Here is a 57,671-nt window from a genome sequence, read left to right as displayed (position 1 = left end):
CGCTATTTACAGTCGTGTGACATTCCGTTGACCGATTCGACTTGTTACGCAATATCCAACACAATATACGAAACAACAACGTCCAAAGATGAAAACCGGGAGAGTGTGATGCGTATTTTACTTGCCGAAGATGACAGCGTGCTCGCTGACGGATTGACGCGCTCGTTGCGCCAGTCCGGCTACGCGATCGACTGCGTGAAGAACGGCCAGGACGCCGACACGGCACTGTCCACCCAGGAATTCGACCTCCTGATCCTCGATCTCGGCCTGCCCCGCCTCTCCGGCCTGGACGTGCTGCGCCGCCTGCGCGCGCGCGGCTCGCTGCTGCCCGTGCTGATCCTCACCGCGGCCGACTCCATCGAGCAGCGCGTGGGCGGCCTCGACGCCGGCGCCGACGACTACATGCCCAAGCCGTTCGCCCTGTCCGAGCTGGAAGCGCGCGTGCGCGCCCTCACCCGCCGCGGCCAGGGCGGCGGCTCCACCGTGATCCGCCACGGCCCGCTCGTGTACGACCAGGTCGGCCGCAGCGCCTACATCAACGACCAGATGCTCGACCTGTCCGCGCGCGAGCTGGGCCTGCTGGAGATCCTGCTCGCGCGCACCGGGCGCCTCGTCTCCAAGGAGCAGCTGGTCGACCACCTGTGCGAATGGGGCGAGGAAGTGTCGAACAACGCCATCGAAGTCTACGTGCACCGCCTGCGCAAGAAGATCGAGACGGGCGGCATCCGCATCGCCACCGTGCGCGGCCTCGGTTACTGCCTCGAACGCTATTCGGACAGTCCGCGTGACAATGTCCGCGACGGCGCCCGCAAGAGCGCGGATTCGGCCAGCAGCCACAAGTGAAACGATTCAGGCAGCGCGCCGCCGGGCCGGATCCGTCGTCCGATCCGCTGCCGGTCCCGGAGCCGCTCGAACCGCTGTACGTCCCGGCGCAACCCGAGCCGGAAGAAAGCATCCAGCACTCGCTGTTCGGCGAGATCCTCGACTGGATGCTGGCGCCGCTGCTGCTGCTGTGGCCGATGAGCATCGCGATCACCTACCTCGTCGCGAAGTCGATCGCGAACCAGCCGTTCGACCACGCGCTGGAGGACAGCGTCACCGTGCTCGCGCAGCAGGTGAAGGAAGTGGACGGTAAAGTGGTCGCGCGCCTGCCCGGCACCGCGCGCGACATCCTGCGCGCCGACGACGTCGACAGCGTGTATTTCCAGATCAGCGGCCCGCGCGGCGAGATCGTCGACGGCGACCGCGACCTGCCGCTGCCGAACGCCGACGACGCCGAACGCAGCGGCCGCGTGCATTTCCGCACCGAGAGCCTGCACGGCACGCCGGTGCGCGTCGCCTATGCCTGGGTCAACCTGCAGCCGCTGCTGGACGCCAGCGAGGATCCGCGCCTCGCCCTCGTGCAGGTGGCGGAGACGCTGGAAAAACGGGCGCAGCTGGCCAACGAGATCATCAAGGGCGTGATCCTGCCGCAGTTCATCATCCTGCCCGTGATCCTGGCCCTCGTCTGGTTCGCCCTGTCGCGCGGGCTGTCGCCGCTGGCACAGCTGCAGGAACGCATCCGGGCGCGCCCGCCGGACGATCTGTCGCCGATCGATTCGCGCCAGGTGCCGGAAGAGATCTCGCCGCTGGTCGGCTCGTTGAACGACATGCTGGCGCGCCTGGCACACACGATCGCCGCGCAGAAGCGCTTCATCGCCGACGCCGCGCACCAGATGAAGACGCCGCTGGCGGGCATGCGCATGCAGTCGGAACTCGCGCTGCGCCAGGTCGATCCGAACGAGATCCACCGCTCGCTGGAACAGCTGGCCAAGAGTTCGGAATCGGCCACGCGCCTCGTGAACCAGCTGCTGGCGCTGGCCCGTGCCGAGAACCAGCCGCACGCCGGCCTGGCGCTGGCACCGCTCGACCTCGCGGCTCTGGCACGCGACGTCGTGCAGGACTGGGTGCAGGCCTCGTTCGCGCACGAGATCGACCTCGGCTACGAAGTCATCGGCCACCCGCCGGAAATCGCCGGCAATGCGATGATGCTGCGCGAGCTGTTGTCGAACCTGATCGACAACGCGCTGCGCTACACGCCGCCCCAGGGCAGCGTCACCGTGCGCGTGCGCGGAACGAATATCGGCCACGGCGACCAGGCCCTGCTGGAAGTCGAGGACACCGGCCCCGGCATCGCGCCATCCGAGCGCCACCGCGTGTTCGAGCGCTTCTACCGCATCCTCGGTTCGAGCGCGTCCGGTTCCGGCCTGGGCCTCGCCATCGTGCGCGAGATCGCGCAGCAGCACGGCGCCGGGATCGAGATCTTCAACAACCCGCGCAGCACGCACAAAAAATTCCCGGGCAGCCTGTTCCGGCTGACCTTCCCGCCATCCGCCACGCTCGTACCCGATGCCGACCGCGACCGCCTCTTCCTCTGATCCCCAACCCGACCGCCTGCAGCGGGTCTATGCCGCACGCGCCGCGCACTGGGCGCGCGCGCGCCGCCTGGTCGCGCTGCTGCTCGCACTATGGCTGGCCACGACCTTCTGCACCGTGTTCTTCGCGCGCGACCTCGCGCACCTGTCCGTGTTCGGCTGGCAGCTGTCGTTCTACCTCGCGGCCCAGGGTGCGTCGCTGACCTATCTGTGCATCATCGGCGCGTACGCCTGGCGCATGCGCATCCTCGACCGCGATTTCATACGCATGCTGGAGGAACGGCCATGACGGGCGCCGCTCCACCCACTGCAACCTCCACGAAGGCGAAGACGCGCAGCTATTTCCACCGCCTGGCGCGCTACTACCTGTGGTTCACGCTGTGCTTCGGCCTGTTCCTCGGCGCGCTCGCGATCCTGGAAAACGAAGGGATGCCGCGCCAGTGGATCGGGCACCTGTACATGTTTGCGACGATCGTCCTGTACGCGATCATCGGCGTCGTCAGCCGCACGTCGAACGTGTCCGAGTACTACGTGGCGGGACGCAGGGTGCCGGCGCTGTTCAACGGCATGGCGACGGCGGCCGACTGGATCTCGGCGGCCAGCTTCATCAGCCTCGCCGGCACCTTGTACCTGCACGGCTTCGACGCCCTCGCCTACGTGATGGGCTGGACGGGCGGCTACTGCCTCGTCGCGCTGCTGATCGCGCCCTATCTGCGCCGCTTCGCCCAGTACACGATCCCCGACTTCCTCGCGGCGCGCTACGGCGGCGACGGTGAAGGCGACGATGCGCGGCGCGGCAACCTCGTGCGCGCACTGGCCGTGGGCGCCACCATCATCGTCTCGTTCACGTACGTCGTCGCGCAGATCTACGCCGTGGGCCTGATCGCGTCGCGCTTCACGGGCGTCGATTTCTCGGTCGGCATCTTCCTCGGCCTGGCCAGTATCCTCGTGTGCTCGTTCCTCGGCGGAATGCGCGCCATCACGTGGACGCAGGTGGCGCAATACATCATCATCCTCGTCGCCTTCCTGATCCCGACGATCTGGCTGTCCGCAAAATTCGCCGGCAATCCGGTGCCGCAGGTCGCGTACGGCTCCGTGCTGCCCAAGCTGGCCAAGCGCGAGGCCCAGCTGGCGGCGGACCCGCGCGAAGCCCAGGTGCGCGCCGTTTTTCGCGCCCGCGCCGACGAATACGGCGCGCGCGTGGCCGACCTGCCCCATTCCTGGGAAGCGGGCAAGATCGCGGCGCAGCGCCGCCTGGACGCGGCGCGCGGCCGCAACGCGCCGCTGGGCGAGGTCAGAAGCGCCGAGCGCGCGCTGCTGGACTATCCGCGCACGGCGGAAGAAGCCGCGCACGTGTGGGGCGACCTGCGCGCCGCCAACCTGGCGCGCGCCCAGCCGCCCGAGCCGCACGCGGAACCGTTCCCCGGCAAGACCCGGCAGCAATCCGACATCCGCCGCAACAACTTCCTCGCCCTCGTGTTCTGCCTGATGTTCGGCACGGCCGCCCTGCCGCACATCCTGATGCGCGCCTACACGACGCCGTCGGTGCACGAGACGCGCGTATCGGTGTTCTGGACGCTGTTCTTCATCCTGCTGATCTACCTGACGATGCCGGCGCTGGCCGTGCTCGCCAAGTACGACATCTATACGGCCGTCGTCGGCACCAGCTACGATACGCTGCCGACCTGGGTCTCGTACTGGGCCAACGTCGACAAGTCGAACCCGTTGATCAGCATCGTCGACGTCAACGGCGACGGCATCGTGCAGCTGGCCGAGGTCGCGATCGACGGCGACGTGCTCACCCTGGCCACGCCCGAGATCGGCGGGCTGCCGTACGTGATCTCGGGCCTCGTCGCGGCCGGCGGCCTGGCGGCGGCGCTGTCCACGGCGGACGGCCTGCTGCTGGCGATCTCGAACGCGCTGTCGCACGACATCTATTTCAAGATCGTCGACCCGGGCGCCTCGACGCAGAAGCGCGTGACGATCTCGAAGCTGCTGCTGCTGGCGGTCGCCTTCATCGCCGCCTATGTGGCGTCGCAGAAGCCGGCCGACATCCTGTCGCTCGTCGGCGCCGCGTTCTCGCTCGCGGGATCGACGATGTTCCCGGCGCTGGTCGCGGGCGTGTTCTGGAAGCGCGCCAATTTCGCGGGCGCGATCGCGGGCATGGCGACCGGATTCCTCGTGTGCACGTACTACATGCTGCACACGAATCCGATGCTGGGCGGCAGCCTGGAGGGCGTCTGGTTCCACATCGCGCCCATCTCGGCCGGCGTGTTCGGCGTACCTGCCGGTGCGGTGGGACTCGTGCTGGTGAGCCTCGTGACGGCGCCGCCGCCGCGCGCGAGCCGGGGGCTGGTGGAGCATATCCGGGCGCCGGAATGATAACGGGGCGCCGCGGCGCCCCGTTATCCATGTAGGGTGGGCGGCCTCCGCCCACGCGGACGTTTGCAATCCGCATACATCCGCGTGGGCACGGGGTGCCCACCCTACTGCTCAGCAAGCGGTAGGCTTATTCGACAATCGTCTGCGCCTGGCCTTCGCCGCGCGCGCGGATCTCGCCGATGCGGTAGACGGTCTCGCCAGCTGCCTTCAGCTGGGCTTCGGCCGCGTCCGCGTTTTCCTTCGAGACGATCACGGTCATGCCGATGCCGCAGTTGAACACGCGGTGCATCTCGGCGTCGGCCACGCCGCCGTGCTGCTGCAGCCACTGGAACAGCGGCGGCAGGGTCCACGACTTGCTGTCGAGCACGGCCGTCAGGTTGTCGGCCAGCACGCGCGGGATGTTCTCGACGAGGCCGCCGCCCGTGATGTGCACGAGGCCCTTCACTTCCATCGACTGCATCAGCGCCAGCAGCGGCTTGACGTAGATGCGGGTCGGCTGCATCAGCGCGTCGGACAGCTTGCGGCCGTGGAAGTCGGCTTCCAGGTCCGGCTTCGACACTTCGATGATCTTGCGCACCAGCGAGTAGCCGTTCGAATGGATGCCCGACGAGGCCAGGCCCAGCACGACGTCGCCCGGGGCGATCTTGCTGCCGTCGATGATCTGCGATTTTTCCACGGCGCCGACGGCGAAGCCGGCCAGGTCGTATTCGCCGTCCGGGTACATGCTCGGCATTTCGGCCGTTTCACCGCCGATCAGGGCGCAGCCGGCCTGTTCGCAGCCGGCGGCGATGCCTTTCACGACGGCGGTGGCGGTCGGCACGTCCAGCTTGCCGCAGGCAAAGTAATCCAGGAAGAACAGCGGCTCGGCGCCCTGCACGAGGATGTCGTTGACGCTCATGGCGACGAGGTCGATGCCGACCGTGTCGTGGCGGTTCAGCTCGAACGCCAGCTTCAGCTTGGTGCCGACGCCGTCGGTGCCGGACACGAGGACCGGTTCCTTGTACTTCTTGCTGATTTCGAACAGCGCGCCGAATCCGCCAATACCGCCGAGCACGCCTTCGCGCATGGTGCGCTTGGCAAAAGGTTTGATCGCTTCGACCAGGGCGTCACCGGCATCGATATCGACACCGGCGTCGCGGTAGGAGAGAGAAACATTAGATGGTTGGCTCATGGTATTTGGCAGCGGAGGCGGTAAAATAGTAGACGGTTGACAACTGGGCATCGTGCGGCACGCACAGGCCGTGGCCAGTCGGTCAATCCACTATTTTATCAAAACGGCCTGCCTTGGCACCGTTTTAACGCTCAGAACAACACCACAATGCCATTTTCCCTCAGTCCGGAGCAGAAACAATCGACGTTTTGGTTGGCACTCTGGCTGGCTTGCGCTCTATTGTTGTACATCCTCGGCCCCATTCTCACCCCCTTCATCGCCGCCGGCATCCTGGCCTATGCGCTGAACGGCGCCGTCGACTACCTGGAGCGCGCGCGCCTGGGCAAGTTCCACCTGCCCCGCTCGCTCGCGGTCGTGGTCGTGATGCTACTGTTCCTGGGGGCCGTCGGGGCGCTCGTGCTGATCGTCGTGCCCGTGCTGCGTACGGAACTGCCGCTGCTGCAGGCCCAGATCCCGGACGCGCTGGCCCGCATCGACGCCACCCTGTCGCCGCGCCTGGCGCAGATGGGCATCCACGTGAAACTCGACGGCGGCGGCCTGCGCCGCATCCTCACGCAGCAGATCACGACGTCGGGCGACGAGATCTGGGCGACGGTGCTCGCCTCGGCCCGCGTGGGCGGCAGCGCCCTGCTCGGCTGGCTGGCGACCGCGATCCTGATTCCCGTCGTGCTGTTTTACCTGTTGCTGGACTGGCATCGCCTGCTGCTGCAGCTGGAAAACGCCGTGCCGCGCCGCTGGGTGCGCCAGACGGTGGACATGGCCCGTGAAGTCAACGCGCTGCTGGCCCAGTACCTGCGCGGCCAGTTGCTCGTGATGCTCGTGCTGGCGCTGTACTACTCGGCGGCACTGGCGCTGGCCGGTTTCGAGGTGGCGCTGCCGGTCGGGATCCTGACGGGGCTGCTCGTCTTCATCCCCTACCTGGGCTATGGCCTGGGCCTGGCACTGGCGCTGACGGCCGCCGTCCTGCAATTCCCCGACTGGAGCGGCGTGATCGCCGTGGCCGTGATCTATGGCGCCGGCCAGGTCATCGAGGGCTTTTTCCTCACGCCGCGCCTCGTGGGCGAGCGCATCGGGCTGAATCCGCTGGCGGTGATCTTCGCCCTGCTCGCCTTCGGCCAGTTGTTCGGTTTCGTCGGTGTGCTGCTGGCGCTGCCCGCGTCGGCGGTGCTGATGGTGGCGTTTCGTCACCTGAAACGCCACTATCTGCGCAGCAGCTTTTATAATGCCTGATTCAACCGCACACGACATGATGAGAACCGAGCCATGAAACAGCTGGTGCTCGATTTGGGCGCCGAGCCGGCGCAAAGCCTCGACACCTTCCAGATAGGGGAAAATGCCGAAATGGCGCATTTGATGCACCAGTTCGCCCAGCGCGCGTCGCGCGAGCATTTCTGCTACCTGTGGGGAGAAACGGGCGCCGGCAAGACGCACCTGCTGCACGGCCTCGCCGCCACCGACGGCGCGCGCTATATTGCAGCCGATGCCGGCGCGGACGCCTTCGTATTTCTGCCTGCCGTCAGCCTGTACCTCGTCGACGACGTCGACCAGCTCTCGCCCGAGCGCCAGATCGACGCCTTCGCCCTGTTCAATCAGGTGCGCGAGCACGGCGCCTACATGGTATGCACGGGCCCGGTGCCGCCGGCCGTGCTGCCCGTGCGCGAAGACCTGCGTACCCGCATGGGCTGGGGTCTCGTGTACCAGATCCACGGCCTGTCCGACGACCAGAAGATCGCCGCCCTGACGCAAGCCGCCGAGGCACGCGGTTTGACGCTGTCGGCCAGCGTGTTACCCTATCTGCTGGCCCATTTCAAGCGCGACATGCGCTCCCTGTCGACCATGCTGGATGCGCTCGACCAATATTCGCTCGAGACCCAGCGTCCGGTCACGCTGCCGCTGCTGCGCGATCTATTGCTACAGGGAAACCCCGGCAGCCCACACTCCGAACCGAAAGAATGAACGACCTCGCGCTGTTTGACCTCGACCACACCCTCCTGCCTATCGATTCCGACTACGAATGGGGCCAGTTCCTCGTCCGTGAGAAAGTCGTCGACGCAGCCGAACACCAGCGCCGCAACGACGCCTTCTTCGCGCAGTACAACGCCGGCACGCTCGACCCGGTCGAGTACCTCGAATTCGCGCTCGGCACGCTGGCCGCGTTCGATCCGGCCCACCTGAAGGACCTGCAGGCGCAATACATGCGCGACGTGATCCGCCCGAACATCCGTCCGAAGGCCGTCGACCTGCTGCGCCGCCACCTGGACGCCGGCGACCTCGTCGCGATCATCACGGCCACCAATGCCTTCATCACGGCGCCGATCGCGCGCGAACTGGGCGTGGAGCACCTGATCGCCGCGCGCCCCGAACTGGACGAGCATGGCCACCCGACCGGCAAGCTGGCCGGCACGCCCACGCAGGGCCACGGCAAGGTCACGCACATGCACGCCTGGCTGGACGGTCTGGGCCGCCCGTTCGACAGTTTCACCCGCAGCTGGTTCTACAGCGATTCGCACAATGACATCCCGCTGCTGTCGGTCGTCTCGCACCCGGTGGCGACCAATCCGAGCGAGAAACTGAGCCAACACGCCACCGCCCTCGGCTGGACTACACTGCACCTGTTCAATGATTAAAAAATTCATTCGCAAAATCCTGGGCGTGAAAGACGAGCGCGACCCGACCGAACCCGTCATCCTCGGGCAGGACCAGCATGGCATCGACCCGAAGCTCGTGTCGAACAACGCGGTGCGCGTCACGCAGACCTTGCAGGAAGCCGGCTTCAAGGCCTTCGTCGTCGGCGGCGCCGTGCGCGACCTGCTGCTGGGCGTGAAGCCGAAGGACTTCGACATCGCCACGGACGCTACGCCGGAGGAAGTGAAAAAGCTGTTCCGCCGCGCCTTCATCATCGGCCGCCGCTTCCAGATCGTGCACGTGATGTTCGGCCAGGATCTGCTCGAGGTGACCACCTTCCGCGGCAAGGGCAGCGACAACGCGCCCAAGGACGAGCATGGCCGCGTCCTGCGCGACAATGACTTCGGTCCGCAGCACGAAGACGCCGAGCGGCGCGACTTCACCATCAACGCCATGTACTACGACCCGGCCACGCAGTCGGTGCTCGATTACCACGGCGGCATCGAGGACATCCGCGCCAAGGTCCTGCGCATCATCGGCCAGCCGGAGGCGCGCTACCGCGAGGATCCGGTCCGCATGCTGCGCGTCGTGCGCTTCGCGGCCAAGCTGCAATTCACGATCGAACCCGCGACCCGCGCACCGATCCCCGTGATGGCCCCCCTGATCAACAACGTGCCGGCCGCGCGCGTGTTCGACGAGATGCTGAAGCTCCTGATGAGCGGCCACGCGCTGGCCTGCCTGAAGGAGCTGCGCTCGTCGGGCCTGCACCACGGCCTGCTGCCGCTGCTGGACGTCGTGCTGGAACAGCCGATCGGCATGAAGTTCGTCACCCTGGCGCTGGAATCGACCGACACCCGCGTAAAAGCCGGCAAGGGCGTGTCGCCGGGCTTCCTGTTCGCGTCGCTGCTGTGGCACCAGGTGCTGGAAAAGTGGAATGCCTACCGCGCCGCCGGCGAAGCGCCGATCCCCGCGCTGCACCTGGCCGCGGACGACGTGCTCGACAACCAGACGGACAACCTGGCCCTGCAGCGCCGCATCGCCACCGACATGCGCGACATCTGGGCCATGCAGCCGCGCTTCGAGCGCCGCAACGGCAAGTCGCCGTACAAGCTCCTCGAACATCCGCGCTTCCGCGCCGGCTTCGACTTCCTGCTGCTGCGCTGCGAATCGGGCGAGCTCGATGCGGAAATCGGCAACTGGTGGGCGACGTTCTACGCCGGCGACATCGCCGAGCGCGAGCGCCTGATCAACACGGCGAAAGACACCCAGCCGGGCGGCCAGAAGAAGCGCCCGCGCCGCCGCGGCCCGCGCCGCGCCGAGGGCGAAGCTGGCGCACCGGTGGACGCAGCGACCGGAGCCAATTCGGGCGCACAGGCCGCAGGCGGCGAATGATCGCCTGGGTCGGCATCGGCGCCAACCTGGGTGACGCGCGCGCGAACGTCCTGGACGCCATCGACCGCCTGGCGCGCCTGCCGGGCGCGCGGCTCGTGCAGACGTCGTCGCTGTACCGCACGGCCCCCATCGATTCTTCCGGCGACGACTACGTCAACGCCGTCGCTGCACTCGACACGGACCTCGATGCGCACGCCCTGCTGCAGGCCCTGTTCGCCATCGAGCAGGCGCACGGCCGCGAGCGCCCGTACCGCAACGCCCCACGCACGCTCGACCTCGACCTGCTGCTCTACGGCGACCAGGTCATCGATGACGCGCCGACCCTGATCGTGCCGCACCCGCGCATGCACGAGCGCGCGTTCGTGCTCGCGCCGCTGGCCGAAGTGGCGCCCGATCTCGTCATCCCCGGCCGCGGTCCGGTCGCGCCGCTGCTGGCGGGCCTCGCGGACCAGGGCGTCGCCGTCCTCGCGTAGGGTGGGCACCCCGTGCCCACGCGTAACTTATGCATGACGCATACGTCCGCGTGGGCACAGGGGTGCCCACCCTACCGCGATAGGCTCTCTAAAACCGCAGCGCCAGGTACACGCCGGAGACCGCCAGCGTCATCAGCGTAACCGGCACGCCCACGCGCGCGTGGCGCCGCCAGTCGATGACGATGCCGCGCCGCCCCGCCGCATCGACGACGATGATGTTCGCGATGCTCCCGACGATCAGCAGATTGCCCGCCAGCGTGCTGACCAGCGCCAGCATCACGCCGCCCAGCGGGTGATGCACGACGGGCATCAGCAGCATCACGGCCGGCACGTTGGAGACGAGGTTGGACAGCACGAACGTGGCGCCAAACAGCGCCCCCGGCTGGTCCAGCCGCACGCCGAGCGAGGCGAGCCAGGCGATCGCGTGTTCCGTGAACCCGGTGCGCTGGAAGGCGGCGTTCACGACGAACAGGCTCATGAACAACACCAGCAATTCCCAGTCCACCAGCCCCAGCATGTTGCGCGACCGCAGCTGGCGGCTCATCAACAGGATGCCCGCGCCGATCAGCGCCATGTGCTCCCTGGGCCACGGCGCGGCAAGGAACGCCACCAACAGCGCGCCCGCAACCAGCAGTCCCTTGGTCGTCTGCCAGGCGTCGAAGGGCATGCTCCCGGCCTGCAGCTCGGAGACGCCGGCCGTGCCGGCTGCCTCGTCCGCCTCCTGCCAGCGTCCCCGGGTCTGGCGGACGATCAGCACCCAGCAGGCGGCGAGCCCCAGCGCGACCGGGATGATGGCATCGAGGAAGTAACCGTCGAACGACAGCCGCATCGTCTGGCCGATCAGCATGTTCTGCGGATTGCCGATCAGCGTCGCGGCGGAACCGATGTTGGATGCGCACGCGAGCGCCAGCAGGAACGGGACCGGTGCGAGCGAGCGCCTCCGGCAGGCGTCGACGAGCAGCGGCGCCATGGCCAGGCAGACGATGTCATTGCTGAACACGGCCGACAGCGCCGCGGAGACGCCAATGAGTACGCCCAGCAGGCTGGCGGGACTCAGCGCCAATCCGGCCAGCTTTTGCGTGACCCAGTCGTAGAATCCTCCCAGGCGCATCTGCGCCGAGACGACCATGAAGGCGAACAGCAGGGCCATCGTCGGCAGGTGGATCGAGGCCACCGCCTGTTCCAGGCTCAGCGCGTTGATGCTGATGAGCGCAATGGCCCCGAGCAGCGCTACGCCGGTCCGGTCGAGCCGCAGGAACGGCAACCCGCCGAGGATCATGCCGAGATAGACGATGAGGAAGATGATGAGGATGGTCGTGGCCATTGGGGGGTGACGAAATCTGCGGTGGCGTTTTCAGGTAAGATCGCGCATCTTAACAAACCGTACCGGGCACGCCTGTGACCGCAAGCTTGCCCGAGGCGCGTAGCGACGCCGGGGCGATCCTCCGGCATAATTGATTTGCAAAGGAATACTATGAGCGCTTATTTGGGYGGAACCTCGACGAACGACGCACCGGCACGCAAGGCCGTGACGCTGCCTGCGCTGCTGGCGATGCGCACGTCCGGCGAAAAGATCGCCATGCTCACCTGCTACGACGCCAGCTTCGCGGCGCTGATGGACCGCTGCGGCGTCGACATCCTGCTGATCGGCGACTCGCTGGGCATGGTGTGCGCCGGCTACGACTCGACGCTACCCGTGACGGTGGCCGACGTCGCCTACCACACGGCGTCCGTCGTGCGCGGCCGCACGCATGCGTTCGTGCTGGCCGACCTGCCGTTCGGCAGCTACGGCACCCTGCAGCAGGCCTACGACAGCTGCGCCGCGCTGATGCGCGCGGGCGCCCAGATGATCAAGATCGAGGGCGGCGCCTGGCTCGCGGAGACCGTCCGCTTCCTGACCGAGCGCGGCATCCCCGTCTGCGCCCACATCGGTCTCACGCCGCAATTCGTCCACCAGCTGGGCGGCTACCGGGTGCAGGGCAAGACCGACGAGGGCGCCGAACAGCTCAAGCGCGACGCCCAGGCGCTACAGGACGCCGGCGCGGCGATGGTGCTGCTGGAAGCGGTGCCGGCGGCGCTGGGCAAGGAAGTGACGGGCATACTGCACGTGCCGACCATCGGCATCGGCGCGGGCCCCGACTGCTCGGGCCAGGTGCTCGTGATGCACGACCTGCTGGGCGTCTTCCCGGGCCGCAAGGCGCGCTTCGTGAAGAATTTCATGGAAGGCCAGACGAGCATCGCCGGCGCCGTGAGCGCCTACGTGGCGGCCGTGAAGGACGGCAGCTTCCCGGCGGCGGAACACTGCTTCTGAACCATGGACGCGCAAGGGGACACCACCCGTTTGTTCCTGGCCCTGTGGCCGGACGACGCCGTGCGCGACCAGTTGCGCACATGGCGCGACGCGTGGACGTGGCCACGCGGCGCGGCGCCCGTCCACACCGATAAACTGCACGTGACCTTGCACTTTCTCGGCAACCTGCCGGGTTCGCGGCTGCCCGAACTGCTGGATGGTTTGCAGGTGCCCTTCGCGCCGTTCGACCTGCAGCTTGGCCGCGCCGCGTTGTGGCACAACGGGATCGCCGTGCTGGAACCGCACGGCGAGCCGCAGGGGTTGCTGGACCTGCACGCGCGCCTGTCCGACGCCTTGCTGGCGCTGGGCCTGACGCCGGAAGCGCGCACTTACCGGCCGCACGTGACCATGGCGCGGCGGGCGAGCGGCGCGGGCGTGCCGGCGTCCGGGCCGGCGATCGATTGGGCGATCACGCATTACGCCCTCGTCGAATCGCGCCACGGTGCATATACGGTACTGAGAACATGTGCGTAGGGTGGGCATTTGGGGCCGGGGGCCCCAAATGAAACGTGCCCACGCGTGACGTATGCGGTTCGTTGACGTATGCGGTTCGTTGACGTATGCGGTTCGTTGGCGTTACGCGTGGGCACAGGCGTGCCCACCCTACGTCATGACGCGCCTGGAATTGGCGGCGATCACGATCCCCGACAGTGCCAACAGCCCTAACGCCACCGCGATATTCGTATGCGCCGCAATCGCCCCGATCACCGGCGGCGCCATCAGCAAGCCCGCGTAGCCAAGCGTGGCGACAGTCGCAAGACCACCACCGGCCGACATGCCCGGAATGCGCGCGGCCGCCGCGAAGATCAGCGGCACGACGTTCGCGGCGGACAGGCCGATCAGCGCGAAGCCCAGTGCCGACAGGACGAACTCCGTGCTGGTGACGGCCAGCAGCAGTCCGGCGAACATGCCGAGGCCACCCACGGTCATCACGCGCAGCGGCCCGAAGCGCAGCACGAGGCGGTCGCCCGCGAAGCGGCACGCGGCCATCGTCACCGAGAACGCGGAATAGCCCAGGGCCGCCGTCGCCGCATCCACCTGCGTGCGCTCCGTCAGCAGCAGCGCGCTCCAGTCGACCAGCGCGCCCTCGATGGCGAAGCACAGCAGCGCGAGCAGGCCAAGAAATAGTGCCGGCCCGCGCGGCAACGCGAAGTGAGTTGCATGCGGCGCGGGCGGCACCGCGAGCAGCCGCCGGGCGCACAGCGCGACGACCGTGGCGATGACGGCGCTCACCATCAGCGCGCCGCGGCCATCGCCCAGGCCGGCCCCGATCAGCAGGCCGCCCAGCGCCGCGCCGATCAGGCCACCGAGGCTGAAGAAGCCGTGGAACGACGACATCGTCGGGATGCCGCGCGCCGCCTCGACCTCGCTCGCGTTGGCGTTCATCGCGACGTCCAGCACGCCATTGCTGGCGCCGAACACATAGGCCGCGAGGAACAGCGGCACGATGCCGGCCACGTTCATCAGGAGCGCACTCGTGAGCGCGAACAGCAGGCCGCTGACGATGACGACGGCGCGCGTGCCCCAGCGTCCGGACAACCAGCCGGACAGCGGCATCGCCGACACCGCGCCGCCCGCGATGGTGAGCAGCAGGAAGCCGAGCATGCCCGTGTCGATGCCGGCTCGCGCCTGCACCAGCGGMACGTGCGCAGCCCACACGCCGATGCCGGCGCCGTTGAGCAGGAAGATCGTGGACACGGCCCAGCGCGCGGCGCTCAGGCCCGGTACCACGGGTGCGCGTCTCATGCGCGCCCCCTTCCCGCCACGGGGGCGGCCAGCACGATCTCGGGCGCGCGCTCGCCCTGGCGCAGGCGCGCCAGCACGTCCGGCGCCGCATCCGCTTCCAGCACGAGGCGATCGATTTCGCCCAGCGGCGCGATCAGGAACGGTGCCGGCGCTTCCAGGCGCCCGTTCAGCGCGGCGACGACGCGCCGGCTGCCCGCGGCCAGCATGGTCTGCTTGACGACGGCTTCCTCGGCGTCGCTGGCGCCCAGGCCGCGGTCGGCCTCGACGCTGCATGCGCCGACGACGGCCAGGTTGACGCGCAGGCGCTGGATCTCCGCCACCGTCTGCGCGCCCAGCACGGCGCCGGCGTGGGCGGAATAGATCCCGCCCAGCAGCACGACGCGCGTGGCCCGCAAATGGCCCAGGCCCAGCGCGATCTGCGGGCTGTTGGTGATGATGGCGGCCGCCTGGCCGTCTTCCAGCAGGCGCACGAACGCGAGGTTCGTCGTGCCGGCGTCGACGAGCACCGTGTCGCCCGGCTGCACGCTGTCCGCCAGCGCGCGCGCCAGCATGGCCTTGCGCGCTTCGTTGGCGTCGGCGCGCTGGCCAAAGCTGGGCTCCGCCCGCGTGCGTCGCATCGCACCGCCATGCACGCGGCGCAGCAGGCCGGCCGCGTCCAGGTCGCGCAGGTCGCGCCGGATCGTGTCCTCCGATGTGTTGAACCGTTGTGCCAGTTCGGCCGCCAGCACCTTGCCCTGCTGCTCGACCATGTCGACGATGTGTTGCCGCCGCTCTTCCGCTAACTGCATATGTTCTCCCTGATCTATGCATGGCACTCTACACGTTTACGCATAAACACGCAACGACAAGAACAAACGTGCAAATTCGTGCAATCAGTGCGCATTTCGGCCCCGCCGGGCAGCCTGATGGTTGGACAGCGGTTCGATCGTTGCTACACTCCCCGAAATTCATTGCCGGAAAAATATGCACAAGTCCGCCGCCATCCTGATCGTCGACGACTACCTCCTGATCCGCACGGCCGTACGCCAGGTGCTGACGGAACTCGGCTTTTCCAACGTATTCCAGGCCGACAACGGCAAGGCGGCGCAGGAGCTCATGCGCAAGCAGACGATCGACATCGTGATCGGCGACTGGAGCATGCCCGTGATGAGCGGGCTGGACCTCTTGCGCTGGATGCGGCAGGATGCGCGCCATGCGCAGACGCCGTTCATGATGCTGACGGCCGAGGCCAACCCGGCATCCGTGCGCAGCGCGCTGCAGGCCGGCGTCAACGCCTATATGATCAAGCCGTTCACCGTGCACAGCTTCGCCAGCAAGTTCATGGGGATGATCGGCACGGTGCAGGAGGATTCGGGCGTAGCGACGCCCGCCGTGGCGACGGCCGGCGTAGCGACGCCCGCCGTGGCGACGGCCGCCCCGAAACCCGATCCGGCGCCCGCGCCGGTGCTCAGGCCCACGCCCGTCCAGGCCGACGTCATCGGCCTGCAGGCGCCGCTGGCCGAGCGCATCCGGAGTAGCACGGTATTGATCGTGGACGACGTGCCGACCAATATCGAAGTGCTGGTCGGCGCGCTGAAGGACGAGTACGCGATCAAGGTGGCGATCAGCGGCCGCAAGGCACTGGACATCGCCGCCGCCTTCCCCATCGATCTGATCCTGCTCGACATCATGATGCCCGGCATGGACGGCTTCGAGACCTGCCGCCAGTTAAAGGCCGATCCGAAGACGGCGCACGTCCCGATCATCTTCCTGTCCGCCAGGGACGCCGTCGACGATATCGTGGGCGGGCTGCGCCTGGGCGCGGTCGACTATGTGTCCAAGCCGGCCGATCCGACGATCCTCAAGGCGCGCATCGCCACGCACCTGGCGCTGTCCACGGCGATGGGCGATCTGAAGCGGCAGAACGCGCTGCTGGTCGAGAACGCGCACCTGCGCGAAGACGTCGAGCGCATGACGCGCCACGACCTCAAGAGCCCGATCGCCGTCACCCTGCACGCGAGCCAGGCACTGCTGGCCGGCGAGCTCGCGGAACCGCAGCGCGAGCATGCGCACATGATCGAGATGGCGGCCAACCACGCGCTCGACATGATCAACCGCACGCTCGACATCCACAGGATGGAAAAGGGCGAGTACCAGCCCGCGCTGCAGCCGTTCGACATCCACGCCCTGCTGGGACGCGTGGCCCAGCAGACCGAGCTGGCGTTCACGGACCGCCGCATCGCGATCCACTTCGCGGCCCCGAGCGATATCGTGTGCATGGGCGAATCGCTGCTGTGCTATTCGATGTTCTCGAACGCCTTCAAGAACGCGGCCGAGGCCGCGCCGCCGGGCGGCACGATCAAGGTCGACGTCGCGTCGGGCCCGGCATGCCTGCATGTCGTGATCGACAACGAGGGCGAGGTGCCGCTGACCATGCGCGGGCGCTTCTTCGACAAATACGCGACGGCCGGCAAGACGGGCGGCCTTGGGCTCGGCACGTATTCGATCCGCCTGATGGCCGAGGTCCAGGGCGGCGACGCCGCCATGGAGACGGGTGACGGGCATACGCGGTTGACCATCACCCTGCCTTGCGCCTGATGGTGCCTGATCACACGAGGAGCATCAGGTGCTCCCGCTCCCACGAACTGATCACGCGCGAAAACGTGGCGAACTCGAGTTCCTTCACTTCGCAGAACGCCTGCACGAACAACGGCCCCAGCATGTCGGCCAGCGCCGGACACCCGCGCAGCTGCAAGATCGCATCCTCGAGGTTGCGCGCCAGGTCGCCGTGGATGTGCTCGGCACTTTCCGGCGTCGGCGCGGACGGTTCCAATCCCTCGACCATGCCGAGGTAACCGCAGGCCAGGGTGGCCGCCATCGCCAGGTAGGGATTCACGTCCACGCCCGGCACGCGGTTTTCCACGCGGCGGCTGGACGGGCTGGAGTTCGGGATGCGGATGCCGCACGTGCGGTTGTCATAGCCCCAGTGCACGTTCATCGGCGCCGACTGGAAGCGCGACAGGCGCCGGTAGGAATTCACGTGCGGGGCGAACAACAGCATCCCGGGCGGCACATATTTCTCCAGGCCGCCGATGAAATGCCGGAACAGCGCGCTTTCCGAACCGTCTTCGTTGGAAAAGATATTGCGCCCGTCCGCATCGACGATGCTCTGGTGCACGTGCATCGCGCTGCCCGGTTCCGTCTCCATCGGCTTGGCCATGAACGTGGCAAAAATGCCATGGCGCAGCGCCGTTTCGCGCACTGCGCGCTTGAACAGGAACACGCGGTCGGCCAGTTCCAGCGCATCGCCGTGCGTAAAATTGATTTCCATCTGGCCGGCGCCGGCTTCGTGGATCAGCGTTTCGACGCCCAGGTCGTGCTGCTTGCAGAACGCCGACAGTTCCAGGAAGAACGGATCGAAGTCATTGACGGCATCGATCGAATACGATTGCCGGCCCTGCTCCGTGAAGCCGCTGCGGCCCGTCGGCGGACTCAGCGGTTCATGCGGATTCGTCGTGCGCGCGACGAGATAAAACTCCATCTCCGGCGCCACGACGGGCATCCAGCCACGCTGGGCATACATGGCGAGCACGCGGCGCAGCACGGCGCGCGGGGCCAGGTCAACCGGGGTGCCGTCGAAATTCGTGCAGTCGTGGATCACGAGGGCCACGCGTTCCGTGGCCCACGGCACGACGCGGATCGTGGCCGGGTCGGGCACGCAGATCATGTCGGGATCGGTCGAGCCGACATACGGGGTGTTGTTCGGTTGTTCGCCGTGGACTGTGTTCAGCAGGACACTCTTGGGCAGCCGCATGTGCTCGCCGGCCAGGAACAGGTCTTTCGGAAGAATCTTGCCGCGGGCAATGCCCGTCATGTCGGCGATGACGCACTCGACTTCGTGGATGTTGTGTTCGCGCAGGAAATCGCGCATCGGATTATGCGCTTCGGAATCCATCACACTCCTCACTTGATTCGATGCGATTCAATATAGCACCCACGATGTTTGCGCCGCGCGCGGGTCGGTGTCCCCTCCTCCGATCCGCAATTCGTTGCCCCGTTACCGCACTTCGCGTCATCGCCATCGCACCGGACGCCGTCCTGCGTCATACTTTCTGAATGGAACAGCTGACGACCACGACGATGACGACCCGCATGTGGCGTAATTACGCCTGCGGCTGGCTCGCCTACATGCTGTTGCTCGTCATCATGCTACGGCTGGCCAACACGAATGGCCCGCACGGCTTCGACTGGCACGGCATGATGCCCCTGCTGTGGAACGTGCCTCAGGCCCTCGTGCTGGCCCTGCACTGGCCGCTCAGCGGCTGGATGGAACGGCGCAACGCGTCGTTCACGATGCGCTGCCTGATCCACGTCGTGGGTGCGCCCACCTTCGCCATCCTGTCGTACGCGCTGCCGGCGCTGATCTACGGCACCACGCAGCCACCGTCGATGTATGTGTGGCCCGTGCTGTATTCGATGATGGAGTATGGCGTCATCGCCACCGCCTTCCACATGGTGCGCGCCAACGCGGCGCGGCGCCGCCAGGAAGCGGCCGTGCAGCAGGCCCACGCGCTGCTCGTCGCGACGGAACTGAACGCGCTGCGCAGCAAGCTCAATCCTCACTTCCTGTTCAATACGCTGCACTCGATCATCGCCCTCACCCGCAAGGATCCCAACGCGGCCGAGACGGCGCTCTTTCAATTCTCCGACATGCTGCGCTACGTGCTGGACACGGAAAAGACGGGCAACGACCGCGTCACGCTGGATGACGAACTGCGTTTCGTGCGCGACTACCTGGAGCTGGAAAGCCTGCGTCTGGGTTCCCGGCTGAAGGTCGACTGGGAACTGGACGTCAATGCCGGCGGCCATGTATTGCCCGCGCTGTCGCTGCAGCCGCTCGTCGAGAACAGCATCAAGCACGCTTTCAACCCGCACAGCCGGCCAGGCCGTCTGCTGATCCGCACGCGCGTCGACCAGCGCCGCGGGACGCTCGTGCTGTCCGTCGGCGACGACGGCCCCGGCGCCGACATCGGCCGCGTGCGCGCGTCGAACGGCCTGGGCCTGCGCACCGTCGAGCGCCGCCTGCAGCTCGAATACGGCACGATGGATGCTCTCGCCATCGACACGGCGCCCGGCGCCGGTTTCGTGGTCACGATGGCCATCCCGCTCGCCGCCAACGACAAGGATTTTGTATGAATGCCCGCACCGTGTTCATCGCCGAGGACGAGCCGCTCGCGCGCGACGTCCTGCGCGATTTCATCTATGCCCACGATGGCCTGCGCCTCGTGGGCGAAGCGGCCGACGGCGCCAGCGCGCTCGCGCAGATCGACCGCATCCGCCCCGACATCGTCTTCATGGATATCCAGATGCCCGAGATGACGGGCCTGGAAGTGCTGCGCCGCCTGGCCGTCGTGCCCGACATCGTGTTCACGACCGCGTACGACCAGTATGCCGTGACGGCGTTCGAACTGAATGCCGTCGACTACCTGCTGAAGCCTTTTACGCGGGCCCGGTTCGACGCGGCCGTCGTGCGCCTGCTCGAATCGCCCGGCGTCAGCGTACCGGCGCGCGACGTCATCGGCGGCGCCCTGTCGCTGGCCGTCGAGCGCGTACCGAGCCGCATCGAGCGCATCCTCGTGCGCGACCGCGGGCGCATTTTTCCGTTGTCCGTGAACGAGATCGCTTACCTGAAGGCGGACGCCAAGTACACCGCGATCTCCGCGCGTGGCCAGATTTTCCTCGTGCGCATCGGGATCTCGGAACTGGAAGCGCAGCTCGATCCTGGCCGCTTCATCCGCATCCACCGCTCGGCGCTCGTGAACCTCGATTTCGTGGATTCCATGCGCGCGGACGACCAGTCGCAGCTGGAGATCACGATGCGCGACGGCGCCGTGCTGACGGCCAGCCGGGAGGCGTCCAAGATACTGCGCGAGATGGCGATCTGACGGACGGCGCCCCGGCGGACGGCGCCCGGGACGGCAGACCGTTCAGCCCACCTGGATCCAGGTCGTCTTCAGTTCCGTGTACTTGTCGAACGCGTGCAGCGATTTATCCCGGCCGTTGCCCGACTGTTTATAACCGCCGAACGGCACCGTGATGTCGTCGTTGTCATACTGGTTCACGTGCACGGTGCCGGCCCGCAGCCGGCGTGACGTGCGGATGGCCTTGCTCATGTCCGACGTCCACACGGCCGCCGCGAGGCCGTACGGTGTCGCATTGGCCTGGCGGATGGCGTCGTCGAGGTCCGTGAACGACAGCACCGACAGCACGGGCCCGAAGATTTCCTCGCGCGCGATGCGCATGCCGCTCTCCACGCCGTCGAACAACGTGGGTTCGATGTACAGGCCACCCGTCTCCACGCGCGCCGCGTTGCCGCCCGCRAGCAGGCGCGCGCCGGCYGCCTTGCCGTCCTCGATATAGCCSAGCACYGTCTTCATCTGGRTCGMATCGACGATSGCGCCCATCACSGTSGMCTCGTCGAGCGGGTCGCCCGGSGYGTATTGCGGGATCAGGGCGAGGGCCTTGTCGAGGAAGGCTTGCCGGATCGGTTCCTCGACGAACAGCCGCGACGGCGCGTTGCAGCTTTCTCCCTGGTTGAAATAGATGGAACCGATGGCACCCGCCACGGCGGCGTCGAGGTCGGGACAGTCGGCGCACACGATATTCGCCGACTTGCCGCCCAGCTCCGTCCATGCGCGCTTCAGGTTCGACTGCCCCGCCATCTGCAAAATCTGCTTGCCCACGCGGGTGGAGCCCGTAAAACCGATACAGTCGACGTCCATGTGCAGCGCGAGCGCCTTGCCCGCTTCGTCGCCATAGCCGGGCAACACGTTGAACACGCCTTCCGGCACGCCCGCCTCCAGCGCCAGCTCGGCCAGCCGCAGCGACGTCAGCGGCGCCTTTTCCGACGGTTTCAGCACGACGCTGTTGCCGCTGGCCAGCGCCGGGCCGATCTTCCACGCGGCCATCAGCATCGGGTAATTCCACGGGATGATGGCGGCGACGACGCCGACCGGTTCGCGCGTGATCAACGCCAGGCTGTCCTGTGGCGCCGGTGCGACCTGGTCGTAGAGCTTGTCGATGGCTTCGCCGTACCAGCGGATGCAGTTCTGGGCCAGGCGCACGTCCACGCTCTTGCTGTAGCGGATGGGCTTGCCCATGTCGAGGGTTTCCAGCAGCGCCAGCTCGTCCTGGTTGGCGAGCATCAGGTCGGCGAAGCGGATCAGGATGCGCTTGCGCTCGGCCGGCGCCTTGCCGGCCCAGCGGCCGTCCTCGAACGCCGCTCTGCTGCTTGCCACGGCGGCATCGGCATCAAGCGCGTCGCAGCGGGCGACTTGTCCCAGCACGCGGCCGTCGATCGGGGATATGCAGTCGAAACGGACACCGGATCGTGCGTCGACGCGCTTGCCCCCGATGAGTGCGCGACCGTCGATCCGCACCATTTTGGAACGCTCATGCCAGTCTGAAGTGAGCATAATGTCTCCGTCTGGATGTCAACTTGTTGTCGCGTCGATACTAGCAAACAAAATCGATCCAAACGCCGATTTCTGCCGCTATAATCCGGAATTTTTCCCACCCGCATTTTCTCTTTCCGCCGTCGTACGGAGCACTTACTGATATGAACACCATCCTGATTTCATCCGTCGTGCTCTACCTGCTGGGCACGCTTGGCCTGGGCGTCTGGGCCGGCACACGGATCAAGGACACGTCCGACTTCGCCGTGGCCGGCCGCAGCCTGCCGCTGATCATGGTCGTGACGACCACGTTCGCCACCTGGTTCGGCGCCGAGACCGTGATGGGCATCCCCGCCAAGTTCGTGCAGGGCGGCCTGGGCGCCCTGGTGGAAGACCCGTTCGGCGCCGGCACCTGCCTGATCCTCGTCGGCCTGTTCTTCGCCGCCCGCCTGTATAAACTGAACCTGCTGACGATCGGCGACTACTACCGCGCCCGCTACGGCAAGGGCATCGAAGTGTTCTGCTCGGCCGCCATCATCCTGTCCTACCTCGGCTGGGTGGCGGCGCAGATCACGGCGCTGGGCCTCGTGTTCTCCGTGCTGACGGGTGGTTGGATGTCGGAGACGGCCGGCATGATCGTCGGCACGCTCGCCGTGCTGATCTACGTCGTCATCGGCGGCTTCCTGGCGGTGGCGATCACCGACTTCATCCAGATGATCGTGCTGGTGATCGGCCTGTCCATCATCGCGATGTTCTCGGCCCAGCTGGCCGGCGGCACGGACGCCGTCATCAATATGGCGCAGCAGAAAGACCTGTGGCATTTCCTGCCGGAAGGCAAATTCACCGACATCGCCTTCTTCGTCGGCTCGGCCGTGACGATGATGCTGGGCTCGATCCCGCAGCAGGACGTGTACCAGCGCGTGATGTCCGCCAAGAGCGCCCCGACCGCGCGCGCCGGCGCCGTGATCGGCGGCGCCAGCTACATCCTGTTCGCCTTCGTGCCGATGTTCGTCGTCGCGTGTGCAGTGATCGTCATGGGCAATGAAGCAATGGAAATGGCCAAGAGCGATTACCAGCGCGTGCTGCCGACGTTCGTGATGACGAAGATGCCGCTGATCATGCAAATCCTGTTCTTCGGCGCCCTGCTGTCGGCCATCAAGAGCACATCGTCGGCCACGCTGCTGGCACCGTCGACGAGTTTTACGGAAAACATCCTCAAGAACCTGCGGCCGGGCATGAACGACCGCCAGCAACTGCTCGCGATGCGCGTCACCATCGTCGTATTCGCGGCGCTCGTGCTGGCCTACGCGATCGCGATGAAGGGCACGTCGATCTACGACCTCGTGTCGTCCGCGTACCAGGTGACGCTCGTCGGCGCCTTCGTGCCGCTCGTCACGGGCCTGTACTGGAAGCGCGCGACGACGCAGGGCGCGATCCTGTCGCTGGCGGCGGGCATCTCCACGTGGATCGTGTTCTTCCCGCAGATTTCGTCGCTGGGCGAGGTTTTCCCGGGCCAGCTGGCCGGGCTGATCGCGGCGTTCGGCGGCATGTTCGCCGGGTCGCTGGCGCCGCAGGTGCTCAAGAACCGGCATGAGCCGCACAAGACCGCACTGAGCGTGTAAATAAGAAATGCCCCGATCGCAATCGGGGCTTTTTTTTTTGGCGAACGTGTTTATACGTAGGGTGGACACCCCGTGCCCACGCGGACGTTCGCGATGTGTTGGCGTTACGCGTGGGCTCGGGGAGCCCACCCTACAACCATCCCCGACTGACCACGTCCTTCAACGTCAAATCGAGACAAAGCCTGATCCGCTCCGCCATCTCATCGACCTGCGCACAGGTCATCACGAGCGGCGGCGCCACGATCATGCGGTCGCCCACGGCGCGCATGATGACGCCGTTGTCGAACATATGCTGCCGGCACACCATCCCCACCGCCAGCGCCGGCGCGAACGGTTCGCAGTCGTGCACGGTCGCGCCCTTGCTGCGCACGAGGTTCAGCCCGGCCGCCATGCCAAGGCTCTCCGCGTGCCCGACGAGCGGGTGTTCCGCCAGGCGCGCGAACGCGGCCCGCAGGTGCGGCCCCGTCTCGCGCGCCACCCGCTCGACCAGTTTCTCGTCCTCGATGATGCGCAGGTTTTCCAGCGCGGCCGCGCAGGCGACCGGGTGGCCCGAGTAGGTAAAACCGTGGTTGAAGTCGCCGCCGCGCTCGATCAGCGCGCGCGCCACCCGCTCGCCCACCAACACACCGCCCAGCGGCACATAGCCCGACGTGACGCCCTTGGCGAACGGGATCAGGTCCGGCCGCATGCCCAGGCGCTCACAGCCGAACCAGGTGCCGAGGCGGCCGAAGCCGCAGATGACCTCGTCCGAGATGAGCAGGATGCCGTATTTGTCGCAGATGCGTTGCACTTGCGGCCAATAAGTCTGCGGCGGAATGATGACGCCGCCGGCCCCTTGCACGGGCTCGCCGATGAAGGCGGCCACGCGCTCCGGTCCCAGTTCCAGGATCTTCTGTTCGAGCCAGTCGGCCGCCAGCAGGCCGAATTCCGCTTCGGACAGGCCGCGGCCGTGCAAGGCGAAGTTCGGCTGCTCGATATGGTGGATGTGCGGGATCGGCAGCGCGCCCTGGGCGTGCATCGCGGCCATGCCGCCCAGCGACGCGCCCGCGATCGTGCTGCCGTGATAGGCATTGTGGCGGCTGATGACGATCCGGCGCTCCGGCTGGCCCATCAGCTGCCAGTAGCGCCAGACCATGCGCAGCGCCGTGTCGTTCGCTTCCGAGCCGGAACTGGTAAAAAACACGTGTTCGAAACCGGGCGGTGCCAGGCCCGCCAGGCGCTCCGCCAGCTTGATGGCCGGCACGTTCGTCGTGTTGAAGAAGCTGTTATAGAACGGCAAGACGTCCATCTGGCGCACGACGGCTTGCGTGATGGACGTGCGGCCATAGCCCACGTTCACGCACCACAGGCCGGACATGCCGTCGATGATGTGGTGTCCTTCCGAATCCCACAGGTAGACGCCCTCCCCGCGCACCATCACGCGCGCACCGCGGGCACTCAGCGCGCCGTGGTCGGTGAACGGGTGCAAGTAGTGGGCGCTGTCGAGCTGTTGCAGCGCGGCCGTGTCATGGTCGTGGTTCTCCTGGACCGGCACGTGCAGGCCTGCCTCGAATGCCATGCTGTCGATAGTCATGATGATCTCCTCGTCGTCGTCGCATGGTCATACGTGCAGCAACAAGTGTTCCCGTTCCCACGGGCTGATTACGGTCATGAATTCCTGGTGCTCCAGTTCCTTGACCGCGGAATAGACGTCGATGAAGCGCTCGCCGAGCACGTCGCGCAGGCGATCGTCGCCGCGCAGCAGGGTCAGCGCCTCGGACAGGCCCTGCGGCAACTCGACCTTCATCTTGTACGCACTGCCCTCGACCATCGGCGTCGGCTCGAGGTGCTCCTGGATGCCGAGGTAGCCGCAAGCCAGCGTGACGGCCAGCGCCAGATACGGGTTGGCGTCGGCGCCGATCACGCGGTTTTCCACGCGCCGGTCCTGCGAGCCGGACACGGGCACGCGGAAGCCCACGGTGCGGTTGTCCACGCCCCATTGCAGGTTGATCGGTGCCGCCGTGTGGCGCACGATGCGGCGGTACGAGTTCACGTACGGCGCGACGATGGCCATCGCCGACGGCATGTATTTCTGCAGGCCGCCGATGTAGTGGCGGAACAGGTCGGATGGCGAGCCGTCCGGGTTGCTGAAGATGTTGCGGCCGCTCTCTGCATCCACGACGCTCTGGTGCACGTGCATCGCCGAGCCGGGCTCGCCAGCCATCGGCTTGGCCATGAAGGTGGCGTACATGTCGTGCTTCAATGCCGCTTCGCGCAAGGTGCGTTTGAAATAAAACACCTTGTCGGCCAGGCCCAGCGGCTCGCCGTGCTGGAAGTTGATCTCCATCTGGCCGGCGCCGATCTCGTGGATCAGCGTGTCGACGTCGAGGCCCATCATGTCGCAATAATCGTAGATGTCCTCGAACAGCGGATCGAATTCGTTGACGGCGTCGATACTGTAGACCTGGCGGCTCGTCTCGGACCTTCCGCTGCGGCCGATCGGCGCGGCCAGCGGCAGGTCGGGATCGATGTTCTTGGCCGTCAGGTAGAACTCCAGTTCGGGCGCGACGAGCGGCTTCCAGCCCTTTTGCGCATACAGTTTCAGCACGCGGCGCAGCACGCTGCGCGGCGCGAAGTCGACCAGCTTGCCGTCGGCAAAATAACAGTCGTGGATCACCTGCGCCGTCGGGTCCACGGCCCACGGCACCATCGTGATCGTGCCGGGGTCGGCCTTCAGGATCATGTCGCGGTCCGTGGTCGAGATCGCGCGGTCGAAGGCGTCGTCGTCGGAGGGCGAATTGCCGGTCACGGTCATGCCCAGCACGATTTCCGGCAGGCGCATGCCGCGGTCCTCGGTGAATTTGACGCGCGGCAGGATCTTGCCGCGGGCGACGCCGGTCAGGTCGGGGACCAGGCATTCGATTTCGGTGACCCGTTTGCCGTTGAGCCACTCGTCCATGTCGTTGTAAGAAAAATTGTCGCGGATAGCCATGATGTTTTCTCTGTCCGTTAATGGAATGCACGCGAGCGCAAGCGCGCCGCTCGCAGGCTGCGTTTGTCGAGCAGGGATCAGGGAAGCTATGGGACGGGCGTGACCGCCCATTTCGCGTCGGGGGTCATGTCAGGTTCCGTTTGTGTGCCTGGTAGGCGCGGCAGGCCTGGCCGAACGCGCCGAACATCTTCATCGAATGCGGATTGTGGACGATGCGCCATTCCGGATGCCATTGCACGGCCAGCGTAAAGCCGGACGAGCCGCGCACCGAGAAGGCTTCCACGAGCCCGTCCTCGGCCGTTGCCTCGACCACGAGGCCGGGCCCCAGCTCGTTCACACCCTGGCCATGCAGGGAATTCACCGGGATTTCGGGCAAACCAATGATCTCATGCAGCATGCCGCCCTCGACCAACTGCACCTTGTGGGCATCGCCGTACTGCTCGTCCATGCCGAGTTCCGGATTCTCGCGATGGTCGAAGTGACCCGGCACCGCCTGCACGGCCTGGTGCAGGCTGCCGCCCAGCGCCACGTTCATTTCCTGGAAACCACGGCAGATCGCAATGATCGGGATGCCGCGTTTGACGGCCGCGCGGATCAGCGGCAACGTCGTCTGGTCGCGCGCCGGATCCTGCGGCAACGAAGGGTCGAGTAATTCTTCGGAGTAATAGCTGGGGTGCACATTCGAGGCCGAGCCCGTCAGCATGATCCCATCGCACAGCGCGAGCATCGTCTCCAGGTCGAGCGCTTCCCCCAGCGACGGCAGGATCAGCGGCGCGCAGTCGGCACCGAGGACGACGGCGTCAATATACTTGTACTGGGCCGCGTGATAAGGGTGTTCACCGAAATCGCGGGTGCAAGCGGGGACGAAAACGATCGGGCGCATGGTCTCTACCTTGTCGTGAGCGCACACGAACCATCATACCTACAGAACGGTCCGAATGCGAGTGGCCGTTGTTTTAAATCAAGGAACGCGGGTTTCCAGGCAAAAGCTTCCCTGCGATCTGCTTGTCACCGGGTTCGCTGTTTGTAACCCATAGCAAAAGTTTAACGTCAACTGAAGAACGGTGCCAACACAAACGGCCCGACAGCAAACGACGTGCTATCGTGTTTTGGCCCGAACGACGAAGACGAGGTCCCCATGCTGAAGCTGAACGATCCCACCCTCTTCCGCCAGCAAGCCTGCATCGACGGCGCCTGGTGCGACGCCGACGAAGGCAAGACCGTCCCCGTCATCAATCCCGCCACCGGAGAAACGCTCGGTACCGTGCCGCACATGGGGGCCGCGGAAACCCGGCGCGCCATCGAGGCGGCGCGTGCCGCCTGGCCGGCCTGGCGCAAGAAGACCGCGCGCGAGCGCGCCCTCATCCTGCGCACATGGAACGACCTGATGCTGGAGAATGCCGCCGACCTGGCCGCCATCATGACAGCCGAGCAGGGCAAGCCACTGACGGAATCGAAGGGAGAAATCGCCTACGCCGCCTCGTTCTTCGAATGGTTCGGCGAGCAGGCCAAGCGCATCGAGGGCGATGTGCTGGAATCGCCGGCACCCGACCGCCGCATCGTCGTCACGAAGGAACCGATCGGCGTGTGTGCCGCGATCACGCCGTGGAATTTCCCGGCCGCGATGATCGCCCGCAAGGTCGCCCCCGCGCTGGCCGCCGGCTGCCCCATCGTGCTGAAACCGGCCGGGCTGACGCCCTATTCCGCCCTCGCGCTGGCCGTGCTGGCCGAACGCGCCGGCGTGCCGAAGGGGGTGTTTTCCATCGTCATCGGCGACTCGACGACGATCGGCGCCGAGATGTGCGCGAATCCCATCGTGCGCAAGCTCAGTTTTACCGGTTCGACGCCGACCGGCCGCCTGCTGATGGAGCAATGCGCGCCGACGGTCAAGAAACTGTCGCTGGAACTGGGCGGCAACGCCTCGTTCATCGTATTCGACGACGCCGACCTCGACGCGGCCGTCGAGGGCGCCCTGGCCTCCAAATACCGCAACATGGGGCAAACCTGCGTCTGCGCCAACCGCATCTACGTGCAGGATGGGGTCTACGATGCGTTCGCCGCAAAGCTGACGGCCGCCGTCGCGAAACTAAAAGTCGGCAACGGCATGGATCCGGGCGTGAACCAGGGGCCGCTGATCGAAGAAAAGGCTGTGGAGAAAGTCGAGCACCACATTGCCGACGCGTTGGGCAAGGGCGCCCGCCTGCTGCTGGGTGGCAAGCGCCATCCGCTGGGACTTACGTTCTTCGAACCGACGGTCCTCGCCGACGTCACGCCGCAGATGCTGGTCTCGAAGGAAGAAACGTTCGGCCCGGTCGCGCCGCTGTTCCGGTTCAAGACGGAAGACGATGTGATCGCGCTCGCCAACGACACGGAATACGGCCTCGCGTCGTATTTTTACGCGCGCGACATCGGCCGCGTCTGGCGTGTGGCCGAGCGGATCGAAACGGGCATGGTGGGCGTGAACACGGGCCTGATCTCGAACGAGGTCGCGCCGTTCGGCGGCGTCAAGCAGTCCGGCCTGGGGCGCGAGGGATCGAAGTACGGCATGGACGACTACCTCGTCATCAAATACATCTGCCTGGGCGGCATGTGATGGCCGAGGGGATATTCTCGGGATCGAGAGGCCGGACGGATTGTTGACGTATTACTTGGGTAGGTCGGCATAAGGTGGGCACGGGGTGCCCACCCTACGATACTCATGACTTGCCGTAGGGTGGGCGGCCTCCGCCCACCAAACGCATACGGACCGGTCAGCGTTTGTACTCGTGATACTTGCGCGCGTCGCCGCGCACCTGGTCGGCCGGGTATTTGGCCCGATTGAGCACCATCTTTTCCTGCACGKCGGCGAGCAGGTCGACGTCGAGCTTGTCGGCCAGGCGCACGAGATAGACGAGCACGTCGGCCATCTCGTGGCGCACTTCGGTGAGCTTGTCCGGGCCGAGTTCGTCCGCGCGGCCGTGCTGCAGCCACTGGAAGTGTTCCAGCAGCTCGGCCGCCTCCACCGTCAGCGCGGACGCGAGGTTTTTCGGCGTGTGGAACTGGTCCCAGTCACGCTCCGCGACGAACTCGCGCACGATGGCGCGCAGCTGGTCGAGTTCGCCGCCAGGCTGCATCACTTGTTGCCGCCTTCCAGGTAGCCCTTCAGGACGCGGTCCAGCTTCGGCTGGATTTCTTCGTAGCTGCTGACGGTGATGCCGAGGTCGCGCAGCAGGCCGTCGTTCACGCCGTAGACCCAGCTGTGGATCGTGACATTCTGACCGCGTTCCCAGGCGTCGCGCACGACGGTCGTCTGGGCGATGTTGATGACCTGCTCGGCCACGTTCAGCTCGACGAGACGGTTGGTGGCGGCCACGCCGGCCACGTTGCCGAGGTATTTGCCGTGCTTCTCGCGCACGTCGCGCACGTGGCCGAGCCAGTTGTCGGCCAGGCCGACGCGGGTATTGGTCAGTGCCGCGCCCACGCCCGAGCAGCCGTAGTGGCCGCACAGGATGATGTGCTTGACCTTCAGCACGTCGACAGCGAATTGCAGCACGGTCAGGCAGTTCAGGTCCGAGTGGGAGACGACGTTGGCGATGTTGCGGTGCACGAACAATTCTCCCGGCGCCATGCCGACGAGTTCATTGGCGGGCACGCGGCTGTCGGAGCAGCCGATCCACAGGTATTCCGGGGATTGCTGGGATGCCAGGTCCTTGAAGAAGTCGGGATCCTCGTTGATCATCGAGGCCGCCCACTGGCGGTTGCGTTCGAAGAGGTCTGCGGCGGTGAGGCCGGTCGGTGTCTTTGCCATAGTTTTCCTGTTTTTTCTGATCGGCCAGGGCGGCCGAACGCCATTCCCGCGCGGAACGCGCCTGCCATAGCCGGCGGAGAATGGTGCGTGGTGGTTACGCCAACGTTTGACAACGTTAGCAAAAGACTCACTCTACAGTGAAAAAAAACCGCCGGGGCTCGCGCTCCCGGCGGTCCATTCGCTATCTTACTCGAAGAAGTCCTTCACCTTGTCCATCCAGCCCTTGCTTTGCGGACTGTGCTTCGCGCCGCCCTCGTTCGTCAGGCGGTCGAATTCGCGCAGCAGGTCTTTCTGCTTTTCGGTGAGCTTGACGGGCGTCTCGACCACGACGTGGCAGAACAAATCACCCGAATAGCCCGAGCGCACGCCCTTGATGCCCTTGCCCTTGAGGCGGAAGGTCTTGCCGGTCTGGGTGCCTTCGGGGATCGTGAACGAGACCTTGCCGGCGAGGGTCGGCACTTCGATCTCGCCGCCCAGTGCAGACTTCGAGAACGAGATCGGCATTTCGCAATGCAGATCGTCGCCTTCGCGCTGGAACACCGGGTGCGGCTTGATATGGATTTCGACGTACAGGTCGCCCGGCGGCCCGCCGTTCGTGCCCGGTTCGCCGTTGCCGGTCGAGCGGATGCGCATGCCGCTGTCGATGCCGGCCGGGATCTTCACTTCCAGCGTCTTGTTGCGCTTGATGCGCCCCGCGCCGCCGCAGGCCGCGCACGGTTCCGGAATGATCTTGCCGCTGCCGTGGCACTTCGGGCAGGTCTGCTGGATCGAGAAGAAGCCCTGCTGCATGCGCACCTGGCCGTGGCCGTGGCAGGTCGAGCAGGTGACGGGCGACGTGCCCGGCTTGGCACCGCTGCCGTGGCAGGTGTCGCACTTGTCCCAGCTCGGCACGCGGATCGTCGTGTCGAAGCCGGCGGCTGCCTGTTCCAGCGAAATTTCCAGGTTATAGCGCAGGTCGGCGCCGCGGTACACCTGCGGGCCCGAGCCGCGGCCACGGCCGCCGCCGAAGATGTCGCCGAAGATGTCGCCGAACGCATCGCCGAAGCCACCGGCGCCAAAACCGCCGCCCATGCCACCGTTCGGATCGACGCCAGCGTGACCGTAGCGGTCGTAAGCCTCGCGCTTTTCCGGATTGGTCAGCATCTCGTAGRCTTCCTTGACCTCCTTGAACTTCTCTTCCGCTTCCTTGTTGTCGGGATTGCGGTCCGGATGGTACTTCATCGCAAGCTTGCGATAGGCCTTCTTGATCTCGTCTTCCGAAGCAGTCTTCGCGACGCCGAGAATCTCGTAAAAATCACGCTTTGCCATTTGTCGGCACCTTGCTGTCTATCTACAAAAGAACTGTGGCGGACCAGGCTGACACCTGCGAACGCACAGCCCAAAAGGATACGAGTATACAGTGAGCATTACGGGCTTGCGCGACTCGACCATAAAAACAACGGCCGGGTCGCCCCGTGGATTCTGGACACCACAAAAAAACCGAGCCGGGCACCATGAGGTCGCTTCGGCTCGGCGGGTTGCAGCGACGGGGCCGGCCGTTCAGCCCGCCCCGCCAGGACGTATTATTTAGCGTCCTTGACTTCCTTGAAGTCGGCGTCGACGACGTCGTCATCCTGCTTGGCCGACTCGGCGCCCGGCTGCTGGCCACCGGCCTGCGCGCCCGCGGCGCCCTGCTGGGCCTGCATGTCGGCGTACATCTTCTCGCCCAGCTTCTGGGCGGCAGTCGACAGTGCAGCCACCTTGGCGTCGATCTCGGCCTTGTCGCCCGACTTGATGGAACCTTCCAGGTCGGTGATCGCGGCTTCGATCTTTTCCTTCTCGCCGGCGTCCAGCTTGTCGCCGTACTCGGTCAGGGACTTCTTGGTCGAGTGCACCAGCGCGTCGGCCTGGTTGCGCGACTCGGCCAGCTCCTTGACCTTCTTGTCCTCTTCCGCGTTCAGCTCGGCGTCCTTCACCATCTTCTGGATCTCGTCTTCCGACAGACCCGAGTTGGCCTTGATGGTGATCTTGTTCTCTTTACCGGTGGCCTYGTCCTTCGCGCCCACGTGCAGGATGCCGTTGGCGTCGATGTCAAAGGTCACTTCGATCTGCGGCGTGCCGCGCGGTGCCGGCGGGATGCCTTCGAGGTTGAACTCGCCCAAGCCCTTGTTGCCGGCGGCGATCTCGCGTTCGCCCTGGTAGACCTTGATGGTCACGGCCGGCTGGTTGTCGTCGGCGGTCGAGAACACCTGCGAGAACTTGGTCGGGATCGTGGTGTTCTTCTGGATCATCTTGGTCATCACACCGCCCAGGGTTTCGATACCCAACGACAGCGGGGTCACGTCCAGCAGCAGCAGGTCCTTGCGGTCGCCGGCCAGCACGGAGCCCTGGATGGCGGCGCCGACTGCGACGGCCTCGTCCGGGTTAACGTCCTTGCGCGGATCCTTGCCGAAGAACTCTTTGACTTTTTCCTGCACCTTCGGCATACGGGTCATGCCGCCGACCAGGATGATGTCGTCGATGTCCGAGACCTTGACACCGGCATCCTTGATGGCGACGCGGCACGGCTCGATGGTCTTGGCGATCAGTTCTTCGACCAGCGCTTCCAGCTTGGCGCGGGTGATCTTCAGGTTCAGGTGGACCGGCGCGCCGTTCGCCATGGCGATGTACGGCTCGTTGATCTCGGTCTGCTGCGACGACGACAGTTCGATCTTCGCGCGCTCGGCCGAAGCCTTGATGCGCTGCAGGGCGATCGGATCCTTCGACAGGTCGAGGCCGTTGATCTTCTTGAACTCATCGATGATGTAGTCGATCACGCGCTGGTCGAAGTCTTCGCCGCCCAGGAACGTGTCGCCGTTGGTCGACAGCACTTCGAACTGCTTCTCGCCGTCGACGTCGGCGATCTCGATGATCGACACGTCGAACGTACCGCCGCCGAGGTCATACACGGCGATCTTGCGGTCGCCCTTGTCGGTCTTGTCCAGGCCGAATGCCAGCGCGGCCGCGGTCGGCTCGTTGATGATGCGCTTGACGTCCAGGCCGGCGATGCGGCCGGCGTCCTTGGTCGCCTGGCGCTGCGAGTCGTTGAAGTACGCCGGGACGGTGATGACGGCTTCCGTCACTTCTTCGCCGAGGTAGTCTTCGGCGGTCTTCTTCATCTTGCGCAGCACTTCGGCCGAAATCTGCGGCGGTGCCAGTTTCTTGTCGCGCACACCGACCCAGGCGTCGCCGTTGTCGGCCTTGGTGATCGTGTACGGCATCAGGCTGATGTCCTTCTGGACTTCCTTCTCGTCGAACTTACGGCCGATCAGGCGCTTGACTGCGAACAGGGTGTTCTTGGGGTTGGTCACGGCCTGGCGCTTCGCCGGCGCGCCGACCAGGATCTCGCCATCTTCCTGATAAGCGATGATCGAAGGCGTAGTACGGGCGCCTTCCGCATTTTCGATGACCTTGGGCTGACCATTTTCCATGATCGCCACGCAGGAGTTGGTGGTGCCCAGGTCGATACCGATGATTCTGCCCATAATATTTTCCTTTTTAGTACTCAGTTTTCAGATGTGTCGAATATTGGGAAATGTCGCTTGGTTTCAAGAGCTTGTTCGGCCCGATCGCGACATTATTTCGGTGCCGCAGCGGTCACGATGGCCGGGCGCAGCAGGCGGTCGGCGATCATGTAGCCCTTCTGCAGCACGGTGACCACGGTGTTCGCTTCCTGGTCGGACGGCACCACGGCCACGGCCTGGTGCTTGTTCGGGTCGAGCTTGTCGCCCGGCTGCGGCATCACTTCGACCAGACGGTTCTTCTCGAACGCGGCGGTGAGCTGCTTCAGCGTCATCTCGACGCCTTCCTTGATCGATTCGACCGTCGGCGCTTCGACTTTCAGCGCCATTTCGAGGCTGTCGCGCACGGGCACCATGGCCTCGGCGAAGCTTTCGATGGCGAACTTGTGGGCCTTGCTCACATCTTCCTGGGCACGGCGGCGAATATTGTCCGCCTCGGCCTTGGCACGCATGAAGGCGTCGTGCATCTCGGCCAGCTTGGCTTCGGTGGCGCTCAGCTGTTCTTCGAGGCCGGGCTCAGCCGCCGGCGCCCCCTGGGCTGCCGCGGCGGCCGCGGCTTCCGCTTCCGGCTGATTGGTCACCTCTTGGTTTTCTTGGTCTTGCATCGAAAAAACTCCTGAAATCAAGGACTTGGCTGATTGATTGGACGATTGCATGGTCACACAGCCCCCCATATTGGGCAATCGCCTTTATTTTCAAGGGGAATTGCTGAACTAATATGGAAGAATCGCGTAGTCTTTTGTTACAAGATTTACTTGCTCGTCGTCACCATCGACAGCCGGACGTTCTACTATCGTTCTGTTAAGACATCCCCGCGGACCGAAACGAAACGATGGGAACGATCATGAAACTGCATCTGATAAGCGGCGCCGTGCTCATCTACACCCTGCTCGCGCTGGCTGCGATTTGCCTGGCGGAACTGGGGGCGGCGCCGCAAAGCGTGGCATTCTAACATCCCATCGATGAAAGAACGACGTAGGGTGGGCGGCCTCCGCCCACGCGAACGTTTGCGGTTTGTTGGCGTCCGCGTGAGCACAGGGTGCCCACCCTACGCATCAATTCGGCGGTGTTTTATTACGCGCCCATTTTCGCGGCTTGCTCGCGCGCGATCTCCGCATCCCTGCGTCGCGCCTCGCGTTGCGCGGGCGTGAGCATCGTCGGCCAGCCGATCAGGTGCTGCTCGGCGATCTCGGCCATGCCGACGATCCAGGCCGGGTTGTCGTTCAGGCATGGAATATAATGGTAAGCCTCGCCGCCGTTCGATTCGAAATCGTGACGCACCTCCATGTTGATTTCTTCCAGCGTCTCCAGGCAGTCGCTGGTAAAACCGGGGCACATGACGTCGATCCGCTTCACGCCGCCCTTCGCCAGCTGTTGCACGGTCGGCGCCGTGTACGGCTGCAGCCATTCGGCGCGGCCGAAGCGTGACTGAAAAGACACCAGATACTGGTCTTGTGTCAGGCGCAGGCGGGCCGCCAGCAGGCGGGCCGTGCGGTGACACTCGCAGTGGTACGGGTCGCCCAGCAGCAGGGTGCGCTTGGGCACGCCATGGAAGCTCATCACCAGTTTCTCGCCGCGTCCGTGCGTCTCCCAGTACGCTTCCACCGATTCCGCCAGCGCCTCGATATAGCCTTCGTGGTCGTGGTAATGCTTCACGAGGCGCAGCTCGGGGATGTTGCGCACCTTTTTGTAGTGGTCGAAAACGGCGTCCCAGATCGACGCCGTCGTCGTGCCGGAATACTGCGGATACGCGGGCAGCACGACGATGCGCTCGACACCGCGCGCCTTCAAATCGTCCAGCACGTCCGGCAGCGCGGGCGCGCCGTAGCGCATCGCCAGCGCCACCTCGACGTCGGCGTGGCCGCGCTGTGCCAGTAACGCCTGCAACGCGGCCGCCTGGCGTTCCGTGTACACCTTCAGCGGCGAACCCGCGCGGGTCCAGATCGTGGCGTACTTCTGCGCCGACTGGCCCGAGCGGAACGGCAGGATCGCGCAATGCAGGATGATGTTCCACACGGCGCGCGGGATCTCCACGACGCGCGGATCGGACAGGAATTGCTTCAGGTAGCGCCGCACCGCGGGCCGCGTCGGCGCATCGGGTGTGCCGAGGTTGACGAGGACGATGGCGCTTTTTGCGATGGTGCCGTGCTGGTGCGCCGGCTCGTTGTTGAAGGGCATGGTGGCCTTGTTCAGGACGCGAGCAGTTCGCGCGCGTGCTTGCGCGTCGTCTCGGTGATCTCGATACCGCCCAGCATGCGCGCCACTTCCTCCACGCGGGCCTTGTTGTCGAGCACGTCGATGCGGGACACGGTCTTGCCGCCGTCCGTCGTGCCCTTGGCGACCTGGAAGTGCTGGTTCGCCTGGCTCGCCACCTGCGGCAGGTGCGTCACGCACAGCACTTGCCGGCTCTGGCCCAGGCGTTTCAACAGGCGGCCGACGACTTCCGCCACGCCGCCGCCGATGCCCGTGTCGACCTCGTCGAAGATCAGCGTGGGCACCGTCGTGGCGTTGGCCGTGATGACGGAGATCGCCAGCGAGATGCGCGCCAGTTCGCCGCCCGACGCCACCTTGGCCAGCGGCCGCGGCACGACGCCGGCATGGCCGGCCACGAGAAATTCGACCTGCTCGAGGCCGTACACGGCGGGCTCGCAGGCGTTCAGCGCGACGACGAAGCGGCCGCCGCTCATCGACAATTCCTGCATCGCTTCCGACACCTGCGACGACAGCCGCTGGGCCGCCTGCGCACGCGTCGCGGACAGCTTTTGCGCGGCCGCCATGTACACGGCTTTCGCTTTTTCTTCCTGCTTGCGCAGGCCCTCGACGTCGCTGGCGTCGGCCAGCTGCTGCAGCCTGGTTTTCAAGGCCGCGTGTTCTTCCGGCAGTTCCTCCGGCGTGACGCGGAACTTGCGGGCCGTGCTGTGGATCGCGTCCATGCGCGCGTCGACCTGCGCCAGGCGGTCCGGATCGAGCTCGACCTTGTCGACATACGTGTTCAGCGCGTACACGGCTTCCTGCAACTGGATGCGCGCCGGCTCCATGCAGTCGAGCACGGCCTGCAGGGCGGCATCGACGCCGGCCAGCTTGGACAGCTTCTGGTTCAGCGAAGACAGCTGCGACAGGATCGGCTGCTCCGATTCCGACAGCGCATTCAACGCTTCCTGCGCGCCTTCGATCAGGCTCGCCGCATGCGACAGGCGGCTGTGTTCATTGGTGATCTCGGCCCACTCGCCCGGCTTCACGGCCAGCTTGTCGAGCTCGCCGACCTGCCATTCGAGGCGCTCGCGTTCCAGCAGCACGTTCTTGGCGTTCGTCTCGAATTCCTCGCGCTGGCGCGCCAGCGCCTTCCACGCTTTATACGCGGCCGCGACTTCCTGCACCTGGGCGCTGGCGTCCGGGTCGCGCACGGCGACCTGGTTGTCCAGCAGGGCGCGCTGGGCATCGAGCTTGAGCAGCGACTGGTGCGCGTGCTGGCCGTGGATGTCGACCAGCAGTTCGCCCAGTTCGCGCAGCTGGCTGGCGGTGGCGGCACTGCCGTTGATATAGGACTTGGAACGGCCGGCGTTGTCGATGACCCGGCGCAGCAGCGCACCGCCCTCGTCGCAGCCGAACTCGTTCTGTTCCAGCCAGCTGCTTGCGGCCGGGGTCAGGGCGAAATCGGCGCTGATGTCGGCCCTGGCCGCGCCTTCGCGCACCATGCTCGCATCACCGCGGCCGCCCAGCGCGAGCTGGAGCGCATCGATCAGGATCGACTTGCCGGCGCCGGTCTCGCCGGTGAGCACCGTGAAGCCGTTCGAGAACTCGAGCTCGATCGTGTCGACGATGACGAAGTCGCGGATGGTCAGTGTGCGCAACATGAAGAAACAGGTCTCCTGTGTGATGGCCTGGGATTACTTGAGCTTGCCGTCACCGGACGGATATTCGTTCCAGTGCAGCTTCTCGCGCAGGGTATGGTAGTAGCTCCATCCTTCCGGGTGCAGGAAGGTGACGGTGTTCGGCGAGCGCGAGATCATGATCTGGTCGCCGTGCTGCAGGCTCGTGAACGTCTGCATGTCGAAGTTCACGCTGATGTCGCGGCCGTTGATGATCTCGACGACGATGTCGCTCGTGTTCGGCACGACGATCGGGCGGTTGGACAGTGCATGCGGGGCGATCGGCACGAGCACGATGCCGGCCAGCGTGGGATGCAGCAGCGGGCCACCCGCCGACAGCGCGTACGCCGTCGAGCCGGTGGGCGTGGACACGATCAGGCCGTCCGAACGCTGGTTGTACATGAACGTGCCGTCCACCGTGACCCGCAGCTCGGCCATGCCGGCGCCCGAGCCGCGCGCGACGACGACGTCGTTGACGGCGACGGAGCAGTGGATTTCGACGCCCGCGCGCACGACGCGCGCCTCCAGCAGGCTGCGTTCCTCGGCATAGGCCTTGCCGCTGAGGATCTCGCCCAGCGCGGGCAGCATGCGGTCGATCGGGATGTCGGTCATGAAGCCCAGCCGGCCCTGGTTGATGCCGATGAGCGACACGCGGTAGCGCGCCAGCTGGCGGGCGATGCCGAGCATCGTGCCGTCGCCGCCGACGACGATGGCGGTGCCGCAGTGTTCGCCGATCTGTTCCACCGTCATGGCGGCCACGCCGGCGACCTGCACATGCGCCGCCGTTTCCTGCTCGAACACGACGCGGTAGCCGGCGCCCTGCAGGAAGTCGACAATGGCCTGCACCGGCTCGTCGATGCCGGCCGTGTTGTGCCGTACGACGAGCGCGATGGTTTGTTGCGGTTCAGGCGTCACGGACATACGACTCTCGGCAGCAGGTGTTTGGGAGACAGAAGATTAACCGATTCGCCCGGCTTCTGCACTATCGCAACTCAGCAAGTACTGTACAAACGCACAGTATAGTTGGGCGGACCGACTTCCGGCAAGCAGACGGCCGGGCTCGCTTCGCATCGGCGTCAATGGACAATGCCGAATCCGACCGCGGCACCGATCGCCAGCCCGATGCCGACCAGGTGCAGCAGCATCAGCACGACCCAGCGCAGGCTGGTGGCCAGGCGCGAGCCGCCGTACACGCGCCGCATCGCCGCCGGCAGGTAGAACGCGAGCCACAGCCACAGCGCCCCCGCCGCGAGGCCGGGCAGGTACGGCACCATCAGCAGGGTCATGGCCAGGAACGCGAAGCCGTTGGCGTGCAGGGCGAACAGCAGGTGCTCGCCGTAGCGCCGTCCGGACCCGAGATACAACACCTTCAGGTACAGCGCGAACAGCGGCATCATGAAGAAGACGGCATATGGCACATAGCTGTAGAACGCCGTCTTCAGCACCTTGTCGCGCTCTTCGGGCGCCAGGTTGCTGAACCGGTCCACGCGCTCGCCCCAGTGCGCATTGACCTTCGAGATGCCCTCGCGCAGTTCCACCGTGCTGGACGCGATCTCGCCCGGCTTGTCCTCGCGCATCAGGTCGCCTTCCCTGTCCGGTTTGCCGTGCGCGGTTGCCGCGGCCGGCGTACGCGCCTGCTCCACCTCGGCGCTGGCCTTGTCGTGGCCGCCGTATTTCATCACCGCGAAAAAGATCAGGCTGAACGTCAGGTACAGGCGCAGCGGCTGGATGTAGCGCACGCGGCGGCCATTGATGTATTCGAGAGTCAGCTGTCCCGGCCGGAACAAAAGGAGTAGCAGCGACTTCCAAAGCTTGCCTTCCAGCGCGACGTAGTGGCCGATGAATTCGTGCAGGAATTCGCGCGTGCTGGGCGGATGCAGCATGGTTTCCTGGCCGCACTCGTGGCAAAAATTGCCGGAAACGATGGTGCCGCAGTTCGGGCAGTCGCGCGCGGTCTGGTGGAAATGGGCTGGCGTRTTCACGGCGTGGGCGGGATTTGTCATATCAACCAATATGTTAATCAGTTAATTTCAAAAAAGCATCTTCCAATTGCGCGACCGCCTTCGAATCGAAGGATTAGGATTTAATCAATTGAATCGAAGGAGGTTGTCATGGTGCAGGAAGAAAAAGACCGTGTCGTGAATACCGACCGGAAGATCGAGGAGCAAAGCTACAAGCGCGAACCGCACGAGCGCGACGAATCGCCGGACGGCCAGGCGGTCCGGCCGCGCGGCATCATGAAGCAGGCGGCCGAGGATCTCGAGCAGGGCCTCGTCGACACCGAAAACTACGAAGGCCGCGGCACCCCGGGCCTGGAACAGGCCGTCCAGCCGAAGCCCGGCGCCACGGGCCAGGCGAACCCGCAGCCGGAACGCCACCGCGACATGCGCGACCACGACCCGACCATTCCGGACGGAGGCCAGAACCGATGACACCACGCGCCAGGCTTGCGTTCCTCTTCTTTCCTCTCCTAAGTCTCGGCACTGCCCAGGCCCAGCAATATCCCGTCGGCTGGGGACCGAATCCAACCCTGCCGGAGCCCGAGCGATCGCTGATTCCGACCATTAACGTGGCCGAGGCGGATCCGTGGCCGAAGGGCACCCACCCGACACCGGCGCCCGGTCTTGCCGCCACCGCGTACGCGAGCGGCCTCGACCATCCGCGCTGGCTGTACGTGCTGCCGAACGGCGACGTGCTCGTGGCCGAGAGCAACAAGCCCGGCAATGCGCCGAAGGAAAAAGGTATTCGCGCCAAGGTGCAGAAGCTGGCGCAGAAGGAAGCCGGTGCCGGGGTCGCTTCGCCCGACCGGATCATCCTGCTGCGCGGCTTCAGGCCGGACGGCACGGCCGATACGAAGGTCACGTTCATGCAGGGCCTGACGTCGCCGTTCGGCATGGCCCTCGTCGGCAGCGACCTGTACATCGCCAATGCCGACTCGCTGTGGAAATTTCCGTACAAGACGGGCGCGACGAGCATCACGGCCAAGGGCACGAAGGTGCTGGACCTGCCATCCGGGATCAACCACCACTGGACGAAGAACGTCGTCGCCGCGCCCGACGGCAAAAAGCTGTACATCACGGTCGGCTCGAACAGCAACGTGGCCGAGAACGGCATGGACATCGAGAAGGGCCTCGCCGCCATCTGGGAATACGATATCGCCAGCAACAAGTCACGCATCTACGCGAGCGGCCTGCACAATGCGAACGGGATGGATTTCCAGCCGCAGACGAAGGCCTTGTGGACAGTCGTCAACGAGCGCGACGAACTGGGCAACGACCTCGTGCCGGACTACATGACGGCCGTGAAGGACGGTGCCTTCTACGGCTGGCCGTACAGCTATTACGGCCCTCACGTCGACACCCGCGTCAAGCCGCAGAAGCCGGACCTGGTCGCGAAGGCGATCGTGCCCGACTATGCGCTGGGCGCGCACACGGCCTCGCTGGGCCTCGCGTTCTACGACGGCGACCTGCTGCCGCAGTTCAAGAATGGCGCGCTGATCGGCCAGCATGGCTCATGGAACCGCAAGCCGCATTCCGGCTACAAGCTCGTGTTCGTGCCGTTCGCGGACGGCAAGCCGAGCGGCCCGCCACAGGACATCCTGACGGGCTTCCTCGGCAAGGACGAACACGCCTACGGGCGCCCGGTCGGGGTCGCGGTCGACCGGACCGGCGCCATCCTGCTGGCGGACGACGTCGGCAACATCGTCTGGCGGATCACGCCGGCCACTACCAACCAGGGAGCAACTAAATGATCAAACGGAAGGGCAGCGCCGTCTGGAGCGGCGGACTGAAAGACGGCAAGGGCACCGTGTCGACGCAGAGCGGCGTCCTCAACCAATCCCAATACGGCTTCAACACCCGCTTCGAGAATGGCGCGGGCACGAATCCGGAAGAGCTGCTGGCGGCTGCGCACGCTGGCTGCTTCACGATGGCCCTGTCGGCCCAACTGGGCGAAGCGGGCATGACGGCGCAGAAGCTGGAGACGACGGCGACGGTGTCGCTGGACAAGGTCGACGGCGGCTTCGCCATCCCGGCCGTGCACCTGGAACTCGTGGCCACCATTCCCGGGGCGAACGAGCAGGCGTTCCAGGAAGCGGCGCGCAAGGCCAAGGAAGGGTGTCCGGTGTCGAAGCTGTTCAATGCCAACATCACATTGGATGCCAAGCTCCAGGCCTGATATCAAATGGTGGGCTCAGGGAGCCCACCCTACGGCAAATATACATTCGTAGGGTGGGCACCCGTGCCCACCACCCCGCCTGCAAGATTCTGCCCGAGCGCATAAAATCCCGCTTTCCCTACGAACCAACAAGGACCACAATGCGCATCCTGCACACCATGCTACGCGTCGGCGACCTGCAGCGCTCCATCGACTTCTACACCAAGGTGCTTGGCATGAAGCTGCTGCGCACGAGCGAGAATCCGGAATACAAGTACAGCCTGGCCTTCCTCGGCTACGGCAGCAATCCGGACCACGCGGAACTCGAACTGACCTATAACTGGGGCGTCGACAAGTACGAGATGGGCTCGGCCTACGGCCATATCGCGATCTCGGCCGAGGACATCTACAAGACCTGCGAACAGGTCCGCGCGGCCGGCGGCAACATCACCCGCGAGCCGGGGCCGGTCAAGGGCGGCACGACCGTAATCGCCTTCATCACCGATCCGGACGGCTACAAGGTCGAACTGATCGAACGTGCCGACCATGCGGGCGGCGCCGGCCTGGGCAGCTAAAACTTCGGGGTCAAGGCTCGAATTCCGCGGGTGAGCTCTGCCCCCGACTGACCAACTTACGGCTGCTGCAGCAGCGCGTTGATCGGCTGCAGGTCTTCCTCGCGCAGCGAACCCGCCGCGGCCTTCAGCTTCAGGCCGGCCAGGATCGTGTTGTAGCGCGCACGGGCCAGATCGGTGCGGGTCTGGTACAGCTGGCGCTGCGCGTTCAGCACGTCGATGTTGATACGCACGCCGACCTGGTAACCGAGCTTGTTCGATTCGAGCGCGGAATTGCTCGACACCTCGGCCGCTTCCAGCGCCTTCACCTGCGCGAGGCCGCTGTTCACGCCGAGGAAGGACTGGCGCGCCACCAGTGCGGCGTTGCGGCGGTTCGCTTCCAGGTCGTTGCGGGCCTTGTCTTCCAGCGCGATCGATTCGCGCACCTTGCTCGTCACGGCAAAGCCGCTGAAGATCGGGATGCTGTACTGGATGCCGATCGAGTTGCTGTTGGTCTTGCCCGACGTGCCGGCGAGCTGGCCATTGACGTCACGGCGCGCCGACGAGGCCACGAGATCCACCGTCGGGTAGTGGCCGGCGCGATTCTTCGAGATGTCGCGCTTGGCCGATTCCAGCTGCAGCTGGGCCACGGTCACGGCGTAGTTCTGGTTTTCGGCGGCGGACACCCACTGATCGACGTTGATCGGCTGCGGCGCCGTCAGGTTCACGCCCGTGCGCAAGGTGGCCAGCGCGGACGGCGGCGTGCCGATGATGGCCTGCAGCGCGGTCTTCTTGGTCTCCAGGTCATTGACGGCGGCAATCTCCTGCGAGACGACGAGGTCGTACGCGGCCTGGGCTTCGTGGGTGTCGGTGATGGTCTGGGTACCGACTTCGAAGTTGCGCTTGGCGGAGGCGAGCTGCTCGGTCACGGCGGCCTTTTGCGCGCGCGTGGATTCCAGCGTGTCCTGGGCGGCCAGCACGTCGAAATAGGCTTGGGACACACGCGTGATCAGGTCTTGCTGGGCCTGGGCGAACTGGGCTTCCGAGATGGCCTGCTGCAGCTTGCTCTGCTGGTAGGTTTCCCAACGGTCCCAGCGGAACAGCGGCTGCTGCAGGGTGACCTGGATATCCTTGGCCCGCAGGTTGCTGCCGCCGCCCAGCGCCGGGTTGTTGTTCCACGCCGTGAAGTCGTTGTTGCTCTTGGTGATGTCGCCGGTGACGCCGACGGTCGGCAGCAGGCCTGCACGCCCCTGGGTGATACGTTCGCGCCCCGCGGCGGCAGCGGCGCGGGCGCTGGCATAGGTGGCGTCGTTCGCCAATGCCTGCTGGTACACCTGGATCAGATCGGCCGCCTGGGCATTGAGCGAAAACGCGCTGGCCAACAGTACGGCGATGAGGGGCTTCTGCATTACTTTCTCCGTCGGAGTCATCAATAGTTAAGGACGCAGGGTCAATACTTCGGCATCGAAGGATCGACCTGCACGGCCCAGGCGTGTATTCCGCCTGTCAGGTTGGTAATGTTGCTGAATCCGTTTCGCTCAAGGAAAGCGGCCACCTGCATGCTGCGTGCGCCGTGGTGGCACACGCAGACGATGTCCTGGCCGTCATCCAGTTCGCTCACGCGGATCGGAATCAGGTTCATCGGAATCTGGGTCGAGCCCTCGATGTGGCAGGTCTCGTATTCCCAGTTTTCCCGCACGTCGAGCAACAGCGGCTTCGGACGCGACGGGTCGGCCAGCCAGGCGGCCAGCTCGGGGGCGGTAATGTGCTGCATGCGGGTCGGCCTCAGAACTGGAAGTGCGACAGGGCCGGGGCGCCGGTCAGGTAGCGCACGTTGGTCTCGAACACCTTGACCGTGCTGTACGTGTTTTCGCCCGTGCGGGTGATGATGGACGCTTCCATCACCGGCGGCTGGCCGACGATGGCAGCGACGCGGCCGCCCACCTTGACCTGCTTGAGGATGGCTTCCGGCAGCACTTCCAGCGCGCCCGAGATCACGATCACGTCATACGGCGCACCTTTTTCCCAGCCCTGGGCGCCATTGCCCACTTCGACGGTCACGTTGTGGATGCCGGCATTGGCCAGGTTCTTCTTCGCCAGTTCCGCCGTTTCCGGATTGATTTCCACAGTGGTCACCCTGGCGGCGCGGTGCGCCAGCAGGGCGGCCATATAGCCCGAGCCGGTGCCGATTTCCAGCACGGTCTCGTGTTTCTTCACACCGGTTTCCTGCATGATGCGCGCTTCGAACTTCGGCGCCAGCATCGCCTCGCCGCCCGGCAGCGGGATCTCGACGTCGGCGAACGCCAGGTTCTGGTACGCCGCCGGCACGAACTGTTCGCGCTTGACGACGTGCAGCAGGTCGAGCACATCCTGGTCCAGCACGTTCCACGGACGGATCTGCTGTTCGATCATGTTGAAGCGGGCTTGTTCGATATTCATCTTTAGACTCGGTGGAAAAATAAATAATCCGATATTTTATCGTTGAACGGCTTCAGCAAACATATCTTAGCGATATGGGGCTGAGTACCAGAGGAAATTGCGACAGTCTGCAGTTTAAGGGGCATGAAACCCGGAAAACCGCGTCTTGACGTCGGAAAACAGGTCACGCGGCGTCGCGCGCCGGCGTATCGGCGGGTGCGGCCGGCGCATCCGCCGCAGCGGGCAGCAGACCGTACAACGCCATGTCGAGGAAGGTATCGAGGAAGGCTTGCGGCTCCAGTTCCGCGCGCGGGCACGGGCCGATGGAGTGCTTCCACATGATCAGCGAGAGCATCGGGGCGACGAGCACCTGGGTCATCATGTTGATGTCGATACGGCGGAACTCGCCGCGCGCGACCCCCCGCTCGAGCATCGACGACATGGCCCTGGTGCCGCGGTTGATGACTTCTTCCTGGTAGAAGCGGGCCAGTTCCGGGAAATTGTCGGCTTCCGCCGTGACCAGCTTGATGATGCCGGAGGCCTTGGTCGCCCCCAGGCGCTGCCACCACGAGTGGATCAGGTGGCGCAGCAGGTCGGCGCTGTGGCCGTCGAACCCGGCGACGGACGCTTCCGCCTCGCCGATCACGGGCACGATATTGCTGCGCACGACGGCCTTGAACAGTTCTTCCTTGTTTTCGTAATACAGGTACAAGGTGCCCTTGGAGACGCCGGCGCGACGCGCGACGTCTTCCAGGCGTGTAGCGGCGTAACCACGCTCGACGAACAGGTCGATGGCTGCCTCCAGCAGCTCCTGGGGCCGCGCGTCCTTACGGCGCTCCCAGCGCGGCTTGGTGTCTAAAGGGCATGGCATGCTTCTGTCCGACAACTAACTGTTGAGTCAGCAAATATAGACCCGGGGATAAAGGCAGTCAAGAACAGCCGCTCCTGACAGTAGTATACTGCCTGCTTGCCACTATCCCGGCCCGACCGTTTCCGTGAGTTTCCCAGCTTCTTTCGACTGCCGCCCCGGCTGCGGCGCCTGCTGCATCGCCCCGTCGATCACGTCCCCCATTCCTGGAATGCCAAATGGTAAGCCGGCCGGCGTGCGTTGCGTGCAGCTGGACGAGCACAACGGCTGCAGGATTTTCGGGCAACCGGATCGTCCAAGGGTCTGCGGCAGCCTGCCGCCGTCGCGCGAGATGTGCGGCGACACGCGCGAGCAGGCGATGTTCTTCCTGGCCGAACTGGAGCGCTTGACGGCCTGACATGTAGACACGGTAACTCGACGGTGGCCCCCTTCCTCATGGTAAGCTTGCGGCCCGCGCAACACCTGCCGCGCACATGTCCCCAACCCTACCGAACCGCACACACCAATGGATATCATTCTCGCCCTCAAAGCGATCATCATGGGCCTCGTCGAGGGCTTTACCGAATTCCTGCCAATCTCGTCCACAGGCCACCTGATTCTGGCCGGCAGCCTGATCAATTTCACGGGCGAAGTGGCCCAGGTATTCGAGATCGCGATCCAGGCCGGTGCGATCCTGGCCGTCATGTGGGAATACCGTGCGCGCATCGGCGCTGCGCTGGGCGGCGTCACGTCCGATCCGCGCCAGCAGAAATTCGTCATCAACCTGATCGTCGCCTTCATCCCGGCCGCCGTGCTGGGCTTCCTGTTCAGCAAGGCGATCAAGGCGCACCTGTTCAAACCGGCGCCCGTGGCCGCCGCGTTCATCGTCGGTGCCTTCGTAATCCTCTGGGCGGAGCGCCGCCACAAGGTGCTGGCCGGTTCGCACCGCATCGAGACCGTGGACGACATGACCATCGTCGACGCCTTCAAGGTCGGCTGCGCCCAGTGCTTCGCGCTGATCCCGGGCACGAGCCGCTCGGGTGCCACCATCATCGGTGGCATGCTGTTCGGCCTGTCGCGCAAGGCCGCGACCGAGTTCTCGTTCTTCCTCGCGATCCCCACGCTGCTGGCCGCGACCGTGTACTCCGTCTTCAAGGCGCGCCACGACCTGCACGCGGCCGACCTGCCGCTGTTCCTGATCGGCGGCGTGGCCGCGTTCGTGTCCGCCTTCCTGTGCGTACGTTGGCTGTTGCGCTTCATCAGCACGCACGACTTCACGGGCTTCGCCTGGTACCGTATCGTGTTCGGTGTGATCATCCTGGTCACCGCCCACTTCGGCTGGGTTGATTGGAAAGAATAAAACAGGAAGCGGCACCACCATGACGAGCGACATCCAGCAACGCGCGCTGCAGATCCTGCAGACGGTCTTCGGCTACCCCGCCTTCCGCGGGCAGCAGGCCGACATCGTCGAGCACGTGGCGTCCGGCGGCGATGCGCTCGTGCTGATGCCCACCGGCGGCGGCAAGTCGCTGTGCTACCAGATCCCCGCGCTGCTGCGCGACGGCGTCGGCGTCGTCGTCTCCCCGCTGATCGCACTGATGCAGGACCAGGTCGACGCCCTCGCCGAGGTGGGCGTGCGCGCCGCCTTCCTGAACTCCACCCAGACGTTCGAGGAAACCCTGCGCATCGAACGCATGGTGCGCACGGGCGAGCTGGACCTCGTCTACGTGGCGCCCGAGCGCCTGATGACGCCGCGCTGCCTGGAGTTGTTCGAGTCCGCGCACATCTCCCTGTTCGCGATCGACGAGGCGCACTGCGTGTCGCAATGGGGCCACGACTTCCGGCCCGAATACATCCGCCTGTCGATCCTGCACGAGCGTTTCCCGCACGTGCCGCGCATCGCGCTGACGGCAACGGCCGACCAGCTCACGCGCGCCGAGATCGCCCAGCGCCTGCAACTGGAAGAAGCGCGCCAGTTCGTGTCGTCGTTCGACCGCCCGAACATCCGCTATTCCATCGTCGAAAAGACGAACGGCCGCAAGCAGCTGCTCGACTTCATCTCGGCGGAACACCCGGGCGATTCCGGCATCGTCTACTGCCTGTCGCGCAAGAAAGTCGAGGAGACTGCCGAATTCCTCAACGAAAACGGCATCCGCGCCCTGCCCTACCATGCCGGCATGGAGTATTCGCTGCGTGCCGATAACCAGGCACGCTTCCTGCGCGAAGACAACATCGTGATGGTGGCGACGATCGCGTTCGGCATGGGCATCGACAAGCCGGACGTGCGCTTCGTCTGCCACCTCGACCTGCCGAAATCGCTGGAAGGCTATTACCAGGAAACGGGCCGCGCCGGCCGCGACGGCCTGCCTTCCAATGCCTGGATGGCCTATGGCCTGCAGGACGTCGTGCTGCAGCGCCGGATGATCGACGAGTCCGAGGCCGACGAGAATTTCAAGCGCGTGCTGTCGTCCAAGCTCGACGCCATGCTGGGCCTGTGCGAGACGCTGAGCTGCCGGCGCATGCGCCTGCTCGAATACTTCGGCGAGCGCTCGGGCCCGTGCGGCAATTGCGACACCTGCCTGATCCCGCCGACGTCGTTCGACGCGACGGTGCCCGTGCAAAAGCTGCTGTCGGCCATCTACCGCGTCGACCAGCGCTTCGCGGCCGGGCATGTGATCGACGTGCTGCGCGGCGTGAGTTCCGAGCGCATCCACCAGTGGCATCACGACAAGCTGTCCGTGTTCGGCGTCGGTGCCGAACGCAGCGAGCAGGAATGGCGCGCCATCGTCCGCCAGACGATCGCCCTCGGCCTCGTCACCGTCGACCACGACGCGTTCAGTTCACTGAAGCTGACGGAAGCGGCGCGGGCCGTGCTGAAGGGTGAACAGAAGGTGCAGATGCGCCAGTACCAGAAGCCGGTCAAGCCCAAGCGCACGTCGACGCCGCGCGCGAGCTACGAAGAGATGGAATTGTCGAAGTCCGAACAGGCGATCTTCGACAAGCTGCGCTGGTGGCGCGTCGAGACGGCCCGCGCACACGGCGTGCCCGCCTACGTCGTGTTCCAGGACGCCACCTTGCGCGAGATCGCCAAGGTCAAGCCGACGTCGCTGGACCAGTTGCGCGGCGTGTCGGGCGTGGGCGAGAAGAAGCTGACGTCGTACGGCGACGAGATCGTCGAGATCATCAGCGAGATGGTGTAATTGGCGGTAGACATGTAGCCGTAGGGTGGGCGGCCTCCGCCCACGCGTGGCGTGTGCGTCATGTTGGCGTTCGCGTGGGCACGTTCGTATGTGAGGCCCCAGCCTCACATACCCCACCCTACGCAAAACACGTCGGTCACATCATTTTTTCGTGAACACGAGGTCCCAGACACCGTGCCCAAGCTTCAGGCCACGGTTCTCGAACTTGGTCAACGGCCGGTACGCCGGCTTCCCGGCATACCCCTCGGCCGTGTTCTGCAAGGCGGGCTCGTTGCCCAGCACCTCCAGCATCTGCACCGCGTAGTCTTCCCAGTCCGTGGCGCAGTGAATATAGCCGCCCTGCGCCAGCTTGCGGCACAGCAGGTCGACGAACGGCGGCTGGATCAGGCGGCGCTTGTTGTGGCGCGCCTTGTGCCATGGATCGGGGAAGAAGATGTGCACGCCGGACAGCGAGCCGTCTGCCACCATGTTGTTCAACACCTCGACGGCATCGTGCTGGATGATGCGCAGGTTCTGGATGTCCTRTTCGCCGGCCAGCTTCAGGAGGCTGCCCACGCCCGGCGTGTGCACTTCGACGCCGATGAAATCGTTGTCCGGCATCGCCTTCGCGATGTGCGCCGTCGTATCGCCCATGCCGAAGCCGATCTCCAGGATCAGCGGCGCGGTGCGGCCGAACGGGGCGTGGAAGTCGAAGGCTTCCTTGCGGTATTCGATCAGGTAGTGCGGGCCGTACGTCTCCAGCGCGCGCGCCTGTCCGGTCGACAGGCGGCCGGCGCGGGTGACGAAACTGCGGATGCGGCGTTCGGTCGGATCGTAGAGCATGGGGCGGCCCTGCTCGTTGGTAGGCGTATCGGCGGACATGGGAGAAATGAGGAATGATGAGAAAAACGGCGGTCATTATAACCCGGCGCTTTTCAGCTTCGATCTCCGACATAATGCGTGCTTGACCACAGGAGCCGCTCCATGCGCCAGCAGACCCACCCCATCGCCACCGAGGACAATGTCGCCGCCTATCGCCTGACCTCTTTCCACTACGGCACACCCGGTGCCGGCAAGAAGGTCTACATCCAGGCGTCGCTCCATGCGGACGAGGTGCCGGCCATGCTGGTCGCGCATTTCCTGCGCCGCGAACTGGAAGGGCTGGACGCGGCCGGCAAGGTGCGCGGCGAAATCATCCTCGTGCCGGCGGCGAATCCGATCGGGCTGTCGCAGGTCATCCACGGCATGCCGTTCGGGCGCTACGACCTGGCCAGCGGCGTCAATTTCAACCGTTCGTACCGGCACGTGGCCGACGCGCTCAAGATTAGCCTGGAGGGCAAGCTGGGCCCCGACCCGGCCGCCAACGCGGCGCTCGTGCGCGACCATGCGCGCCGCGAGGTCGCGGCCTGGCTGCCGAAGAACGCGACCGAGGAACTCAAGAAGACGCTGCTGGGCATGGCGATCGACGCCGACATCATGCTCGACCTCCATTGCGACAACGAGGCCGTGCTGCACCTGTACACGGGCACGCCGCTGGCCGAACGCGTCAAGCCGCTGGCGGCGCTGATGGGCGCGCACGCCGTGCTGCTGGCGACGGAATCCGGCGGCGAGCCGTTCGACGAAGCCTGCAGCCGCGTGTGGTGGGAACTGGCGGAGCACTTCGGCGACCGCTTTACTATCCCGTCCGGCTGCGTGGGCGTGACGGTCGAGCTGCGCGGCGAGAACGACGTGCGCTACGACCTGGCCGAGCAGGATGCGCGCGCACTGCTGCAATACCTCGCACGCGAAGGCGTCGTCGACCTGCCGCTCATACCGCTGCCCGCGCCGCTGTGCGAGCCGACGCCACTGGAAGGCGTCGAGCCGCTGCACGCGCCGCATACGGGCGTGCTCGTGTTCCAGAAGCGCCTGGGCGACCACGTGCAGGCCGGCGACGCCATCGCGGACATCGTCGATCCGGTCAGCGGGAAAACGACGACGCTGCGGCCGACGCAATCCGGCATCCTGTTCGCCAGCACGGCGCACCGTCACCTGCTGCGCGGCATGCACGTGTGCAAGATCGCGGGCACGACCGCCTGGCGCAGCGGCAACCTGCTGGGCGCGTAGGGTGGGCACCCCGTGCCCACGCGTGACGTTCGCGTCTCGTTGACGTTCGCGTCACGTTGACGTTCGCGTCACGTTGACGTTCGCGTCACGTTGACGTTCGCGTCACGTTGACGTTCGCGTGGGCACAGGGGTGCCCACCCTACGGGTCACGCCGCTTGCGCCTCGCGGAACAGGTAGCGCTGCGCCAGCAGCGGCGCGATGCCCGCCGCCGGCAGCGGACGTGCGACGAAATAACCCTGTATCTCGTTGCACTTCAGCGCGCGCAGGATCTGCAATTGCTCCTCGTTCTCGACGCCCTCSGCCACGACTTCCATCCCGAGCGCGTGCGCCATCGACACGATGGCCTGGAAGAATACGGTGCCTTCGCGCGAGCGCCCCAGTTCGGCCGTGAACGAACGGTCGACCTTGAGCACGTCCATCTTCATGCGCTGCAATTGCGACAGCGACGAATAACCCGTGCCGAAATCGTCGACGTGCAGCTTGACGCCCAGCGCGCGGATCGATGCCAGTTCCGCGAGGATCTCGGCCTGGTCGCCCATCATGGCCGATTCCGTGATCTCGACTTCGAGCAGGCCCGCCGGCACGTCGTGGCGCAGCAAGCCCTCGGCCAGCTCGCGCTTGACGCCGCCGCGCAGGAACTGCTTGGGCGACACGTTGATCGACACCGGCACCGGCGCGGTCCCCTGTGCACGCCAGGCCGCGAGCTGGGCGCAGGCCTGGTCGATCACGATGGCGCCGATCGGCACGATCAGGCCGCTGGATTCGGCCAGCGGGATGAATTCGTCCGGACGGATCATGCCCAGCTGCGGATGCTCCCAGCGCAGCAGCGCTTCCATGCTCAGCAGTTCGCCCGTGCGGGTGTCGACGCGCGGCTGGTAATGCAGCGTGAACTGGCGCTTCTCGATCGCTTCCAGCAGGCGCTGGCGCAACTGGGTACGGGTCTTGAGGATGTTCGACTGCGCCGGCTCGAAGAAGCGGTGCTGCCCCTTGCCCTCGGCCTTGCCGGCGTACATGGCGATGTCGCCGTGGCGGATCAGGGTGGCGGCGTCGAGGCCGTCGCGCGGGTACACGGCGATGCCGACCGAGGCGCCGATCATGTGCTGGTCGTCGCCGATCGCAAACGGCTTGCGGAAGGCGTCGACGATGCGGTCGGCCACGATGGCCACCTGCTGGTCGCTGTCGAAGGGGCTGAGCAGCACGACGAATTCATCGCCGCCGAAGCGCGCCACGCTGTCGCCCGGACGCAGCTGCGACAGCAGGCGCTCGGCGGCGAACTGCAGCAGGCGGTCGCCGACGGCGTGGCCGTGCGAATCGTTGACCTGCTTGAATTCGTCGAGGTCGATGAACAGCAGCGCCGCGCCGTGGCCACCCTCCTGTGCCTGCGCCAGCGCCACCGGCACGAAGTTCAGGAACCAGTGGCGGTTCGGCAGGCCGGTCAGGCTGTCCTCGTTGGCCAGGCGCGCCAGCTGCGATTCGTGTTCCTTGCGTTCGCTGATGTCCTGCAGCGTGACGGCGAGGTTGTCGCCCACGCGCACGATGCGCCGGTGGCCCCAGCGGATATTCAGCCGGTTATCGTCGGGCATGCGCCGGTCTTCCTGGTGGAAGCCGACAGCCAGCGCCGTCAGGTAGTTCGCGGCCAGCTCCTCGAACGAGTTGCCGAAGTGGACTTCCGAGATCAGGGTGCCGACGAGTTGCGCGCGCGTGCTGCCATAGAAGAAGGCGCCCCGTTCGTTGCAGTCGACGATGCAGAAATCGACGATCTGGCTCTTGCGGTCGCGTACCGGCGCGATCATGTAGAAGCCGTCGTTGCCGCTCTCGGTGGCGGTACGGTAGGCGCGCTGCACCTCGGCCCGCTCGCGCGCCCGCTTTGCTGCGCGCAGCGACAGCATGCTCGCGCCCAGCGCCAGCAGTGCCAGCACGGCAGTCGCCACCATCGTGTGGTTGCGGCTGTCGGTCCAGTAGGCGTCGGCCGCCTCCAGCACGGCCGTGTGCGACAGCGCGACAAGGGCCACGAGCGGATACACGGCCGAGCGGCGCCAGCCCAGCACGCGCGCCTCGCCATCGGCGAAGCCGCCCTGCCCTTCGACCAGCTGCACGCCGCGCGCCACCGGCCAGCGGTCGGCATTGGCAGGCAGCAGGCTTGCCGCGCCCTGCGTACGCACGACGCCGCGGGCGTCCTGCTCGACCCGCAGCGCGTCCTCGGTGCCGACGAGGGCCAGCAGGCTGCCCGGTCCCAACGTGGGCGAGCTGACGAACGACGTGAAGTACGCCGCATCGACCGCCATCAGCAGCACGCCGTCGAATTCGTCGCCTTCCTTGTCGAGGCGGCGCGTGAACAGGATCGTGCCATGCGCCTCTTCCAGTTCCGGCGGCGGCGTGCCGATGCGCAGTGCGGTCGAGATGTTGTCGCGGTGATGAATGAAGAAGGTCGAACGCGCCAGGTTCAGCGCGCGCCCGTGGATGCGGCTGGACGAGCGGATCACCCCATCGGCGCCGACGACGCTCACGTTGACGAAAGCGGCATCGGTGAACATGCCGTCGCGCCGCATGTCCTCGATCAGGCTGCGGTCATGCGCATGCTCCCAGCTGTGCTTGAGCTGCATGGTGATCTGGTCGATTTGGGCGACCGAACGCGTGACGTATTGTTCGTAGGCCTCGGCATACGCATCCGCCTCCTTGAAGGCCTGCTCCTCGGCGCGGCGGCGTTCGGCGCCGGCGTGCAGGACGGTCGCGGCCCAGAGAGCGGTACAGGCCAGCAGGGCGAGCGCGGGCCACAACAGCGCGAGGAATCGGTGGGTGCGCGGCGCGGTGTGCGCACTGGACTTGGACATGCGGTTTCCGTCAGAAGGCGCGCCTTGCCAGGGCACGCTTGATTACTGTTCAGCAACACGCAGTGTAAGAAGTAAACATGACCGTATGATGACAGGTCAATACGCGAATATGACAGGACGTCATCCACGTTGTAACAATTCCGGCATCATCCGGGCACGCCGTTCTCCAACGCCCGCGCCAACGCATCCACGTTGGCCGGTTTCACGAAATGGTAATGAAACCCCGCGGCGGCCGACGCGTCGCGGTCCTGCTGCTGGCCATAGCCCGTGAGCGCGATGAACAGCGCGCCGGTCCTCCCCGGCAAGGCGCGGATGTGACGCGCCAGTTCGTGGCCGTCCATGCCCGGCAGGCCGATGTCGAGGACGAACGCGTCGAACGCCTGCTCGCGCGCGCGCACGAGCGCCTGCAGCGGGTCGTATTCGACGTCCGTCTCATAGCCCAGCACCTGCAGCAGCATAGCCACGGTCTGGGCGGCGTCCATATTGTCGTCCACCACCAGCACGCGCCGCACCCGCGGCAGCGTCGCGGTGCCGGCAGCGCCGGCAGCGGCCAGCGGAGGCAGCATGGCGCCGGGCGCCACGCCGAAAAGGTGCGGTCCGGGATTTTCCTGCAGGCGTAAGAATCGATCCATGGGCGGCGGCTCCGATCCCGCCTGCACTGCGGCGGGGCTGTTTTAGGAAATGATGCATCAAGAATATCGCGCAATGTGCCACGCAGCAATATGCACATGAAACAATTGTCGTCACCACGCGTCAGCGTCGCACTTCGGCCTGGGCCAGCACGTCGTTGACGGCGTTCAGGTCGGCGGGTTTGACGAGGTAATGGTCGAATCCGGCCTCCTGGGCCTCCACGCGGTCCTGGTTCTGGCCGTAGCCGGTGAGGGCGACGAGCGTGGCGCTTGCGTTTTCCGGCTGGGCACGCAGGCGGCGCGCGAGTTCATAACCATCCATGTCGGGCAGGCCGATGTCAAGCAGCAGGACGTCCGGATGCTCGCTGCGCGCCCGCGCCAGTGCACCGCGCGCGTCGGACTCGACGCTGACCGCATGTCCCTGTACCTCGAGCAGCGCGGCCAGCACGATGCGCCCGCCCGGCGCCGTGTACCTGGCGGCGTTGTTGAGGATGTTCGAGATCACCTGCACGAGGCGCGTGCGGTCGCCGGTCACGTGCGCCGGCTGGCCGGACAACTGCACGGTCAGCGCATGGCGGCGCGCGTCGATCAGCGGCCGCACCTGCTCGACGGCGGCGGACACGATCGCGTTCAGGTCCAGCTCTTCCTTCTCCAGCGTGACGAGACCGCGCGTGACGCGCGAGACATCCAGCAGGTCGTTGACGAGGTCCGTCATGTGCCCGGCCTGGCGCACGATGATCTCGCTGGCGTTGGCCACGCTCCCGGCATCGAGCCGGCCGAGCTTGAGCAGCTGGGCCGCCGTCATGATCGGCGCCAGCGGGTTGCGCAGCTCGTGCGCCAGCATCGCGAGGAACTGGTCTTTCTGGCGGTTGGCGGCGCGTAGCTCGTCCTCGACCAGCTTGCGGGCCGTGACGTCGCTGCCCTCGACGAAGATGCCGCTGACGGCCCCCCTCTCGTCGCGGATCGGCTGGTAGACGAAGTCGATGTAGCGCTCTTCCAGCGGGCCTTCCGGCTCGCGCTGCAGGCGCACGGGCAGCGCGTGGCCCACGAACGGCTCGCCCGTCGTGTAGACGCGGTCGAGCAGCTCGAGAAAGCCCTGCCCGACGATTTCCGGCAGCGCTTCGCGTGCGCGCCTGCCGACGACCTGGCGGTGGCCGATCAGCTGCAGGTACGACTGGTTCGTCAGCTCGAACACGTGCTCGGGCCCGCGCAGCACGGCCATGATCCCGGGCGCCTGCGCGAACAGGCCGCGCAGGCGCTCGTTCTCCTCGTTGCGGTACTGCTCGGCCAGCACCTGGTCGGTGACTTCCACGACGGCGCAATACATGCCGGCGATGATGCCGCGCTCGTCGCGCACGGGCGAATACGAGAACGTGAACCAGGTCGGTTCATCGTAGCCGTGGCGGTTCATCACGAGGTACAGGCGGTCGGCATAGGTCGCCTCACCGTGCAGCGCCCGCTCGATCAGCGGGCTGATGTCGTGCCAGATCTCGGACCAGATGTCGTGGACGCGTCCCCCGAGCGCGGCCGGATGCTTGTCGCCGAGGATTTCCCGGTACGAATCGTTGTACAGGAACCCGAGTTCCGGCCCCCAGGCCACGAACATCGGGAACTTCGAGTTCAGCATCAGGCCGACGACCGTGCGCAGCGCCTGCGACCATTCGCGCGGATGGCCCAGCGGCGAGGCCGACCAGTCGTGCGCACGCATCATCGCGCCCAGCTCGCCGCCACCGCTCAGGAACATCAGGGCGCCGGCGCCGTCGAGCGGGTCGGGATGAGGGATACGTGCGTCTGACCGTTGTCCGTTTTCTTGCATGATTGATACTGGCTGGAGCGACAACGCCAGTGTGCCATAAGCCCTCGCTGCAGGGTGCGCACGGCGAAACAGACGATCTGGACCGCAATACGGGCGAACCGAAGCGTGTCTTTTGATCTGTCTCAAGTGGAAGTCAAGGCATGGCGGGGGTTTTACATGCCAAATCCAGGGCTGAGCACACGGCCGCAAGACCGTTGCCGCGCAACAAGATACCCGCCTCGTGCCGGCATTTTTTATTTCAGCGTGGGGGATGGGAGGACTGGAGCGGGTGAAGGGAATCGAACCCTCGTCGTAAGTTGGGTAAGGAGAGCGCCTCGCGGCACTCCCCTCCCCTTAGAACCGTACGTGCGAGTTTCCCCGCATACGGCTCAAGCAATCCATCAGCATCCCTACTTGAACATCGAGATGCCGGCAGGACCGGGTTTCTCTCTAGCGTGATACTGCATATGGCAGTTCTGGTGCAGCAACACCAGGTTGGTCAACTTGTCAGATCCACGTTCAGATCGCTTGACGATATGGTGCAGATGCCACCCCGTTTCGCGTGTGATCTTCTGTTCGCACATCGGGCACCGACCTTCCTGCCACCACCACAGCCATCGCAGCTTGCGCCGACCCTCCAGAGTTTTCTCCATCCGCTGTGCGAGCCGTTTGGAGAAATATTCGTCATCCTTCGGATCATACGGATTCGCTTCACTGTTGATCTTGGCATGGACCTGCTTCGTATATCCACCCAAGACCGGCAACAGCTTATCCTTATCTGCGAAATACCATTCACGTCCCTTTACACACCTGAAGTAGCGCTTTCTGATCCACTTCTTCCCCTTGTTGGGGTGGCGTCTGCACGCCCAGCGCCACAACGCTTGCCAGATTTGATGATCGCACTTCGCAAACGTCCGGGTCGAATTCTGACTTCGATGATAGTTGGCCCATCCCCTGATGACCGGCGTGAGCTTCTCTATCACCTCGACCTGTGCCACAGCCTGTCGTGTTCTCAGAAATTCCCGAATCTTGTCCAGAAACGCCTTCTGGTTCTTCTTGGAAGGCTGTACCAGCAGCCCACTGTCGAAGTACCTGACGTTCCATCCCAAAAAATCGAACCCCTCCGTCACATGCGTGACCTTGGTTTTCTTCTCCGAGAGGACAAGTCCTCTGGTCGCAAGGAATCGCTCGACCAAAGGTTTGACTTCATTCTCCAGCAACTCTTTCGAGCTGCCAGTAATGATGAAGTCATCCGCATATCGCACCAGATTGACTTTCGCAGCCCTCGCTTCCCTCACCGTCCGAAACAATGAGGTCAGTTCGTTTTGCAGCCCGTCCAATGCGAGATTCGCCAGTGCCGGGGAGATGATGCCTCCCTGTGGCGTACCG

At 65.5% G+C, this 57,671-nt stretch carries 51 protein-coding genes; 24 read left to right on the top strand and 27 right to left on the bottom strand.

Annotation, left to right across the window (positions count from 1 at the left end; all coding sequences use genetic code 11):
* The first annotated feature begins 108 nt into the window (after nt 1-108).
* From AC1DYX_RS00680 to AC1DYX_RS00665, 4 genes are read left to right on the top strand one after another with little or no spacing between them, the layout of a single operon-like run.
* On the top strand, nt 109-843 hold the full coding sequence (locus AC1DYX_RS00680; protein WP_477255248.1) for a response regulator: 735 nt from the start codon (nt 109-111) through the stop codon (nt 841-843).
* 47 nt (nt 844-890) lie between these two features.
* Nucleotides 891-2,417, top strand: a complete 1,527-nt coding sequence (locus AC1DYX_RS00675; RefSeq protein WP_477255275.1) for a sensor histidine kinase N-terminal domain-containing protein — start codon at nt 891-893, stop codon at nt 2,415-2,417.
* Nucleotides 2,389-2,703 carry a DUF4212 domain-containing protein gene (locus AC1DYX_RS00670; protein ID WP_477255246.1) on the top strand — a complete coding sequence of 105 codons (315 nt, stop codon included), beginning with the start codon at nt 2,389-2,391 and terminating at the stop codon, nt 2,701-2,703. The genes AC1DYX_RS00675 and AC1DYX_RS00670 overlap by 29 nt, the downstream gene beginning before the upstream one ends.
* Entirely contained in the window at nt 2,700-4,796 is a 2,097-nt protein-coding gene (locus tag AC1DYX_RS00665) for a sodium:solute symporter family protein (protein ID WP_477255244.1), read from the top strand. The genes AC1DYX_RS00670 and AC1DYX_RS00665 overlap by 4 nt, the downstream gene beginning before the upstream one ends.
* 127 nt (nt 4,797-4,923) lie before the next feature.
* On the opposite strand, the gene purM is transcribed toward AC1DYX_RS00665, so the two are convergent.
* Nucleotides 4,924-5,967 (bottom strand): phosphoribosylformylglycinamidine cyclo-ligase, encoded by a 1,044-nt coding sequence (gene purM, locus AC1DYX_RS00660; RefSeq protein WP_477255242.1) that lies wholly within the window; start codon nt 5,965-5,967, stop codon nt 4,924-4,926.
* Nucleotides 5,968-6,114: 147 nt separating this feature from the next.
* On the opposite strand from purM, the gene AC1DYX_RS00655 reads away from it, so the two are divergent.
* Genes AC1DYX_RS00655 through folK form a run of 5 tightly spaced genes read left to right on the top strand, consistent with a single transcriptional unit; the run spans nt 6,115 to nt 10,457 of the window.
* The gene (locus AC1DYX_RS00655) at nt 6,115-7,197 is read left to right on the top strand and encodes an AI-2E family transporter (RefSeq protein WP_477255240.1); all 1,083 of its coding nucleotides are present in this window, start codon (nt 6,115-6,117) and stop codon (nt 7,195-7,197) included.
* Between the two features lie 33 nt (nt 7,198-7,230).
* On the top strand, nt 7,231-7,923 hold the full coding sequence (hda, locus tag AC1DYX_RS00650) for a DnaA regulatory inactivator Hda (protein ID WP_477255238.1): 693 nt from the start codon (nt 7,231-7,233) through the stop codon (nt 7,921-7,923).
* Nucleotides 7,920-8,594, top strand: coding sequence for a histidinol-phosphatase (locus tag AC1DYX_RS00645; protein WP_477255236.1), 675 nt, complete (start codon nt 7,920-7,922; stop codon nt 8,592-8,594). Before hda ends, AC1DYX_RS00645 begins: the two co-directional genes overlap by 4 nt.
* A complete protein-coding gene (gene pcnB, locus AC1DYX_RS00640) occupies nt 8,587-9,984 on the top strand; it encodes a polynucleotide adenylyltransferase PcnB (protein WP_477255234.1) in 1,398 nt (465 codons plus the stop codon). Before AC1DYX_RS00645 ends, pcnB begins: the two co-directional genes overlap by 8 nt.
* On the top strand, nt 9,981-10,457 hold the full coding sequence (folK, locus tag AC1DYX_RS00635; protein ID WP_477255232.1) for a 2-amino-4-hydroxy-6-hydroxymethyldihydropteridine diphosphokinase: 477 nt from the start codon (nt 9,981-9,983) through the stop codon (nt 10,455-10,457). Before pcnB ends, folK begins: the two co-directional genes overlap by 4 nt.
* Before the next feature lie 88 nt (nt 10,458-10,545).
* Here folK and AC1DYX_RS00630 read toward each other — a convergent pair whose 3' ends face one another.
* On the bottom strand, nt 10,546-11,781 hold the full coding sequence (locus AC1DYX_RS00630; RefSeq protein WP_477255230.1) for an anion transporter: 1,236 nt from the start codon (nt 11,779-11,781) through the stop codon (nt 10,546-10,548).
* Between the two features lie 150 nt (nt 11,782-11,931).
* On the opposite strand from AC1DYX_RS00630, the gene panB reads away from it, so the two are divergent.
* Nucleotides 11,932-12,768, top strand: coding sequence for a 3-methyl-2-oxobutanoate hydroxymethyltransferase (gene panB, locus AC1DYX_RS00625; RefSeq protein ID WP_477255228.1), 837 nt, complete (start codon nt 11,932-11,934; stop codon nt 12,766-12,768).
* 3 nt (nt 12,769-12,771) lie between these two features.
* A complete protein-coding gene (thpR, locus tag AC1DYX_RS00620) occupies nt 12,772-13,281 on the top strand; it encodes an RNA 2',3'-cyclic phosphodiesterase (protein ID WP_477255226.1) in 510 nt (169 codons plus the stop codon).
* A gap of 129 nt (nt 13,282-13,410) precedes the next feature.
* Here the strand turns inward: thpR and AC1DYX_RS00615 are convergent, their stop codons facing one another.
* Both AC1DYX_RS00615 and AC1DYX_RS00610 read right to left on the bottom strand, forming a co-directional pair.
* Nucleotides 13,411-14,553: an MFS transporter gene (locus tag AC1DYX_RS00615; protein WP_477255224.1), complete on the bottom strand. Its 1,143-nt coding sequence runs from the start codon at nt 14,551-14,553 to the stop codon at nt 13,411-13,413.
* Entirely contained in the window at nt 14,550-15,341 is a 792-nt protein-coding gene (locus AC1DYX_RS00610; protein WP_477255222.1) for a DeoR/GlpR family DNA-binding transcription regulator, read from the bottom strand. The genes AC1DYX_RS00615 and AC1DYX_RS00610 overlap by 4 nt, the downstream gene beginning before the upstream one ends.
* Before the next feature lie 175 nt (nt 15,342-15,516).
* On the opposite strand from AC1DYX_RS00610, the gene AC1DYX_RS00605 reads away from it, so the two are divergent.
* Entirely contained in the window at nt 15,517-17,130 is a 1,614-nt protein-coding gene (locus AC1DYX_RS00605; RefSeq protein ID WP_477255220.1) for a response regulator, read from the top strand.
* 10 nt (nt 17,131-17,140) lie between these two features.
* On the opposite strand, the gene AC1DYX_RS00600 is transcribed toward AC1DYX_RS00605, so the two are convergent.
* A complete protein-coding gene (locus AC1DYX_RS00600; protein WP_477255218.1) occupies nt 17,141-18,487 on the bottom strand; it encodes a glutamine synthetase family protein in 1,347 nt (448 codons plus the stop codon).
* 161 nt (nt 18,488-18,648) lie between these two features.
* Here AC1DYX_RS00600 and AC1DYX_RS00595 point away from each other — a divergent pair, with 161 nt between their 5' ends.
* Together AC1DYX_RS00595 and AC1DYX_RS00590 are read left to right on the top strand one after the other, a co-directional pair.
* Nucleotides 18,649-19,728: a sensor histidine kinase gene (locus tag AC1DYX_RS00595; protein ID WP_477255216.1), complete on the top strand. Its 1,080-nt coding sequence runs from the start codon at nt 18,649-18,651 to the stop codon at nt 19,726-19,728.
* The gene (locus AC1DYX_RS00590; protein ID WP_477255214.1) at nt 19,725-20,477 is read left to right on the top strand and encodes a LytR/AlgR family response regulator transcription factor; all 753 of its coding nucleotides are present in this window, start codon (nt 19,725-19,727) and stop codon (nt 20,475-20,477) included. Before AC1DYX_RS00595 ends, AC1DYX_RS00590 begins: the two co-directional genes overlap by 4 nt.
* Before the next feature lie 42 nt (nt 20,478-20,519).
* Here AC1DYX_RS00590 and AC1DYX_RS00585 read toward each other — a convergent pair whose 3' ends face one another.
* A complete protein-coding gene (locus AC1DYX_RS00585; RefSeq protein ID WP_477255212.1) occupies nt 20,520-22,007 on the bottom strand; it encodes an aldehyde dehydrogenase in 1,488 nt (495 codons plus the stop codon).
* Nucleotides 22,008-22,150: 143 nt separating this feature from the next.
* Here AC1DYX_RS00585 and AC1DYX_RS00580 point away from each other — a divergent pair, with 143 nt between their 5' ends.
* On the top strand, nt 22,151-23,608 hold the full coding sequence (locus AC1DYX_RS00580) for a high affinity choline transporter 1 (protein ID WP_477255210.1): 1,458 nt from the start codon (nt 22,151-22,153) through the stop codon (nt 23,606-23,608).
* A gap of 130 nt (nt 23,609-23,738) precedes the next feature.
* Here the strand turns inward: AC1DYX_RS00580 and AC1DYX_RS00575 are convergent, their stop codons facing one another.
* From AC1DYX_RS00575 to AC1DYX_RS00565, 3 genes are all read right to left on the bottom strand, one after another.
* Complete coding sequence (locus tag AC1DYX_RS00575; protein ID WP_477255273.1) at nt 23,739-25,166, bottom strand: aspartate aminotransferase family protein; 1,428 nt, start codon at nt 25,164-25,166, stop codon at nt 23,739-23,741.
* 42 nt (nt 25,167-25,208) lie between these two features.
* Nucleotides 25,209-26,579, bottom strand: coding sequence for a glutamine synthetase family protein (locus AC1DYX_RS00570; protein WP_477255208.1), 1,371 nt, complete (start codon nt 26,577-26,579; stop codon nt 25,209-25,211).
* A gap of 124 nt (nt 26,580-26,703) precedes the next feature.
* Nucleotides 26,704-27,462 carry a gamma-glutamyl-gamma-aminobutyrate hydrolase family protein gene (locus AC1DYX_RS00565; protein WP_477255206.1) on the bottom strand — a complete coding sequence of 253 codons (759 nt, stop codon included), beginning with the start codon at nt 27,460-27,462 and terminating at the stop codon, nt 26,704-26,706.
* 255 nt (nt 27,463-27,717) lie between these two features.
* Here AC1DYX_RS00565 and AC1DYX_RS00560 point away from each other — a divergent pair, with 255 nt between their 5' ends.
* Nucleotides 27,718-29,172 carry an NAD-dependent succinate-semialdehyde dehydrogenase gene (locus AC1DYX_RS00560; RefSeq protein WP_477255204.1) on the top strand — a complete coding sequence of 485 codons (1,455 nt, stop codon included), beginning with the start codon at nt 27,718-27,720 and terminating at the stop codon, nt 29,170-29,172.
* A gap of 157 nt (nt 29,173-29,329) precedes the next feature.
* Here AC1DYX_RS00560 and AC1DYX_RS00555 read toward each other — a convergent pair whose 3' ends face one another.
* The 9 genes from AC1DYX_RS00555 to AC1DYX_RS00515 all read right to left on the bottom strand — a co-directional run bounded on the left by AC1DYX_RS00555 (nt 29,330) and on the right by AC1DYX_RS00515 (nt 39,756).
* A complete protein-coding gene (locus AC1DYX_RS00555; RefSeq protein WP_477255271.1) occupies nt 29,330-29,692 on the bottom strand; it encodes a nucleotide pyrophosphohydrolase in 363 nt (120 codons plus the stop codon).
* Entirely contained in the window at nt 29,692-30,366 is a 675-nt protein-coding gene (gene can / locus AC1DYX_RS00550) for a carbonate dehydratase (protein WP_477255202.1), read from the bottom strand. The genes AC1DYX_RS00555 and can overlap by 1 nt, the downstream gene beginning before the upstream one ends.
* Before the next feature lie 186 nt (nt 30,367-30,552).
* Nucleotides 30,553-31,674, bottom strand: coding sequence for a molecular chaperone DnaJ (dnaJ, locus tag AC1DYX_RS00545; protein ID WP_477255200.1), 1,122 nt, complete (start codon nt 31,672-31,674; stop codon nt 30,553-30,555).
* Nucleotides 31,675-31,928: 254 nt separating this feature from the next.
* Entirely contained in the window at nt 31,929-33,869 is a 1,941-nt protein-coding gene (dnaK, locus tag AC1DYX_RS00540; protein ID WP_477255198.1) for a molecular chaperone DnaK, read from the bottom strand.
* 92 nt (nt 33,870-33,961) lie between these two features.
* Nucleotides 33,962-34,510: a nucleotide exchange factor GrpE gene (grpE, locus tag AC1DYX_RS00535; RefSeq protein ID WP_477255196.1), complete on the bottom strand. Its 549-nt coding sequence runs from the start codon at nt 34,508-34,510 to the stop codon at nt 33,962-33,964.
* A 469-nt stretch (nt 34,511-34,979) separates the two neighbouring features.
* Nucleotides 34,980-36,083: a ferrochelatase gene (gene hemH / locus AC1DYX_RS00530; RefSeq protein WP_477255194.1), complete on the bottom strand. Its 1,104-nt coding sequence runs from the start codon at nt 36,081-36,083 to the stop codon at nt 34,980-34,982.
* 11 nt (nt 36,084-36,094) lie between these two features.
* On the bottom strand, nt 36,095-37,759 hold the full coding sequence (gene recN, locus AC1DYX_RS00525) for a DNA repair protein RecN (RefSeq protein ID WP_477255192.1): 1,665 nt from the start codon (nt 37,757-37,759) through the stop codon (nt 36,095-36,097).
* Nucleotides 37,760-37,792: 33 nt separating this feature from the next.
* On the bottom strand, nt 37,793-38,695 hold the full coding sequence (locus AC1DYX_RS00520; RefSeq protein ID WP_477255191.1) for an NAD kinase: 903 nt from the start codon (nt 38,693-38,695) through the stop codon (nt 37,793-37,795).
* 155 nt (nt 38,696-38,850) lie between these two features.
* Complete coding sequence (locus tag AC1DYX_RS00515; RefSeq protein WP_477255189.1) at nt 38,851-39,756, bottom strand: DUF3667 domain-containing protein; 906 nt, start codon at nt 39,754-39,756, stop codon at nt 38,851-38,853.
* Between the two features lie 129 nt (nt 39,757-39,885).
* On the opposite strand from AC1DYX_RS00515, the gene AC1DYX_RS00510 reads away from it, so the two are divergent.
* The 4 genes from AC1DYX_RS00510 (at nt 39,886) to gloA (ending at nt 42,504) form a co-directional block, all read left to right on the top strand.
* The gene (locus tag AC1DYX_RS00510; protein WP_477255187.1) at nt 39,886-40,206 is read left to right on the top strand and encodes a hypothetical protein; all 321 of its coding nucleotides are present in this window, start codon (nt 39,886-39,888) and stop codon (nt 40,204-40,206) included.
* Nucleotides 40,203-41,525, top strand: coding sequence for a PQQ-dependent sugar dehydrogenase (locus tag AC1DYX_RS00505; RefSeq protein ID WP_477255185.1), 1,323 nt, complete (start codon nt 40,203-40,205; stop codon nt 41,523-41,525). Before AC1DYX_RS00510 ends, AC1DYX_RS00505 begins: the two co-directional genes overlap by 4 nt.
* A complete protein-coding gene (locus AC1DYX_RS00500; RefSeq protein ID WP_477255183.1) occupies nt 41,522-41,950 on the top strand; it encodes an OsmC family protein in 429 nt (142 codons plus the stop codon). Before AC1DYX_RS00505 ends, AC1DYX_RS00500 begins: the two co-directional genes overlap by 4 nt.
* 140 nt (nt 41,951-42,090) lie before the next feature.
* Nucleotides 42,091-42,504, top strand: coding sequence for a lactoylglutathione lyase (gene gloA / locus AC1DYX_RS00495; RefSeq protein ID WP_477255181.1), 414 nt, complete (start codon nt 42,091-42,093; stop codon nt 42,502-42,504).
* A gap of 56 nt (nt 42,505-42,560) precedes the next feature.
* On the opposite strand, the gene AC1DYX_RS00490 is transcribed toward gloA, so the two are convergent.
* From AC1DYX_RS00490 to AC1DYX_RS00475, 4 genes are all read right to left on the bottom strand, one after another.
* The gene (locus AC1DYX_RS00490; protein WP_477255179.1) at nt 42,561-43,889 is read right to left on the bottom strand and encodes a TolC family outer membrane protein; all 1,329 of its coding nucleotides are present in this window, start codon (nt 43,887-43,889) and stop codon (nt 42,561-42,563) included.
* 41 nt (nt 43,890-43,930) lie between these two features.
* A complete protein-coding gene (locus tag AC1DYX_RS00485) occupies nt 43,931-44,254 on the bottom strand; it encodes a rhodanese-like domain-containing protein (RefSeq protein ID WP_477255177.1) in 324 nt (107 codons plus the stop codon).
* Between the two features lie 11 nt (nt 44,255-44,265).
* A complete protein-coding gene (locus AC1DYX_RS00480; RefSeq protein ID WP_477255175.1) occupies nt 44,266-44,919 on the bottom strand; it encodes a protein-L-isoaspartate O-methyltransferase family protein in 654 nt (217 codons plus the stop codon).
* A gap of 163 nt (nt 44,920-45,082) precedes the next feature.
* Nucleotides 45,083-45,769: a TetR/AcrR family transcriptional regulator gene (locus AC1DYX_RS00475; RefSeq protein ID WP_477255173.1), complete on the bottom strand. Its 687-nt coding sequence runs from the start codon at nt 45,767-45,769 to the stop codon at nt 45,083-45,085.
* Nucleotides 45,770-45,893: 124 nt separating this feature from the next.
* Here AC1DYX_RS00475 and AC1DYX_RS00470 point away from each other — a divergent pair, with 124 nt between their 5' ends.
* The 3 genes from AC1DYX_RS00470 (at nt 45,894) to recQ (ending at nt 48,945) form a co-directional block, all read left to right on the top strand.
* Nucleotides 45,894-46,163, top strand: a complete 270-nt coding sequence (locus AC1DYX_RS00470) for a YkgJ family cysteine cluster protein (protein ID WP_477255171.1) — start codon at nt 45,894-45,896, stop codon at nt 46,161-46,163.
* A 108-nt stretch (nt 46,164-46,271) separates the two neighbouring features.
* Nucleotides 46,272-47,105, top strand: a complete 834-nt coding sequence (locus tag AC1DYX_RS00465; protein WP_477255169.1) for an undecaprenyl-diphosphate phosphatase — start codon at nt 46,272-46,274, stop codon at nt 47,103-47,105.
* Between the two features lie 19 nt (nt 47,106-47,124).
* On the top strand, nt 47,125-48,945 hold the full coding sequence (gene recQ, locus AC1DYX_RS00460) for a DNA helicase RecQ (protein ID WP_477255167.1): 1,821 nt from the start codon (nt 47,125-47,127) through the stop codon (nt 48,943-48,945).
* Between the two features lie 141 nt (nt 48,946-49,086).
* On the opposite strand, the gene trmB is transcribed toward recQ, so the two are convergent.
* Nucleotides 49,087-49,767: a tRNA (guanosine(46)-N7)-methyltransferase TrmB gene (gene trmB / locus AC1DYX_RS00455; RefSeq protein ID WP_477255268.1), complete on the bottom strand. Its 681-nt coding sequence runs from the start codon at nt 49,765-49,767 to the stop codon at nt 49,087-49,089.
* A gap of 141 nt (nt 49,768-49,908) precedes the next feature.
* On the opposite strand from trmB, the gene AC1DYX_RS00450 reads away from it, so the two are divergent.
* Nucleotides 49,909-51,027 (top strand): succinylglutamate desuccinylase/aspartoacylase family protein, encoded by a 1,119-nt coding sequence (locus AC1DYX_RS00450; protein WP_477255165.1) that lies wholly within the window; start codon nt 49,909-49,911, stop codon nt 51,025-51,027.
* A gap of 146 nt (nt 51,028-51,173) precedes the next feature.
* On the opposite strand, the gene AC1DYX_RS00445 is transcribed toward AC1DYX_RS00450, so the two are convergent.
* The 4 genes from AC1DYX_RS00445 to AC1DYX_RS00430 all read right to left on the bottom strand — a co-directional run.
* The gene (locus AC1DYX_RS00445; protein WP_477255163.1) at nt 51,174-53,858 is read right to left on the bottom strand and encodes a bifunctional diguanylate cyclase/phosphodiesterase; all 2,685 of its coding nucleotides are present in this window, start codon (nt 53,856-53,858) and stop codon (nt 51,174-51,176) included.
* A 146-nt stretch (nt 53,859-54,004) separates the two neighbouring features.
* Nucleotides 54,005-54,490: a response regulator gene (locus AC1DYX_RS00440; protein ID WP_477255161.1), complete on the bottom strand. Its 486-nt coding sequence runs from the start codon at nt 54,488-54,490 to the stop codon at nt 54,005-54,007.
* 121 nt (nt 54,491-54,611) lie between these two features.
* Complete coding sequence (locus tag AC1DYX_RS00435) at nt 54,612-56,303, bottom strand: PAS domain-containing hybrid sensor histidine kinase/response regulator (RefSeq protein ID WP_477255159.1); 1,692 nt, start codon at nt 56,301-56,303, stop codon at nt 54,612-54,614.
* 389 nt (nt 56,304-56,692) lie between these two features.
* Nucleotides 56,693-57,671: group II intron maturase-specific domain-containing protein (locus tag AC1DYX_RS00430; protein ID WP_477255157.1), on the bottom strand; the 979-nt coding region annotated here is incomplete at its 5' end.

It is taken from the genome of Massilia sp. P2_C2 (assembly GCF_056404615.1).
Note: the sequence above shows the minus strand (reverse complement) of the source record. Positions and strands in the feature narration are given on the sequence as shown.

Bases quoted from the DNA above. Each gene is read 5' to 3' on its own strand.
- AC1DYX_RS00680 (WP_477255248.1), top strand. From the start codon at position 109: ATGCGTATTTTACTTGCCGAAGATGACAGCGTGCTCGCTGACGGATTG.
- AC1DYX_RS00670 (WP_477255246.1), top strand. From the start codon at position 2,389: ATGCCGACCGCGACCGCCTCTTCCTCTGATCCCCAACCCGACCGCCTG.
- AC1DYX_RS00665 (WP_477255244.1), top strand. From the start codon at position 2,700: ATGACGGGCGCCGCTCCACCCACTGCAACCTCCACGAAGGCGAAGACG.
- purM (WP_477255242.1), bottom strand. From the start codon at position 5,967: ATGAGCCAACCATCTAATGTTTCTCTCTCCTACCGCGACGCCGGTGTC.
- AC1DYX_RS00655 (WP_477255240.1), top strand. From the start codon at position 6,115: ATGCCATTTTCCCTCAGTCCGGAGCAGAAACAATCGACGTTTTGGTTG.
- hda (WP_477255238.1), top strand. From the start codon at position 7,231: ATGAAACAGCTGGTGCTCGATTTGGGCGCCGAGCCGGCGCAAAGCCTC.
- AC1DYX_RS00645 (WP_477255236.1), top strand. From the start codon at position 7,920: ATGAACGACCTCGCGCTGTTTGACCTCGACCACACCCTCCTGCCTATC.
- pcnB (WP_477255234.1), top strand. From the start codon at position 8,587: ATGATTAAAAAATTCATTCGCAAAATCCTGGGCGTGAAAGACGAGCGC.
- folK (WP_477255232.1), top strand. From the start codon at position 9,981: ATGATCGCCTGGGTCGGCATCGGCGCCAACCTGGGTGACGCGCGCGCG.
- AC1DYX_RS00630 (WP_477255230.1), bottom strand. From the start codon at position 11,781: ATGGCCACGACCATCCTCATCATCTTCCTCATCGTCTATCTCGGCATG.
- thpR (WP_477255226.1), top strand. From the start codon at position 12,772: ATGGACGCGCAAGGGGACACCACCCGTTTGTTCCTGGCCCTGTGGCCG.
- AC1DYX_RS00610 (WP_477255222.1), bottom strand. From the start codon at position 15,341: ATGCAGTTAGCGGAAGAGCGGCGGCAACACATCGTCGACATGGTCGAG.
- AC1DYX_RS00605 (WP_477255220.1), top strand. From the start codon at position 15,517: ATGCACAAGTCCGCCGCCATCCTGATCGTCGACGACTACCTCCTGATC.
- AC1DYX_RS00600 (WP_477255218.1), bottom strand. From the start codon at position 18,487: ATGGATTCCGAAGCGCATAATCCGATGCGCGATTTCCTGCGCGAACAC.
- AC1DYX_RS00595 (WP_477255216.1), top strand. From the start codon at position 18,649: ATGGAACAGCTGACGACCACGACGATGACGACCCGCATGTGGCGTAAT.
- AC1DYX_RS00590 (WP_477255214.1), top strand. From the start codon at position 19,725: ATGAATGCCCGCACCGTGTTCATCGCCGAGGACGAGCCGCTCGCGCGC.
- AC1DYX_RS00580 (WP_477255210.1), top strand. From the start codon at position 22,151: ATGAACACCATCCTGATTTCATCCGTCGTGCTCTACCTGCTGGGCACG.
- AC1DYX_RS00575 (WP_477255273.1), bottom strand. From the start codon at position 25,166: ATGGCATTCGAGGCAGGCCTGCACGTGCCGGTCCAGGAGAACCACGAC.
- AC1DYX_RS00570 (WP_477255208.1), bottom strand. From the start codon at position 26,579: ATGGCTATCCGCGACAATTTTTCTTACAACGACATGGACGAGTGGCTC.
- AC1DYX_RS00565 (WP_477255206.1), bottom strand. From the start codon at position 27,462: ATGCGCCCGATCGTTTTCGTCCCCGCTTGCACCCGCGATTTCGGTGAA.
- AC1DYX_RS00560 (WP_477255204.1), top strand. From the start codon at position 27,718: ATGCTGAAGCTGAACGATCCCACCCTCTTCCGCCAGCAAGCCTGCATC.
- can (WP_477255202.1), bottom strand. From the start codon at position 30,366: ATGGCAAAGACACCGACCGGCCTCACCGCCGCAGACCTCTTCGAACGC.
- grpE (WP_477255196.1), bottom strand. From the start codon at position 34,510: ATGCAAGACCAAGAAAACCAAGAGGTGACCAATCAGCCGGAAGCGGAA.
- hemH (WP_477255194.1), bottom strand. From the start codon at position 36,083: ATGCCCTTCAACAACGAGCCGGCGCACCAGCACGGCACCATCGCAAAA.
- recN (WP_477255192.1), bottom strand. From the start codon at position 37,759: ATGTTGCGCACACTGACCATCCGCGACTTCGTCATCGTCGACACGATC.
- AC1DYX_RS00520 (WP_477255191.1), bottom strand. From the start codon at position 38,695: ATGTCCGTGACGCCTGAACCGCAACAAACCATCGCGCTCGTCGTACGG.
- AC1DYX_RS00510 (WP_477255187.1), top strand. From the start codon at position 39,886: ATGGTGCAGGAAGAAAAAGACCGTGTCGTGAATACCGACCGGAAGATC.
- AC1DYX_RS00505 (WP_477255185.1), top strand. From the start codon at position 40,203: ATGACACCACGCGCCAGGCTTGCGTTCCTCTTCTTTCCTCTCCTAAGT.
- AC1DYX_RS00500 (WP_477255183.1), top strand. From the start codon at position 41,522: ATGATCAAACGGAAGGGCAGCGCCGTCTGGAGCGGCGGACTGAAAGAC.
- gloA (WP_477255181.1), top strand. From the start codon at position 42,091: ATGCGCATCCTGCACACCATGCTACGCGTCGGCGACCTGCAGCGCTCC.
- AC1DYX_RS00490 (WP_477255179.1), bottom strand. From the start codon at position 43,889: ATGCAGAAGCCCCTCATCGCCGTACTGTTGGCCAGCGCGTTTTCGCTC.
- AC1DYX_RS00485 (WP_477255177.1), bottom strand. From the start codon at position 44,254: ATGCAGCACATTACCGCCCCCGAGCTGGCCGCCTGGCTGGCCGACCCG.
- AC1DYX_RS00480 (WP_477255175.1), bottom strand. From the start codon at position 44,919: ATGAATATCGAACAAGCCCGCTTCAACATGATCGAACAGCAGATCCGT.
- AC1DYX_RS00475 (WP_477255173.1), bottom strand. From the start codon at position 45,769: ATGCCATGCCCTTTAGACACCAAGCCGCGCTGGGAGCGCCGTAAGGAC.
- AC1DYX_RS00465 (WP_477255169.1), top strand. From the start codon at position 46,272: ATGGATATCATTCTCGCCCTCAAAGCGATCATCATGGGCCTCGTCGAG.
- recQ (WP_477255167.1), top strand. From the start codon at position 47,125: ATGACGAGCGACATCCAGCAACGCGCGCTGCAGATCCTGCAGACGGTC.
- AC1DYX_RS00450 (WP_477255165.1), top strand. From the start codon at position 49,909: ATGCGCCAGCAGACCCACCCCATCGCCACCGAGGACAATGTCGCCGCC.
- AC1DYX_RS00440 (WP_477255161.1), bottom strand. From the start codon at position 54,490: ATGGATCGATTCTTACGCCTGCAGGAAAATCCCGGACCGCACCTTTTC.
- AC1DYX_RS00435 (WP_477255159.1), bottom strand. From the start codon at position 56,303: ATGCAAGAAAACGGACAACGGTCAGACGCACGTATCCCTCATCCCGAC.